Source organism: Antarctobacter heliothermus, from assembly GCF_900188425.1.
Classification (GTDB): domain Bacteria; phylum Pseudomonadota; class Alphaproteobacteria; order Rhodobacterales; family Rhodobacteraceae; genus Antarctobacter; species Antarctobacter heliothermus.
In genome coordinates, this window is record NZ_FZON01000003.1 from 53,330 (window position 1) to 107,574 (window position 54,245).

Below are 54,245 nucleotides of genomic sequence, written 5' to 3' on the forward strand. Positions count from 1 at the left end.
TAGATGATCAGAACCGCCGCCTCCATGATCGCGTCGCCGGTCGCCTCCAGCGTCAGGGTGTCCCAGATGCGGTTCTCGGGATACAGCGTCGCCTGCGCGCGGTCGTTCAGAAAGCGGCAGATCACCCGGCTGTCATACAGCGTCGGGCCGTTGGTCCGCATCAACGCCGGGATCTTGCCCAGCGGATTGGCGGAAATCAGTGCCGGGTCAGGGGCCACCGGCGTGGTCTTGACGTTCACGATCTCCACATCGTCCATCTGCCCGGTCTCGTGCAGGGTGACCATGACCTTGCGGACAAAGGGCGAAGCGGCGGAATGGAGCAGTTGCATCGGATGTCCTCATTATTACAGGGGGCGAGTCGCCCCTGCGGCAGGTAAACAGGTTGCGCGTCCGGCGTCACGCCTTGGGATGCGTCGCCTCATAGACCTTCATCAGGTGCACCTCATCAACGGCGGTATACGCCTGCGTGGTCGAGAGCGACGCATGACCCAAAAGCTCCTGAATCGCGCGCAAATCGCCCCCGGCGGCCAATAGATGCGTGGCAAAGCTGTGCCGCATGGCGTGCGGCGTGGCCGTGGCCGGTAGACCCAGTTGCATCCGCGCGCATTCCGTCGCCTTTGACACCAGCCGCGGGTTCAGAGGCCCGCCACGCGCGCCACGAAACAGCGCGGCGTCGGGTTCAACCGGGTGGGGGCAGAGGCGCAGGTAGGTTTCGACTGCCTGAATGGCCACCGGCAGCACTGGGACAACGCGTTCCTTGCCGCCCTTCCCGACGATTCGCAGCGATGGTCCCAAAGGAAGGTCACGACCTTTCAGGCCCAGCGCCTCGGAGATTCGCAACCCGCACCCATAGAGCAGCGTGACCACGGCGGCGTCGCGCGCGCCTTGCCAGCCTTCGCGCGATTGCAACTCGACCGTGTCGATCATCGCACGGGCGGCGTCCTCGGTCAGTGGGCGGGGCAGCTTCTTTTGGAACTTGGGCGCACGGGCCGACAGGACGGCGGTCGCCTCAAACCCTTCGCGGCGCGCCAGCCAGCGGTAAAAGCTTTTGACTGCCGACAGTTTGCGCGCGACGGACCGGGCGCCAATATCCTGTCGGCGCAAATGCGCCATCCACGACCGCATGTCGATGGTCGCCACGCGGGCCAACGGGGCCAGCCCCTGAGGTTCGGCATGATGTGCGGTGAGGAAGGCGATGAAATCCAACACGTCGCCGCGATAGGCATTCAACGTATTCTCTGCCGCGCCGTCCAGCGCCTTGCAGGCCTCCAGCCAGTTGGCCAGCGCGTCGCGGGCGGCAGGAGAGATGTCTAGGCTCATGGCGCCACCGGTCTCAGGCCAGCCAGCGCCGCATCGCCCGCTCAAACACGCCGCCAAAGAAGGCCAGCAGATCGGTGCCCTGTTGCGGGGTGAACTGATGCGGATCTTCGGAGCCCATGACCAGCAGGCCGGGCAGGCGGCCGGGGCCAAAATCCAGCCGCAGGCAGGCCTCAGAGCGCATCCAGTCGGCGCGGTCGCCATAGATCGTTTCGCTGCCCTGCTGTACTTGACGCAGAACAACCGGACGCATCGGCGCCTCACGGCCTTCACCGGCGTAGGCCTCGACAAAACCGGGTTCGGCCACGGACAGTACGTCGCCCAGACGCCGGACAACCGGGTCGTCGTCCTCTTGCGCGGTTTCCAGAACAAGGCGGATCATGTCGACGCGCAGGATCTGCGCCACTTCGCCGCCAAGATCATGCAGGAACGTCTCAAAATCGACGGGGTCCAGCATCCGCAACACGGCACGGTGAATCTGGTTGGTCCCGGCGAGGTTCTCATACGCCGCCGCGATCACGCTGCGGTGGGTGTCCTCCAGCCGGTCAAGGCGCGATTCCAGACGTTCCATCGCAATGCCGCGCAGGTCGATGATGTTGCCGCCCATGGTACGCTCATTCGAGGCGATAAGGGCCTGCATCAGATCCTTGTCGTCGAGAATCATGTCGGGGCGGGAAATGATGGAATCGCGAACCGACTCCTCGATACGCTTGGTGCTGCTCATGGGCCTGTGTCCTGCTCGTGCCGCGCTTGTGCGCTTGATCTTGTCGGATTGGACACTGTTTGGCCCCTTGCGCCGCGACCTGTCAAGAATTTCCACCCCCGGTACACGGTGTCGCCCCGTGACCGCGCGGGTTTGGCCACGGTCGCGATCCGTGCCAAACTCGATTTAGAAGAGGAGAGCCCGATGCCCAGGATTACCGTCACATCCGACGCCCAGACCGTCATCACCACGTTTGAGACCAGCCCAGGCCAATGCCAGGATCTGCTGGACGCGCTGCAATCGGCCTATGCCGATTTCATCTCGAAACAGCCCGGTTTCATCGCCGCCGCGCTGCACGTCAACGACGCTCAGACGCGGATCGCCAACTATTCCCAATGGGAGCGGCGCGACGATTTCCTTGCCATGTTGCGCTCACCCGAAATGCGGGAACGCAACCGCGCGCTGAACAGCTTTTGCCGCAGCTTTGAGCCGGTCCTCTATGATGTGGCGGCGACGTACTAGGGCACTCCGTCAGGCGGCAATGGCCCCGTCCAGACAGGCGGGGACAAACCGATAGCCCGATCCGCGCACCGTTTCTATATCGACAGCCCCGTCAGAGGCCGCAAGGCAGGCCCGAAGGTTGCAGACATAGACATCAAAGACGCGCGGGTCGGGTTCATCCTCCAACCCGTAGACATGGCTTAGCAAAGTCGCGCGGTTGATCAGCCGCCGAGGCCGCAGGGCAATGTACTCCAGCAGTTCATAAACCTTGGGGCTGAGTTTGATCGGGCAATCTGTCAGATAGGCCATCCGCTGTTGCAGGTCTATCGCCAACGGACCATAGCGCAGCACGGGCTGCGCCAACCCGTGCGCCCTGCGCGTAATGGCAGAAAGGCCCATCATGGCCTCTTCGGGCGGGCTGGCCGGGTCCAGAACCGTATCGGCCCCGCTTTCCAGCCAGCGCACGATCTGGGCATGTGAGGCGTCTTTTGCCATCAAGGCAATCGGCATGCCGGGATGGGCGCGCCGCAGGTTTGCCAGTGACAGGCCGGGCCGGTCCAGGTCTCTGGCATCAAGCACCAGCAGATCGGCCGGGGTGATATGCAGGAAATGGGGAATGTCCTCTGGCCGGTCGGTCCGGGTCAGCAGGTTGCCCGCGTCGGACAACGCACTGGCCAGTGTCATCAGCGACCAGCTGGTTTCGGCGATCAGGTAACGCATCGCGCAAACTCCTTGCCATCTTTCCGGCAAGGAGACGTCAGGTCCACCCGGAAAGGCCGCCTTTCGGCGATCGGACCCTGCCGACCCGTTCTGTGAACGGCAAAGAGGCCAGTTTGCGGTGCGTTCTGACACCACCCAACGGCATAGGAGGGCAATGTGTCCTGATCGTGACGCACTGGTGGCGGGCAGGAGGCGGCAGTCACATGACCTGCATCAAGGCAGGTTTCGGCGCCTGCGCTCACTCTGGCCCCATCAGGAGGAGCGACCATGTACAAGAACATCCTAGTCCCCCTCGCCTTTGGCGAAGACAGCGACGACCGGATCAAGGCCGCCACGGCGGTGGCGCAAAGGCTGGCGGCCGACGGGGCGCGCATCACGTTTTTGCACGTCATGGAACAGGTGCCGGGCTACGCCGTCAGCTACCTGCCCGCCGACTATTCGGCACAGGCCCGTCTGGCGATCGAGCAGGAACTGAACGACATCGCCTCGGTCGTGCCGGGCGGGGTTGGTCTGGTGGTGTCGGGCCATTCCGGGCGCACGATTCTGGACTGGGCTGGGGACAATCCTGTCGATCTGATCGTGATTGCGTCTCATCTGCCGGGGATGCAGGACTTGCTACTGGGCTCGACCGCTGCGCAAGTGGTCCGTCATGCACAATGTGCTGTGCATGTGCTGCGTTGACTTTGCCTTGGTCCGTACCATCCTGCGGGCATGGAAAAGACACTTGACCTGACCCGCCGAGACGGTTTGCCCGAGGCGCTGTATGCCCTGCGTGCCGACTATCCGCGCGACACATGGCAGAGGCATCGCAACTTTGACGGCTTGGTGGCGTTCTGGCTGGACCGCCACCTGATGTTCCGCCGTCTTGCCGAAACGCTCAGGCAAGACGCAGAGGCGGCCGTGGATGGCGCAATCGCCCCGCGCCAGATGCAGGCGCGACTGACGCGCTTTGGTGGCATGTTGCTGCAACAGCTGCACGGCCACCACCAGATCGAGGATATGCACTATTTCCCCAAGCTGGTGGGCTATGAGGCACGTCTGGCGCGCGGCTTTGACATTCTGGACCGGGACCATCACGCGATGGACGGTCTGTTGCAGCGGTTCTCCGAGTCCGCCACTGGTGTGCTGCAAAACAGGATCGAACCGGGGGCGTTTCACGCCGAGATCACGGGATTCGAGGCGCTCTTGCTACGCCATCTTGAGGACGAAGAGGATCTGATCGTTCCCGTCTTGTTGAAACACGGGCCGCAGGGACTGGAGTAGGGCAGGCCGCCCGCCCCGGCCCTCGCGGCAGGGTTTTCCCGATTGCCGCTTGATGCGTTGCCCGTCCGGTCACATATTTCATTACGAATGTGAATCGGAGGGCTTTGGATGGCGGGCAAGAAACTGACCTGTCTGGACTGCGGGCAAGTGAACCGGGTTCCGGCAGAAAAACTGGCGTCGGGGCCGAAATGCGGAACCTGCGGCGCCCGATTGATGCCGGGCAAGGCGATTGAGGTCGATGCCGCCACGCTGGCCAAGGCCGCGCGCACCGACGACGTGCCGCTGGTGGTGGATTTCTGGGCGCCGTGGTGCGGTCCCTGCCGCTCGATGGCGCCCGAGTTCGGCAAGGCGGCGTCCCTGCTTGGCACAGAGGCGCGGCTGGTCAAGCTCAACACAGAGGATTTTCCGCAGGTCGGCGCACAGCATGGCATCCGGGGCATTCCCACCATGGTGGCCTTTGCAGGCGGACGCGAGGCAAAGCGACAGTCGGGCGCGATGCCCGCGGGTCAGATCGTGGGCTGGGTGCGGGACTGATCCGCTGTTGCGCGGTGTGACGGAACAGGACAGTTTATTTCATCAAAAGGGAGAGGATCATGAACAAGAGTGCGATGGCTGCGCTGGCCCTGACGTTAGGGCTTGGCATGCCTGCTGGCGCGGATGAGGTGAACATTTCGAGGGACGTGGCGACTGTCACGGTGACGACACCGGGCGGCGCAGAGGTCACGATCTCAAGGGTGCAGGACACGGATGCGGTGATCGAGGGCGATTTTGCCCGCATCGCCCGTCCCTGTCCCAGCTTTTGCATCCAGCCGATCTCTCCCGCCGAGGGGGTCACCACCATCGGCGAGCTGGAGTTGCTGGCAGCGCTTCAGAACCCGGAGATCATGGTGATCGACAGCCGGGTGCGGCCCGATTGGGAAACCGGCACGATTCCGGGATCGGTCAGCATGCCCTACACCGAAATGGTCGACCGTCTGGGCGAACTGGGCTGCGAGGTGGATTTTGAAGGCTTCGAATGTGATCCGGACGTGGTCGCAGAGGTCGTGTTGTTCTGCAACGGACCTTGGTGCGGACAGTCACCGACGGCCATCCGGCGCATGATCGAGGCGGGGTATCCGGCGGACAAGATCAGCTATTACCGTTGGGGCATGCAGGGCTGGCGCATGCTGGGCCTGACGGTTGCCGGCGGCGACAGCTAAGGCAGCATTGCCCCCTGTCCGGGAATACCGGGCAGGGGGCGACGGGCTGCAAGGGCGCGCGTCAGCTACCGCCGTCCTCATCGTTGCGCAGCGCGATGGAAAGCCGGGTCAGGCTGTCGATGGCGGTCAGACCAACCTCGCCGGCGGTCTGATATTCCAACAGAACACGGTCCCCCGCACCCAGATCGGCAGGCACGTCGATTGTGGTTGGCAGTTGCCAGATCGTTTTGTCCGTGAGGACAAGCAGATTGGCCTTGCGATCATATGCCAGAACAAGACCTTCGGTTTCGTCGGCGACGGCGGGCAGGGCGAAAAGAACCGCAACGGCTGCGGCAAACAGGGTGCGCATGGGCGTGTATCCATGTGAGGAAAGCGCTCTCGGCGCGACCCCGCGCCTGCTGCCGCCGGGTGGAGCCTCACACCCGGATGGCGCGGAAGTGGGATGGGGCGGGGGGCACTGCAAGGGGCGCGCGAAAGTATTTTTGCAGATCTCGACCGGCCCTGGCTCAGGATGCAATCCGGGGCTTCACACATCGTCCCACGCCGGATCGCAAGGTTCTGGCAGAGACCCCGTCCAGACCCGCCGGACTGACGATCACGCCCCGGACGTCGGGGCGCGGGCGGTTTCAGGTTTCGGCTGTTTCGTGCGGACAGGGCGGCGGTGGTCGTGACAAGAGGCTTGCTTTTGTGCCGCTGATCTGGCATATGGGCCGGGCTAAAGACCTTCTCTTCGACTTCTGTTTTCCTTCACCGGCACGCAGCTACTCGATCAAGACGCGCCTTTGCCGGGCCGCTGCATGTTGCGAGCGGTGTAGAAAACAAGGATAAGACACATGGCCAACGGCACTGTGAAATGGTTCAACACCACCAAAGGTTTCGGTTTCATTCAGCCTGATGCAGGCGGCAAAGACGTGTTCGTGCACATCTCGGCTGTTGAGCGTTCGGGCCTGACCGGTCTCGCCGACAACCAGAAAGTCACCTATGACGTGGAAGCAGGCCGTGACGGCCGCGAAAGCGCAGTGAACCTGGAACTCGTGTAAGGCTGATTGCTTTGACGGTTTGATGTGGCGCGGTCCCCGAAAGGGGGCCGCGCCTTGCGTTTGGGGGGGGGCGAGGGATCTGAGGTCGAGAGGTTTGCTTGTGCCGACTTCAGCGCGCGAGTGTCTACGAACGCTACACTTTGCGAGTACGATTTGCCCCAAACATAGCTGGCAGGTTCCGAGACCCAATTCACGGATTGGTGAAGTTAGCGATTGGCACTTTCAGTCGAGGTTGGTGTCGTTCCAAGAATTCAAATGCGAGCAATATGTTATTAATCTGGCGCCGTTTGCTGTCAATTTCTAGCAAAATGATGGACGCCAGTGCTGGTTCGCTTACTTTTTCCAAGATATCAATCAAAATAGAGCGCTTTTGACGATCTGAATGAAACAAGCTGGCATTAAAGTACGTGTGGACAAGCGCCCTGCTGTCATAGCCATGCCAAGATTTTAAGGCGTTGTCGCGATCCCAAACGTCTTTTTCATACTTTATGAAGGCTCTAGCATGATCATTTGAAAACTTCTGGCTAATTTTGTTACAAATTCTTTTGAATTCAGTCTCTTCCTGCTGGGCGATGAAGACACGAAAATCTAGGTACAGACCCTTAAGGCGATGCGGGTTCTCTGACGAGCCGTTTTCATCTACCTGACCAGACGTCCGGACAAAATTCATTGAAAGCGTTTTGCGATCGCGTACAAAATCCGCCCAGTTCTCTCGCAGTTGGCGGGCCCTAATGCAGTAAATTTTGAACTGCTCGTAGTCTTTCTCTTCGATCTGTTCGGTTGAGTTGTATGTTACCCATTTTTCTTGGGACATCACCGCTTTCGCCGCTTCACATTCCCGCCGCGCTGCCCCGGCTTGCCAGCCGTCGACCGGCCCTTGGCCTTCACCGCCGCCTCTGATGCCCGTTCCACCGCCTGTTGTCGCGCCAAGGGATCGTCCGAGACCGCCAGATCAACCGCCTCCAGCCGCTTGATCTCATCGCGCAACCGCGCCGCCTCTTCGAACTCGAGGTTTTCGGCAGCCTTGCGCATGTCGGTGCGCAGCCCTTCCAGAACGGCCTTCAGGTTGGCCCCTTGCCGTGCCGGGTCGATCTTGGCGGTGACGCGGTTCATGTCCACGTCGCCCTTGTACAATCCGGCCAGAATGTCCTCGACGTTCTTTTTCACCGTGGCGGGCGTGATGCCGTGTTCCTGATTGTAGGCAATCTGCTTGTCGCGGCGTCGGTCGGTCTCGCCCATCGCGCGTTCCATCGACCCGGTGATGCGGTCGGCGTACATGATCACGCGCCCGTCCGCGTTCCGCGCGGCGCGCCCGATGGTCTGGATCAGCGAAGTCTCAGAGCGCAAAAAACCCTCCTTGTCCGCGTCCAGAATGGCAACCAGCCCGCATTCGGGAATATCCAGCCCCTCGCGCAGCAGGTTGATGCCGATCAGCACGTCAAACGCCCCCAGCCGCAGGTCGCGCAGGATTTCGATCCGCTCGATCGTGTCGATGTCCGAGTGCATGTAACGGACCTTGATGCCCTGTTCGTGCATGTATTCGGTCAGATCCTCGGCCATGCGTTTCGTCAGGGTGGTGGCCAGCGTCCGATAGCCCGCCGCCGTCACCCGGCGCACCTCGTCCAGCAGATCATCCACCTGCATATCAACCGGGCGGATCTCGACCTGCGGGTCCAGCAGGCCGGTGGGGCGAATCACTTGTTCGGTGAACACGCCGCCGGTCTGCTCGATCTCCCATTTGGCGGGCGTGGCAGAGACAAACACCGACTGCGGGCGCATGGCGTCCCATTCCTCGAACTTCAGCGGACGGTTGTCCATGCACGACGGCAGGCGGAACCCGTGTTCCGCCAGCGTCATCTTGCGCCGAAAGTCGCCTTTGTACATGCCGCCGATCTGCGGGACCGAAACGTGGCTTTCATCGGCAAAGACAATCGCATTGTCGGGGATGAATTCGAACAGGGTGGGGGGTGGCTCACCGGGGGCGCGGCCCGTCAGATAGCGCGAATAGTTCTCGATCCCGTTGCAGACGCCGGTGGCCTCCAGCATTTCGAGATCAAAGTTGGTGCGCTGTTCCAGCCGCTGCGCCTCCAGCAGCTTGCCCTCGTTCACCAGCTGATCCAGCCGCTGGCGCAACTCTTTCTTGATGCCGATGATCGCCTGATTCATCGTCGGACGCGGGGTCACATAGTGGCTGTTTGCGTAGAGGCGGATGCGGTCAAACGTGTCGGTCTTTTCGCCGGTCAGGGGATCAAACTCTGTGATCGCCTCCAGCTCTTCGCCGAAAAAGGACAGACGCCAGGCGCGGTCATCAAGGTGGGCGGGCCAGACCTCAAGTGAATCGCCGCGCACCCGGAACGACCCGCGCTGAAAGCCCTGATCGTTGCGGCGGTACTGTTGCGCCACCAGATCGGCCATGACCTTGCGCATCTCGTATTCTCGCCCTGTGTGCAAATCCTGGGTCATGGCGCCGTAGGTCTCGACAGAGCCGATACCGTAGATGCACGACACAGAGGCGACGATGATCACGTCGTCACGTTCCAGCAGCGCCCGGGTGGCCGAGTGGCGCATCCGGTCGATCTGTTCGTTGATCTGGCTTTCCTTCTCGATATAGGTGTCCGACCGGGCGACATAGGCCTCGGGCTGGTAGTAGTCATAATAGCTGACAAAGTACTCGACTGCGTTGTCGGGAAAGAACCCCTTGAACTCACCATATAGCTGCGCGGCCAGTGTCTTGTTGGGGGCAAGGATGATCGCCGGGCGCTGGGTTTCCTCGATCACCTTGGCCATGGTAAACGTCTTGCCGGTGCCGGTTGCGCCCAGCAGGACCTGATCGCGCTCTCCACTGTTAACGCCTGCTGTCAGTTCTGCGATCGCCGTGGGCTGGTCCCCGGCGGGCGAAAATTCGGTGTGCAGCACAAATTGCTTGCCGCCTTCCAGCTTTTCGCGCTCGCGGACATCGGGGGCCGGCGCGTGCAGCAGCGCAGGCATCTGCTCGGGGGAATTGTTATGCATGGGTCGGCTCCGTTCCCGGTGGAATATGTCGCGCGGGCGGGTCGGCGACAAGGGGCGGGCGGGCTTTCCGCCCGCCTGCGGTCGGCGGTCTTGCGGGTATGGACCGTCAGGCTGTAGCCGCGAACACCGACAAGCGCAGGGATTCGGTCGGCAGTCGAGAGTCGGTCAGTGTTTTTGCCGGGTACGCTTGATCCAGAGGCGACAATGACCAGTCCGGCGGCCATAGGGCGAGAATAAAATTGCAGCGGGATCAGGGAATTGGTCCGAATTGTTTGATCAACCATCTGAAATCTGTGCGAAATTCAGAAAAATTGATATTGCGTTAATCCAAGATCGAAATGTATCTTTTTCACGACAAGCAGGCGCGGATCGGACATTTGTCCGCACGCACCCACCCCTCGCTCCCCGTGGACGTCTCCGACTCGGGCCTGCTTGTTCCACACGGAAAATGTGACATTCGGTGCACTTGCGGCCCTTGTGCACGTCCTGCATATCACGCAAGAAGGTGGGGAATGACAGGAGCTGCGACATGCGGGCACGCATTTATCAGCCGGCGAGGACGGCGATGTCCTCTGGCCAGGCAAAGACCAAGGGCTGGACGCTGGAATTTGCCCCGGATTCGCCCCGTTCGGTGGACCCGCTGATGGGGTGGACGTCCTCGCATGACATGCAGGCGCAGGTGCGGCTGCACTTCGACACCAAGGACGCGGCACTGGCCTATGCCCGCGAACACGGCATTGACGCGCAGGTGTTTGAACCGAAAAAGCGCAAGCCCAACATCCGCGCGCGCGGCTACGCCGAGAATTTTGCTGTCGACCGACGGACGGTTTGGACGCACTGACCTGATGGCACGGCCCAGTGTGTCCATTTCGAACAATACAGGGCGCCCAGTGGGCGCCTTTTTGCATTCGGATAGGAAAATGGCAACTCCGCACTGCCTCATAGATGGCGATGAACCGGGGCGTCCCACGCTGCTGCTGGCGCATGGGGCGGGCGCTCCGATGGACACGCCGTGGATGATCAGCGTCGCCGAGGGGCTTGCGTCCCGTGGTCTGCGCGTTGCCCGGTTCGAATTTGCCTACATGGCGGCGCGCCGCACCGGCGGGCCCAAGCGTCCTCCACCAAAGATCGACCAGCTTGAGGTTGAATTCGCACTGCCATTGCAAGTCTGTCCCATGATGGACGCGTGATCATCGGTGGCAAGAGCATGGGGGGACGTGTCGCCAGCCTGATTGCGGATGATCTGTACGCATCGGGCACCATCGCCGGCCTGCTGTGCCTGGGCTATCCGTTCCATTCCCAGGGCAAACCGGGCACGCGTCGCACCGAACATCTCGCCGATTTGCGCACGCCGACGTTGATTTGCCAGGGCACCCGCGATCCGTTCGGCACGCAGGATGAGGTTGCGGGATATGACCTGTCCGACCGGATTTCCCTGAACTGGGTAGACAACGGAGACCACGACCTGAAGACCCGCAAACGCGTCACCGGCCTTACCCCGCAGGACAGCCTCATGCAGGTCTGTGAGGTGGCGGCCGCGTGGTGTTCTACCCTCATCAAGCGTTGAGGGCGCGGCGATTGGAGGGCCGACCGGTGGCAGGGATACCTCCAGGCCGAGCGCAAAACAAAACGGCGGGCTGCCAGACAACTCTGCCGCGCATACAGCAAGGCGCGACCTTGGCTGACATGGACAAGACCCGCGGCGTCGGCGGCACTTGGTCCCGCGCCCTATGAAAGCTTGCCCTGAGAGGTGAAAATCTGCAAAAGCACCGCCAGCGGTCGCTCGGCCCGGCCGGCCGGAACCGTTGACGGTCAAGCCGAAAGTCGGTGGCGAAAAGAAGATGGAAAGACAGGCGGTTAGGGAAATGGCAACGACTTGCGCACCGTTTTCCGAATCGTTATCACAGAGCGACGGTCCCGTAGCTCAACTGGATAGAGCACCTGACTTCTAATCAGGATGTTGGGGGTTCGAGTCCTCCCGGGATCGCCATAAGCTGTTCAGATTGTGCGCAAATGGGTATCGCGGCGACGCAACGCACACCAAGAAACCTGATCAGAACTCCAGACAGTTCCACGCGTGAAACACCAAGATACACCTTGCGGGGGTCCTTCCGGAGGGCATCACGCGGCTTTGGCGGCGGTGTTTGGCTGACCCACGGCCATGACCGCCATCTCCTCCGGTTCAAACCGGAGGAGCGCCGTCTGTCCCGCGAGGTCGTGCCTCAGGTCGAGACCTGTTCGCGCAGGATCGAGGCGGTGAGCGAGATCATCAGATAGATGCCGCCGAAAATCAGGAACGCCAGGATCGTGTTTTCGAACTTGCGTGGATAGCTGGGATCTTCCGAGGCCACAGGTTCAACCGACGTGGTCAGATAGCGCGCCTGACTGTCGGCATCGCGCCGCGCCTGTTCCAGCCGTTCCAGCGCGGTTTGCAGCATCAGGTCCCGCGTCGCCAGATCCGCTTCTGCCAGCTTGATCTGTACCGCGATCTCGGCCAACGAGTCTTCTCCGGTGGTCGCTGTCGTCATTTCCCGGTTCAGCCGTGTCAGCAGCGTCTCCAGCCGCCGGATATCGCCCTCGGTGCCGTCGACCTTGGCGCGGTTCGGGCGGTTGTTGTCCAGAAGCGCCTGAAGTTGCAGCTGTTTTTCCTGCAATTGCAATTCGTAGGTGTTGATTTGCGACCGCAGCGCGGCAATCCGGCCTTCGGGGTCGATCACATTGCCGTCCTGCTGCATGCGCACCAGGATCTCTTGCGCCTCACGCCGACCGTTCTCGGCGTCCAAAAGCCCCTGTTCGGCGTCGGTGACCGCGTTGGACCGCTTGCGGAAGGACAGGTTGTCCACCCGTTCCTCGGCATAGCCGATCAGCGCGCGAGAGAAATCCTCGGCCGTTTGCGGGTTGGCGGCCATGACCTCCATCTTGACGACGCCTTCGGTCGGGTCATAGCCGATCTCGATGTGGCGCTTGTACAGGGAATAGGCCTCTTCGTTGGTGGGCTCGGGTTCCAGACGCTGGATCGGGTCGATGAACTCTTGCGAGAAATGCGCCTTGAACCCCTCGTCCCGGTCAAGCCGCAACATGGCATCCTTGGAGGTCAGGTAGGATTGCACCGCGATGGCGTCCTGATTGGTGGCAAACTGCGTGCCCGAAAACAGCGACCCCATCGCCCCGCCAGAGTTCTCTGCCTTGAGGATCAGGAACTCCGACTTGGTCGAATACATCGGCGTGGCCACAGCGTAGAAATAGTAGCCCGCCAATACCGTCGGCAGCACGATGAACGCCATCAGCCGCACCATCAGCAGCATCATTTTCTTGCGGCGACGGGCGGCAAGTTCGCGCTGGATTTGCAGGATTTCGGCGGCGCGACGCTCTGCCGGGCTGGCCGTTTCGGTTGACGGCAACTGCTGCTTTTCTATCTTTATCGTTTGCGGCAGCTGCACCTTGGTTTCCGGTTTGGCGGCGGCGGCGGCGGCGGCAGGACGGGACTGGGCCGCCGGATCGGGCTTGGGCCCGGCCTCTGCCTGCACCAGTTCCAGCATGTTTGTGCGCTGGAACGGGTCGATTCCGCGCTGGCGCAACAGGCGCACCGCGTCGAAATCCGATGTCGGGTTCAGCCCGTGTTTGTTGGCCACCCGCCGCGCCATGCGCAACTGGCGCCCGGTCAGCCCCTCGGCGCGGATGCCGTCGATGTCGATTTCGCCGGCCACCTGACGCGGAGATGCGACCTCGCCACTGCGCGCCTGCGGTTCGGTGGTGGGTTTGGAAAACTGTGGACGCGATGCGCCGGACGGCGCAGGGCTGTCCGGCGGCGGCGATGCCGGGGACGCTGCTTGCACGGCGCTGTCCGGTTCGGGCGCGCGGTCCTCCCTTGGGAAATCAGGAGCGGCCGGTGAACGCCGAATGCGGAATTTCTTAGCTTTCGGTTTCGTAATCATACAGCCGTTTCGCTTCTTCCAATGAGTCGAACATGTGCATCTTGCCATCCATCAGGACAGCGGCCTTGCGGGCGAATTTTTCCAGCACCTTGGGTTGGTGCGAGACAATGATAATCGTCGTGGTGCGCAGCCTGTCGGCCAGGATGTCGCCGGCGCGCTGGTTGAACCCTGCGTCGGTGGAATTGGGCATGCCCTCATCGATCAGGTACATGTCGAAATCCAGCGCCAGCATCAGCGCAAAGGTGAAGCGCGCCCGCATCCCCGACGAATAGGTGCCCAGTGGTTGGTCGAAATACTCTTTCAGGTCACACAGCCAGCGGCAAAAGGATTCGACGTAGTCCGGGTCCAGCCCATAGAGACGGGCAATAAAGCGGGCGTTCTCCTTGGCCGAGATCTTGGAGACGACCCCGCCCATGAACCCCAGCGGAAAGGACACCCGGCAGTTGCGCCGGATTTCCCCCTCATCGGGTTTTTCCAGCCCTGCCATCATCTTGATAACAGTCGATTTTCCGGTTCCGTTTGGCGCAAGAATGCCCAGCGACTCCCCCAGTTCGACGCGAAAGGACACGCGATCAAGGATCACCTTGCGCTGCGTCCCCGTCCAGAAGGACTTGCTGACCATGTCGAACTCTAACATCTGGGTGCCCCGGTTGTGCCTCGGATCCCTCGTACCTTGGTGTATCGCTGAACTAGGTAGATAATTTGTTCACATTATGGCCTTGAGGCGAAACAAAAACAATTCGGGCCCCGCGTGGGGGCCCGAACTTTCAACAGTTAACCATGTGTGTCAGGCAATCGCGCCCCAGGCCAGCCCGGCGATCATGGCCCCCATCAAGGCCCAGCCAAGGTAGGCAAAGAACACGCGCGGCTTGACCAGGGCCCAGACCGCGATGGCGGCGGGGATACAACTGACGCCTCCCGCGATGACAAAGCTCATCGCCGCCCCCGGTGCCATGCCCTGTGCCAGCAGCGCATCGACCAGCGGCACGGCGGCATAGCCGTTCAGATAGGCCGGTGCGCCCACCAGCGCGCCCATCAGGATCGGCACGATGCCGGTGCCGCCCAGAACGCCCGCGATCATATCCGCCGGGATGTAGTGGATCATCAGCGCCTCCAGCACATAGGCGAGCGTCAGCCATTTCAGCAGGAACAGCGCGTTTTCCAGCCCGGTGTCGCGGAACGTCTCCACCCGGTCGCTGTGCTGCCAGAACCGCCAGACCGGCTTGCCCTGAAACGGTTTCTTGACGCCACAGCAGCCGCCGACCTGCGGTTTTTCCCGCAGCGGATCGCGAAACACCGCGCTATTGGCCAGCGCGCGGGTGCCAAAGCCGCCCAGCAGACCCAGACCGACCGCCGCCAGCGCCTTGGCCACGGCAAAGGACCAGCCCAGCGTGCCCGCAGTGATCAGGAACATCGCCGGGTCCATCAGCGGAGAGGCCAGCCAAAAGGCCATGACCGCCGCCAGCGGCGCACCCACCGCCAGCAAGGCGGCGATAAACGGGATCACCTCGCAGGAACAGAACGGCGACAGCCCGCCCAAGGCCGCAGCCAGAAAGATCATCCGCACCTCGCGGCCCTCAAACGCCTTGGCCATCAGCGTCTCGGCCCCGGTCGCCTTGAGGTAGGCGACGGCCAGCACCGCGAACAGGATGAACGGCGCGGTGCCCAGCAGCGCATCAAAGGTGAACCGCAGCGTATCGGGGAACTGCGGCCAGTCCAGCAGCGCGACCAGCGCCAGAATGCCGACGATGACCAGCCAGACCTTGGGGATCGGCGGCAGTCGGCGTGTTGCGGTTGTCGTGGTATCAGCCATGATCGGCATCCTTGTGGCAGGTGTCGGCATCCGCGCAGCATTGGCGCAGCAGGTACTCGGACAGCGCCTCGACCTCCGAATAGTCGGCGGCGGCGCAGATGATGGACCGTCCCTGCCGCGCTTGGGTCACAAGACCGGCGGCAGAGAGGATTTTCAGGTGGTGGGTGAGGGTGGAGCCGGTGATGCCGGTACGTTCACCCAGCGCGCCAATGCTCAGCCCGTCACGGCCCGCGCGCACCAAGGAGTGCAGCACTTGCAGCCGTTGTTCAGAGCCAAGCGCCGCAAACTTGGACGCGGCGGTCTCGACGGTGAGGGAAGGGGACTCATTCATTTTCATAGTTCTAACATTGTCGAAATGAGCGCGCCGTGCAAGCTTTATTTCGACAAATGTCGAACTGACGCGCCGCCCCGACGTGACCTCTTCCCGCGCGGCCTGTAGGGTCCACGCCATGGACAAACTGCTGACCGACATCCGCGCCTGCCGCCTCTGCGCCGACCGCTTTGCCGCGACAGAGACCGGCCACGCGCCGCGCCCGGTGCTGCGGGCGGCCCCCTCGGCACGGTTGCTGATCGCCGGGCAGGCTCCGGGGATGAAGGTGCATCACTCTGGCCTGCCGTTCACCGACCCATCGGGCGACCGTCTGCGCGACTGGCTGGGGATCGACAGCGACAGCTTCTACGATGAAACCCGCGTGGCCATCGTGCCGATGGGCTTTTGCTTTCCCGGCTACCGCAAGGGATCGGACCTGCCGCCGCCGCCGATCTGCGCGAAAACTTGGCGCGCGCAGGTCATGGAGGCGCTGCCCGACGTGCGTCTGACCCTGCTCATCGGTGGCTACGCGCAGAAATGGCACCTTGGCGTCAAGACCGGCGTGACCGACACCGTCACCCGCTGGCGCGACTTTTCGCCCGATGCCTTCCCCTTGCCGCACCCCTCGTGGCGCAATACCGCATGGCTGAAACGCAATCCCTGGTTCGAGGCAGATCTCTTGCCCGTCCTCAGAACCCGCGTCGCAGAGGTGCTGGCATGAACGATGAGACCCTGACAGAACTGGACCGCGCCCACGCGGCGATGGAGGCCGCGCCGGACGACGATGCCACCCGCCTGCGCTACTACGACCGCCTCGCCAGCGCAGAGCTGTTCCTGATGCTGACGGCAGAGCCGGAGGGCGACGCCATCTCACCCGAACTGTTCGACTTGGGCGATGCGCGGTTCCTGCTGGCCTTTGACCGTGAGGACCGCCTGTCGTCCTTTGCCGGGCGCGCTGTCCCCTATGCGGCGCTGTCGGGCCGCGCGCTGGCCAGCATGGTGGCGGGGCAGGGCATCGGCCTTGCGCTGAACCTTGAAACCGCGCCCTCGCAGATCCTGCTGCCGCCAGAGGCGCTGTCATGGCTGGTCGACACCCTTGGCACCGGCCCGCAAGAGGCACAGGCCCGCCCGTCAGAATTCCGCGCCCCCCGCGTGCCGGAACAGCTGGTCACCGCGCTGGACTCCCGCCTTGCCACTGCCGCCGGTCTGGCGCGCAAGGCTTACCTGGCCGAGGTGATCTACGATGACGGAACCCGTGGCCACCTGCTGGGCCTGACCGGCACGGTGCCGGGGGCCGAACGCGCCCTTGCCGGGGCCATCAATGAGGCGCTGGTGTTTTCGGGACTAGAGGCAGGCGCGCTGGACGTGACCTTTCTGGCGGACAGTGACGCCACCACGGCGCAGCTTGCCGGTGTGGCGCTGCGCTTTGACCTGCCGGAACCGCCCGAACCCGTGAGACACGAACAGATCGCGCCGGGCTCCGACCCGGACAAGCCGCCGAAACTGCGTTGATCGCCCGCCGCGCGCCGTAGCGCGGGCTTCAGCCCGCCATCCCCAATTCCTGCCGCAACGTCGGCAGCGTATCGCCCGGCTCAGCACGTGCCTCCCACACCGCGCGGGCAATGGCGCGGCTCAGGCACAGGCTGGCCGCGTGGCCGATCATCGCCACCTGAGCCATCGGATCGTCCAGCGCCTTGGCCCCCGTCGCGGCGGCAAAGACCAGATCGCCGTCCATCGGGCTGTGCGCCGGCAGGATCGCCCGCGCCATGCCGTCATGCGCCGCCACCGCCACCCGGTGACACTGCGCCTTGTCCAGTGCCGCATCCGTTGCCACCACCGCAATAGTGGTATTGCCCTGCTCCGCCATCGCCGCCACCTTGCGGCTGGGGGGCAGGACCAGCCCCGGCGACGGGTCCACGCCCAAGCCGCCAAACTCACCATCCACCTCAAACGGCGCCGCCCAAAACTGCCGCCCCGACGGCGTTGTCACGCTGCCCATCGGATTGACCGCCACCAGCGCGCCCACGGTAATCCCGCTCTCCAACACCAGACTGGCAGAGCCAAGACCGCCCTTGTGCATCGCCGTCTGCGCCCCCGCGCCCGCGCCAAACGTGCCCAGGTAAAACTCCGTTCCAGCCGCGGCCAGGGCCTGCCGCCCCAAGGCTGGATAGGGGTTGTCGCCCCACTCCTTGTCGCCGCCGTTCAGCAGATCGAACAGGATCGCCGCCGGAACAATCGGCACCCGCGCCGAAAACACGGGGAACCCCGCGCCCTGTGCATGCAACGCATCCATCACCCCCTGTGCTGCGGCCAACCCGAAGGCACTGCCGCCTGACAACACCAGCGCATGTACCGCCTGCACCGATTTGTCCGGGGCCAGCAAATCCGTCTCTCGCGTGCCGGGCGCGCCGCCCATCACCGACACCGACGTGGCAAAGGGCGCATCCGCCGTCACCACTGTACAGCCGCTCTTGATCCGCGCATCCTGCGCGTTGCCCACGCGCAGACCGGCAACATCGGTGATCAGGTTCTTGGGTCCGGGACGCATCGGGGCCTCATGTGCAACTCATGCCGCAGCATCCCCGCGCACAGGCGCGGACGCAACCCCCGCGACAGCGCGGACCCTAGTCGCAGCCGTTGACCGCGAGGTCCTTGAGTTTGCCGCGAAACGCGCCGCCCAGCGGATGAAACGGACCTGTGCCGATGGTCACATCCTGATAGCGCAGGCCCTGCGCGCACAGATCCTTGGTTGTCCATGTGTGACAGGTGCTGCAGCGCTCATTTTGCCACAACGCATCGGGTAGGCCTTCGAACGGGGCAAACACCGGCGACTGCAACATCATCTCCTCCAGGCTCATGCCAAAGTAGACGGACTTGCCCTCGCTGACAGGCCGGGCGCTTGTCGATTTGTTGCTTCCTGCCGTCACGGTGTCGGCGGGCTGCACAACCGGGGCAACGGGTTCGACCACAGACCGCGCCGTGAGATCCGTACCCGGCGTCGCATTGTCCTGCGACAACAGTTCGGACAACAGCACCCCCGCCGCAGGAACATGCACGCTTGTCGGGTTCTTGCGGATAAAGGCCACAACCTGCTGCGGATCTCTGGAGGCACGCACCTCGGCCCACACCTCATCGTCTGTCAGCGTCGCGGTCGCGGGGGCGGCAGGGGCCGCAATCAGAAAGTCGGCGGTCAGGCCGCTGACAAACCACGGGATTTGCTGCCCGTCCGACAGGGTTTCGACCTCTTGCCGGATCACCTCGAACATCTGCTCAAGCGGCAGGGCCGGATCGGCAAAGCGCGTGTTCAGGCTGGACGAAAACAGGCTGTCCCCACGCCCGCCCCGAAACGACACCGTGCCGGGCTCTGACGCGTAGGACAGGAACACCCCGGCGGGCGCCTCCATCTCGGCAAGGCCATCCACCGCCCCCGGCAAAAAGCCGTAGGGATGCGCGCGGCTGGCATCCAGAATGACAATACTGGTCGCGTTCCCCGTCGCCGTCATCTGCGCCATCACCGCCTCAACCGACAGCGCCAGCGGGCCGATCTCTGCTAGGTCGTTCACGTCGATGTCCGCTGGCAGCAGATAGTTCGCGCCCCCCTGCTGCACGCCGAAACCGGCAAAGTAGAACAGCCCCGCCGCATCGCTATCCGCCTGACCCAGCCTCTGCCCAAAGGCATCCACCGCGCGGGTCACGGCCTCTCTGTTGGCGTCGGTCAGCACCTCGACGTCAAACCCGGCGGCGCGCAGGGTGTCGGCCAACGCCTCGGCATCGCGCGATGCGCTGGGCAGGGTCAGCAGGGTATCATAGCGGCTGTTGCCGATCACAAGGGCAAAGCGGTCCTCGGCAAACAGCGGCGCAGTCGACAGAATAGCCGCCGCAAAGGCGAGGATGGCTCGGGTCCACCATGCCGGTCGTGTCCAGCGCATGCCTTACCTTTCGACCACGGCGAATTCGATCCGCCGGTTCTTGGCCTTGTTGCGCAGCGTATCATTCGGCGCGACGGGCGAGGCCTCTCCATAGCCGACACTTTGGATACGGCGGACGTCGATACCCGCCGTGGTCAGATAGTCGGTGACAGACTGGGCGCGCGCCTTGGACAGCGTCAGATTGGCGGCAGCGCCACCGTCTGCATCCGTATGGCCGCCGACCTCGATGGTCATGCCGGGGCAACGCGACACGATATCGACCACCTGTCCCAGCAGCGGCAGGCTGTCAGACTGCAAGCTGGCGCTGCCCGCGCCGAAATAGATGTTCCCGGTGCGCGACAGGATCTCGAACCGGCCCTTGCAGGCGTCATAATCCAGATTGCCCTCGCGTTCGACCGCGCTGTTGCGCAGGGTCACTTCCTTGCGGATGACGCCGACATCGGGCAGCCCGGCGGTGCCATCCCGCGAAAACACGAAATCAAACGACACAAACGCCGACGGCAGGATCTCAAAGCCCGAGGCCTCCATCAGCTTTTCCAACCCGTCGCTCAGGCCGAATTCCTCGACCGATACGGAAATCGGCACACTGGTCGAGATCGCCACCGAATTTTCGCTCAGCAGCGTCACGATGGCCTGCGTTTCCAACTGTCGGCGCACCCCGTGCAGGTCCAGCACAAATGGCACGTCGATCAGCTTGCGTCGCACCTTGGGCAGATCGCTCAGCATCGCCGGATCCAGTTGCGCCGTCACAGTGGCGGTCGGAAACTTGAAGCTTTCGAAGAACATGAACCGCATCCGCACGTTGCGCAGATCGACATTGGTGTCGACGGATTCCAGCGGGATTTCGATGGACACCTCACCCGTCGAGGTGATCTTGCCCCGCAGCGATGCAAAGCTGCCGGTCTCGACGATCTCGCGGTTCTTGACGGATTGGAAATTCAGCACCGATTGGCCGGGCTGCATGGTCCACCCCGGATCGAACACATTGACCTGCGCGCGGGCCGGACCGGCCAGCATCACGGCTCCGACGAGCGCGGCGAAGACAAGTGCCATCCACGAGGGTCCCAAAAGCGTAGCGGTTCTTCGCATTCTGTTCACAACCCGTTTTTCAAGTTACGCCTGTCAGAGTAGCACCCGACAGGAAACATGCGTAGTTATTGTCAGAGTGTAAACAGCATTCGGTCGGGCCGGACGCACCGCCCATCACCACGACAAAGGCGGTTGTCGACGCCTCCGCCGTCACCACCGAGCCGCCGCTCTTGTTCCGCGCATCCTGTGCATTGCCCACGAGGAGGCAGGGCACATCGGTGATCAGGTTCTGGGGCCCGGAACGCATGGAGGGCCTCATGTGCAGCACAACCCGCACCATCCCCGCGCCTCGGCGCAGGCGCAAGCCCTCGGGTCCAGCGCCGCAGCGGCTTGGGGGAGAGAGTTGGCCTCTTTGTACTATAGCGTGGGGCGCGAATACGCGCCGACTCAGTGCGTTGCAAAGGGAAGGGAACGGCCCTGAGCTGACTTTGGCACAAAAAAACTGAACGACCGGTTCGGTGCCTAACCGAACATCTGCGTCGGCAGGAAAATTTTCTCGCGACGAGAGGTTCCGTTTCTCACGTTGTTTCATTTGGCTTGCCGGGCCTATTCGCAGGTAGCCGGGTCTGATGTTTCCTGGGCCAAGTCCTCGAGGATTGGGCAGTCGGGGCGGTGGTCGCCGGCACACGCATGGACCAACTTGTCCAGCGTGGCGCGCATGGATTGAAGCTGCGCGATCTTATCGTCGATCTGCCTCAGATGTTCCTCGGCGATATGCTTGACCTGCGCGCTTTCACGCGCCTCGTCCTCGTAAAGCGCGACCAGCGTCCGGCAGTCTTCGATTGTGAAGCCAAGTGCGCGGGCACGGCCCAGAAAGGCCAGTTTGTGCAGGTCACTTTCGCGAAAGCTGCGATAACCGTTCTCGCTGCGCTTGGGGCGGATCAGGCCGATATCCTCGTAGTAGCGGATGGTCTTGGCGGGTAGGCCCGAACGGCGGGCGACGTCTCCGATGTTCATCTTTGCCTCCCTATTCCGCAGGCGCGACCATGGCAGGGCGTGCGGCGGCAACGGTCGTGCCGCGCTCGTCCATCGCAGGGGAAACACGGCGCAGGCGCAGCGCGTTGGTCAGCACAAAGACAGACGACAGCGCCATCGCCCCCGCCGCCAGCATGGGCGACAGCAGCACGCCAAAGGCCGGATACAGCACCCCGGCCGCGACAGGGATCAGCGCGGTGTTGTATCCGAAGGCCCAGAACAGGTTCTGACGAATGTTGCGCATCGTGCGGCGAGAGATTTCGAACGCGTTGACCACACCGCGCAGGTCGCCCGACATCAACACGACATCGGCGGATTCGATGGCCACATCCGTACCGGTGCCGATGGCGATGCCGACATCCGCATGGGCCAGCGCGGGTGCGTCGTTGATCCCGTCCCCGACAAAGGCGATGTGGCGGCCCTGACGCAACTCGTCCAGTGCGGCGACCTTGCCGTCGGGCAGCACGCCCGCGATGACGTGGTCGATGCCGGTTTCACGGGCGATGGCAAGGGCCGTTTCGCGCTTGTCGCCGGTGATCATCGCGACCGTCAGGCCCTTTTCGTGCAATGCGGCAATGGCGGCGCGGCTGGCGGGTTTGACCGGGTCGGCCACGCCGATCACTGCGGCAAGCCGGCCGTCGATGGCGGCATAAAGTGCGGTGCGCCCGCGTGTCGCCAACTCTGCCTCGTGCGCGGCCAGCGCCGCGATGTCGATCCCTTCGCGGGTCATGAAGCGGTCGGCGCCCACCAGCACTGTCGCACCGTCCACCTTGGCGCGCACGCCATGCCCGGTGATCGAGGCAAATTCGCTGGCCTCAAGGCGCGGAGCCCCCTCGGCGCGCGCCGCGCGTACGATGGCCTCGGCAATGGGATGCTCGGACCGCTCTTCCACCGCCGCGATCTTTGACAGCACGTCGGCGCGGTCGACCCCGTCCGCCAGCACCAGATCTGTCAGTTCAGGGCGGCCCTCGGTCACGGTGCCGGTCTTGTCCAGAGCGAGCACCTGCACATCATCCAGTTGTTGCAGCGCGTCGCCCTTGCGGAACAGTACGCCCATCTCGGCCGCGCGCCCGGTGCCCACCATGATCGAGGTCGGCGTGGCCAGCCCCATAGCGCAGGGGCAGGCGATGATCAGCACCGAAACCCCGGCCACCAGCGCCAGCGTCACCGCCGGAGACGGGCCGACCACCAGCCAGACCAGCACCGTCAGCGCCGCGGCCGCCATCACGGCGGGCACGAACCACAGCGTTATGCGATCGACCAGCCCCTGGATCGGCAGCTTGGCGCCCTGCGCCTCTTCGACCATGCGGATGATCTGCGACAGCGTGGTGTCCGCGCCGACCCGCGTTGCGCGGACGTTCAGGCTTCCGGCGCCGTTGACCGTGCCGCAGGTGACGGTGCCGCCGGGGGATTTCTCGGCCGGAATGGGCTCGCCCGTCAGCATGCTTTCATCGACATGGCTGGAGCCCTCGACCACCTCGCCGTCGATGGCGATGCGTTCGCCGGGACGGACGATGATGATGTCCCCTTGCACGAGTTCCTCGATCGGAACCTCGACACTTTCGCCATCGCGAGCTATGCGTGCGGTCCGCACCTGCAGGCCCAGCAGGGTCTGGATGGCGGCCCCGGTGCGCCCTTTCGCGCGAGCCTCAAGGAAACGGCCCAGCAGGATCAGCACAACGATGACGGCGGCGGCCTCGAAATAGACGGCGCGCACGGCGTCGGGCAGTAGCGCAGGCAGGAAGGTCGCAACGACGGAATACAGATACGCCGCGCCCGTACCGACGGCCACGAGGCTGTTCATGTCGGGCGCGCCTTTGAGCAGCGCGGGGATGCCCTTGGCATAGAACATCCGCCCCGGCCCGACCAGCACCAGCGTGGTCAGGATGAATTGCAGGATCCAGCTGGTCTGCTGGCCGATGGCGGCGTTGATCCAGTGGTGGAAGGCCGGAAAGACATGCCCGCCCATTTCCACGATAAACACCGGAATGGTCAGAGCGGCGGCATAGGCCATGCGGCGTGACAGGTCGCGCGCCTCTTCGGCCTTGCGGGCGATGCGATCCTCGCCGCCTGCGGTCTCAGCCACCGTGGCTGGATAGCCGATGGCCTTGCTGGCCGCCATCAGGTCAGCGGGCGTCACGGCGCCTGTCGCATATGTCACCGTCGCAGTCTCGGCGGCGAGGTTGACGTTGACCTCCAGCACCCCCGGCACAGCCTCCAGCGCCTTGTCGACGCGGCCCACGCAAGAGGCGCAGGACATCGATTCAACATTCAAAGTCACGCGCGCCGTGCGCGCCGGGTAGCCCAGCTTGTCCAGGGTCGCCACCGCTTCGGTGATCCGGTCGGGGCTGTCCACGCTCAACCGTGCGGATTCGGACGCAAGGTTGACGGACACATCATGGACGCCTTCCAGCGCGCTCAGCCCACGGTCGACGCGCCCCACGCAGGACGCGCCCCACGCAGGACGCGCAGGACAAGCCCTCGACGGACAGGGTGACAGGGGTTTGCTCGGGCATGACAGCCTCCGTGATTCTTCATGGCTGAGCCTCATATGGAGCTTCCAGTAACTGGAGGGTCAAGGGTGCGGTGGAAATTTCTTCGGGTGACTCATTCCCCTTGACCTGCCCCCCACTGGAAGCCCCATCTGCATGGCAATCGCAAACGAAAGAGGGTTCACCATGGAATTCACCGTCCCTGACATGAGCTGCGGCCATTGCACCGCCGCCATCGAAAAATCCGTAAAGGCCGCCGATCCTGCGGCCTCGGTGGCCTGTGACCTGACCGACCGCCGGGTCAAGATCGACAGCACTTTGTCATCCGAGCAATTGGCCGCCGCGATCAAGGATGCGGGCTACGACTCGGCCCGCGTTGCCGCCTGACCCGCTTTCCCCGTGCCTGACACGACATGCGCGAGGACAATCCCTTCAATGCGGTGCCGCGCCCCGTGCGATAGCGAGATGATGGGCCGGATGGTGGTTTCCCGTGGCCATCAGACCGAAAAAGCCCAAACCTCGCACCTGCGCCTCCGCGCTGTCAGACGTCACGGTCCAAATGATCCGGTCCTCTTGAACGGCGACATCACTTTTCCAGCCGGTTTCCGCTGTCAGAACGGGCGTATGGGCCGGGACCATACGCCAAGCTGCCTTGGCACCGGGACTGTCGCGGAGGATCGTGATCTTTAGCCCTCCGGGGATGGGTTTCTCCACCGCGTCGACCGTCATGGCCAGCTGATCCATGTCCTGAAGGTGGCGGCGCAGAGCGCCGATATCCACCTTTGACCAGTCCGTATCCGGATCGGCGGACAACAGCGAGACGATCTCGGCCAGCGCGGCAAAGGCGCCCTGTCCACCCTCGGTCGCAGTGCCCAGGTTCATCCCCATCACGTAATCGCCATGGGCATGGCCGTCCATCTGGGCACTGACGGCGGCTGGCAGCAAGGCGACGATAATGGCAAGGCGTTTCATGCGTGTGTCTCCGGTGGTTTGTTGCCAGAAGGCTAACGGGGCTGCGCCAGATGGATTATGATTGCGATCATGACGGACGATCCATTCACACACATTCCCGAGAGCGGGCTTCGCCCTTTTGCCATCGCGGCTGGGCAGCTGTTGTTCCGACGCGACGACCCGCCGAGGGAGTTGTTTCGCGTGGATGCCGGGCGCGTCGCCCTGCAACGCGTCACCGAGGATGGGCAGCGCGTGACCATTGCGCAGGCCGGGCCCGGTGAAACGCTGGCCGAGGCCAGCCTGTTTGCCGACAATTATCACTGTGACGCAATCGCCCTGACTGACGTCGGCGGAGTCGCGGTGGACAAGGCCGTTATGCGGCGGCATCTGCGCAGCGACGCGGACTTTGCCGAGGCGCTGGTGCGCAGATTGGCCCTACATCTTCGCAACGAACGCCAGCGGGCCGAGATCATGTCGATCCGGTCGGCCCGCGAGCGGACCTTTGCCGCGCTGGCCTGTTTCGGTCAGTCGGGCACGATCACTGCCTTTGCCGCCAGCATCGGGCTTACACAAGAGGCCTGTTCGCGGGCGTTGGCGGGCTTGGTTTCCGAGGGCCGCGTCGTGCGGCTGGGGCGCGGGCGTTATGCCTGTCGCGGCGTCACGACACGCTGATCCACGTCGCCATGCCGTCGGCCTGATGGCTGAGCATGTGGCAATGCAGCATCCACGCACCGGGATTGTCGAGGACTGCAGTGATGGCGCGTGTCTCTCCCACCGCCAGCAGGGTCGAGTCTCGCAGCGGCCCGAGGTTTCCCGAGGTGTCCAGTTCGTGGAAATGGTTGCCGTGCAGGTGCATGACATGGGGAAAGCCGGTACGATTTTCGATATCGATGCGCACGGTCTGATTGCGCTTCGCCGCAATCAGCGGGCGGCGTGGCAGGCCCGAGACGTCGTTCAGCGCCCATGTCCCGGTGCCGCGATGCGCAGGTGCGCCGGCGCCGCCCTGAAGCACCAGTTTTGTCGTGTGATCCGGCGTCCCGGGACGGGCCGTGCGGTTTGGCGGCAGGGCGGGGATCGGCGCATCAGAAGGGCTGCGCGTGCCGGTGACGGTCAGCTGCCCCAGCACGTCATCCGCCCCGCCATAGGTGTCGCGCAGCGTCACCGGCCCTGTGACATCGGCGATCACGTCACAACGTTGACCGGGGGCAAGCATCATCGGCCCAAGTGCCTGCGGCGCCTCCAGCGGCATTCCGTCCAAAGCTACGATCTGCCCCTCCAGCCCAGTCACGGACAGCCGGTAGATGCGGTCGACCGAAGGGTTGATGATCCGCAGGCGCAGCCGGTCGCCCTGCTGCACGCTGTTCCGCGACAGGATCGCGGTCTTGATATTGCCGAGCCGTCCCTCGGTTGCAAATCGCGCGGGGTCGAAGCTGTCATCATGCTGACCGTCCGCGTCCAGCAGCAGGTCGAACAACTGCACGGTCATGTCTTGGTCGACGGCGGGCGGGTTGCGTTCCTCGACGATGAAGGCCCCGAAGAGACCCCGGCTGACCTGCTCATACGACAGGTAATGCGAGTGATACCAAAAGGTGCCCGCATCCGGCACGTCGAACAGGTAGTCAAAGCTTTCGCCGGGGATCACCACGTCTTGGGTCAGCACGTTCACGCCGTCCATGCGGTTGGGCACGCGCAGCCCGTGCCAATGCACCAAGGCCCCGTCATCCAAGGTATTGTCCAGCCGGATCTGCGCCGTGTCGCCTTGGCGAAAACGCAGCTGCGGCCCAGGTGCCCCTCCGTTGAAGCCCAACATCGGCAGGCGCCGCCCGGCGACCTGCGTGACGACCTTTTCGGGGCGCAGAGTGATGCGCGATGCCCCCAGCGCGGGCGTTGCCATGCAAGCCGCAAGCAGGGACAGGGCCTGTCTTCGTTTCACCTTCATGTCACCTCATCCGCCCGAATTGCGGAGCGTTTTTTCAGGCAGGCGCGGCCAAAGGTCAACCAATTCTCCGGGGTCTCACGCGCTCGTCACCTTGGGATGAAGAGTGACGCGGGCGCCGATCTCGACCCTTTCATACAGGTCCTTGACGTGCTCATTGGTCAGCCGCGCGCAGCCGTTGGATACGGCGCTGCCGATGGTCGAGGGGGCATTGGTGCCGTGGATGCGCAGATAGGTGTCGCGCCCCTGATCGTCGTACAGGTAGAGCGCCCGCGCGCCGAGCGGGTTGTTCGGGCCGCCCTTCATGCCGTTCTTGTACTTGGCGTATTTCCCTGGATCGCGGCGGATCATCGACTGGGTGGGGCGCCACCACGGCCACTTGGCCTTGCGCGCGACGGTAAAGACGCCGGACTCGTACAACCCCTTGCGCCCGACGCCCACGCCATAGCGGATCGCCGCGCCGCCCTGTCCCATCAGGTACAGATGGAACTCGTCCGGCAGGACGTGGATTTCGCCGGGCAGCCAGTCGGTGCGGCCAGTCTGCACAGCGGTCAGGTTGAAGTGATCGGGCAATTTGACCTGATGGGCCCGCGCCAGCGTCGGCGCGGCCAAGGCCACCGCCAGCCCCGTGATGATCCTGCGGCGTGAATATGCAGTCATGACACCTCCTGTTTTCGCGTGAGTTTCAGGAGGCCAGCCCGCAGCACCTGCGCCCAGTCAAATGCCCGTGATCCGTCTCCGCAAAGGCGCATCTGTTTCCGGGACAACACGGAAATCGGGCCAGTCCGGAACCCTCCAGCGCTGGAAGGGCGTTTCTTCTACATTCGACCCATGCAGGAGAGGACCCATGAAGTATTCCAGATTTTTCCTGATGATCGGCACGTCGACGCTGGTGATGTTCGTCCTGATGTATCTCAACACCTACCTTCTGGGGCACGTCTTCTTTTCGGAAACACGGGCCTGGATGGCACTGCTGATGGGGGCGGCGATGGCATTCGTCATGCTGTCCTTCATGCTGTCGATGTACACCAACACGGCCCTGAACGCGGGCATCTTCGTGGGGTCCGTCGTGGTCTTTGCGCTGTCGCTCTGGCTGGTGCGCAGTCAGGTCACGGTGCAGGACCGCTCCTTCATGCGGGCGATGATCCCGCACCATTCGATCGCCATCATGACGTCGTCCCGGGCCGAGATCACCGATCCGCGTGTCGCGAAACTGGCCGAGGCCATCGTCTATGCGCAGGACAAGGAAATCGCCGAGATGCGTTATCTGATCGCCGACATTTCGGCCCGTGGCGAGGCCGAGCCGAATGACGCCGCCCCCGAAGCACAGGTCCAAAGCGCCGCCGGCGCGCTGGAAACCGAGGTCGTCGCCACCGTCGATCCCGAATTCCTGACCGAGGCCGAGATCACCAAAGGCCTGCCCGATGGCGCCACCTGCGTGTTCACCTACACCGCGTCCAGCCCCGCCGTTCTGGCCGTCGGCCCAGATGCCGCCGTGATGAAGATCAGCGGCGACCTTGTGCGGCTCGATCGGGCCGACAGCGACGGTGCCATGCAATTCATCGACGGCCCGCTGAGCGCCGAATTGCGCGAAGGAGACGACCTGTCCGACATGATCGTCACCGCCGAACAGGGTTATTCCGCTGGCTTCCGCGGCCAGTATCGATGCGAAGGAGGCTCCTGATGCCCAACGACACAACGCAAACCGCCATGTTGTACCGGATGGTCATGCCCGACCACCTTTGCCCCTTTGGCCTGAAGTCGAAGGACCTTCTGGAACGCAATGGCTACACCGTGGAGGACCACCACCTGACGACGCGCGAGGAAACCGACGCCTTCATGAAAAAACACGGGGTCGAAACGACGCCGCAGACCTTCATCGATGGGGAACGCATCGGCGGGTACGACGACCTGCGCGTGCATTTCGATCTCGACCCGCCGAAGGAGTCGCAGAGCGACATCAGCTACCAGCCGGTGATCGCGATCTTCTCCGTCGCGGCGCTGCTGGCGTTGGGGCTGTCGTGGCACCAATACGGCACCGTCCTGACGCTGCGCGCGCTGGAATGGTTCATCTCTCTTTCCATGACGATCCTCGCGATCCAGAAACTGCAGGATGTCGAAAGTTTCTCGACCATGTTCCTGAACTACGACCTGCTGGCTCGACGCTGGGTGCCCTACGGCAAGGTCTACCCCTTTGGCGAGGCGCTGGCGGGCATCCTGATGACGGCGGGCGCGCTGACATGGCTGTCGGCCCCTGTGGCGCTGTTCATCGGCACGGTGGGCGCCGTCAGCGTGTTCAAGGCTGTCTATATCGACAAGCGCGAGCTGACATGCGCCTGCGTCGGCGGATCGTCGAACGTGCCGCTGGGCTTCGTGTCACTGACCGAGAATCTGATGATGATCGTCATGGGGCTGTGGATGGGCAGCAAGGCGCTGATTGGCTGACCTGTCCGATCCGTGAACAGGAGGTGCTTGACCCCACCGCACGCTTTGCCGCACTCTCTGCCACATTCCAAAGCGGAGAGCCGATGCGCCTGATCCTCGTTCTTGTCCTGACCGGCTTGCTGGCCGTGCTGAGCCTTCCCGGGGCGGCAGCGGCGCATGATGTGTCGGGCGTGACGATGTCGGACCATATGACGGGCTGTCCCGACTGCCCTGAGACCGCTGGTGGGCCGGGCGTCGACCATGATTGCCCGCATGTCACGGGCTGTGGCGCGATGGTGATGCTCGGCTCGGCGGTATTGCCCGCCATGATCGCACCGCAGGGCGAGCCGCATGATCCCGTTGGCGCAAACCTGGCGAACGGAATTCGCCCGCGGATCGATCTGCCGCCCCCGCGCCTGATTGCCTGACCCTTTGTGTTGTCGGCGGCAGGGCCGCCATAATCGAGGATCAGCGCAGCTCGCAGGGCGCGCGACACAGGACATATCATGAAAACGAAATTGATTGCGGGGGGCGCTGCCCTTGTCATCGCCGCAGGAGGCTATTTCCTGACGCGCGGCGGCCCCCCCGAAGAGACCGTCAAGGCCCCGCCCGTTCAAGGCGTCCCCATGGTCGAGGTCACCTTGCCCGAAACGCTGAGCGCCGAGGCCGAGATCGGCAAGAACGCGTTTGACGCGGTGTGTGCGGCCTGCCACGGGCAGGATGCTGCGGGCAAGGTGGGGTTTGGCCCTCCACTGGTGCACAAGATCTATGAGCCAAGCCACCATGGCGACATATCCTTTGTCCTCGCGGTGCAGAACGGCGTGCGGGCGCATCATTGGCGATTCGGCGACATGCCGGCACAAGACGGGCTGACCCAGGCCGATGTTGCCGGGATCGTAAACTATGTGCGCGAGCTTCAGCGCACCAATGGCATCAACTGAGGAGATGCGCATGGACCTTCACCGCAGGGCCTTTTGCGCCGGGTTGGCCGGTGCCACAGGGCTGGCGCTGGCCCGCCCCGCGCTGGCCGCACCAGACGTGCTGACCGCCCAAAAGGCCACAGTCCAGCTCGCCCCCGACGGCTACCCCGCGACCGAGGTCTGGTCTTATGGCGGCACCATTCCCGGCCCGTTGATCCGTGTGCCCCAAGGTGGGAGCGTGACCCGGCGGCTGGTCAACGATCTGGACGTGCCGACCAGCGTGCATTGGCACGGCATCCGCATCGCCAACGCCATGGACGGGGTCGCGGGCCTGACGCAGGACGCCGTGCCGCCGGGCGGGACCTTCGACTACGACTTTGCCGTGCCCGATGTCGGAACCTATTGGTATCACGCGCACACCAGCTCGATGGAGCAGGTCGCGCGCGGCCTGTCCGGTGTCCTGATCGTGGATGAGGCGACACCACCGGATGTGGACCGCGACGAGGTGCTGATGCTGGACGACTGGCTGCTCGACCCGGAGACCGGCCTGTTTGCCGAACCTTTCGCCCACCCGATGATGATGAGCCACGGCGGGCGCACCGGAAACCTGATCGGGGTGAACGGCCAGTATGCCCATGCGATGCAGGCCGAAACGGGAGAGCGCCTGCGCCTGCGGCTGATCAACGCCGCCAATGCCCGCATCTTCGGCCTGAAGCTGGAGGGCATGACCGGCTGGACCGTCGCGCTGGACGGGATGCCTCTGGACGCGCCAGAACCGGTCAGCGGCGAGATCGTCCTGGCCTCGGCGCAGCGTATCGACCTGATCGTCGACATCACCGCGACCGACGGCCCGGCGGGGCTGTTGATGTCGCTCGATGGCGATGCGTGGGAGGCCCTGGTCGAGGTGACCCTCACCGGCACGCGCGCCGCGCGCGACACCGCCCCCGCGCCGCTGCCCGCGAACCCGAACACCGCGCGTCCGGACCTGGCAAACGCACGCACCTTCGACATGGTGATGGAGGGCGGCGCCATGGCAGGCATGGACAGCGCCACCTATCAGGGCGAACGCCTGGGCTTTCGTGCGCTGATCGCACAGGGGCAATTCTGGGCGCTGTCCGGTCAGGCCGGGCTGTCCGACACGCCTTTCGCGGCGCTGAAACGCGGTGAGGTGGCGCGGGTCAGGCTGACCAACCGCACGGCGTTTCCGCACGCCATGCACCTGCACGGCATGCATTTCCGAGAGGTCCGCGCCGATGGCACCATGGGCCCGCTACGCGACACCATCCTGTCCGTCCCGAACGCGCCGCTCGACATTGCCTTTACCGCCGACAATCCCGGCAAGTGGCTGATGCATTGCCACATGCTGGCCCATGCCGCCTCTGGCATGAATACGTGGATCGACGTTGCATGAAACTCTTCAAGACAAAGGAAAACAGGACAATGAAAAAGACAGTCTTCGCCGTGGCATTGGTTGCCCTCGGCACTGCCGCACTTGCGCATGGCGGGGTTAAGAACAAAGACGTCATGGCGCGGATGGAGGTCATGAAGACGATCGGCGACCAGATGAAGATCATCGGCGCGATGGCCAAGGGCGAAGCGGCGTTCGACGCCTCGGCAGCCAACGATGCCCTGACCGAAATCGCCGCGCAATCGGCGCAGATCGGGTCGCTGTTTGAAACCCGCGCCGACGATCCCAAATCCGAGGCGCTGCCCGCGATCTGGAAGGACTGGGAGGACTTTGCGCACCTCGCTTCGGCCGCGGAAACCACCGCCGAAGGGTTGATCGGGACGGTTTCGGCGCAAGCCGGTCTTGGCCCGGCATTGGGGCAATTGGGCGGGACCTGCAAGGCCTGCCATTCCAAGTACCGCAAGTGACACACCCGCGCCTCGTTCAAAGCGGGGCGCGGGTATCGCCAAACGCTCAGCCTGCCAGCAGCTTTTTCCGCGCGGCGTAATCCTCTGCGTCGATTTCGCCCCGGGCAAGGCGCATGTCCAGCTCGGCCATGGCATCCCCGGCGCGCTGCTTCGGACCGGTATCGGTGCGCCGGACGAACCAGATCACCCCGGCCACGACAAGGCCCAGCACGATCAGCCACAGGATCGGGCCGAACATCATGCTCATCCCGTATCCGTAGCCATCCATCATGTAGCCATAGCCGTCACCCCGGTCTGCCAGCGCGGGCCCGGCAACAAGGATCATTGGAAAAACAAGGCGTTTCATCGGGTTCTCCTGTCGGTTTCCACAGGGTCGATCCTGCTCCCGTCACAACAGCGCTGCCTTGATCCCGCGCAAGGGAACGGCCCCGAAGGGCCGCGCCGGCATCACATCGCGATCACTCTGCCGTGATCTCGGTCACGGTCAGTTTGCCGTTTACACGGCCCGCGACGAACAGGACTTTCGTGCCCTCGGTGAGGCCGTCCATCATGCCATCGGCATAGCCAAAGACCATCTTCATCGCAGGCATGTCGAGGTTTTCCAGCGGACCATGGTCGATGGTCACTTTCTTCCACTTGGTGTCGATCTTGGTGATCGTCCCTTGGCTTTGCGGCATGCCCTCCTGCGCCAGCGCAGCGGTGGCGGTCATCAGACCAAGGGTCAAAGCGTAAATCAACTTCATAGCGCGGTTTCCTTTGTTGCGTCAGTGATCGTGGTTGAGGTGGGATTTCGGGGGGACCTGCGTGGCGGGCCCCTCGGCGCGGGCAAATTCGGGCAGTTCGCCCGTCCATTCCCAGGCCTGTGTTCCGGGCGGATTCACATACCAGCCAGGGTCAGAGTAATGGTCGGGGGCGATGCCCTCGCGGACTTTCACCACGCTGAACATGCCGCCCATTTCCAGAGGGCCATACGGCCCCCAGCCGGTCATCATCGGGATGGTGTTGTCGGGCAGTTCCATCGACATCTCACCCATATCCGCCATGCCGGCGGTGCCCATCGGCATGTAGCCCGGCTGCTGTCGGCGGATCATCTGGGTCAGACGGCGCTTGTCCGTTCCGATGAAGGTCGGCAGGTCATGGCCCATGGCGTTCATCGTGTGGTGCGACTTGTGGCAATGGATCGCCCAGTCGCCTTCGTGGATTGCGTCGAACTCATAGGCGCGCATGGCGCCCACGGGAATGTCGATGCTGACCTCCGGCCAGCGCGCCGACTTCGGCACCCAGCCGCCATCGGTGCAGGTAACCTCGAAGTCATAGCCGTGCATGTGGATCGGGTGGTTGGTCATCGTCAGGTTGCCGCAGCGCACCCGCACCCGGTCGCCCTTGTTCACGACCAGCGGGTCGATGTCGGGGAAGATCCGGCTGTTCCACGTCCACATGTTGAAGTTGGTCATCTCGGCGACCTTTGGGACATAGGTGCCCGGATCGATGTCATACGCCGCCAGCAGAAAGGCAAAATCCCGATCCACCGGCATGAAGGCCGGGTCGCGCGGGTGCACGATGAACAGGCCCATCATGCCCATCGCCATCTGCACCATCTCATCCGCATGCGGGTGATACATGAAGGTGCCGGACTTGGTCAGGTCGAACTCGTAGACAAAGGTCTTGCCCGGCGGGATCGCGGGGTGGGACAGCCCGCCGACGCCGTCCATCCCCGAAGGCAGGATCAGCCCGTGCCAATGCACCGATGTGTGTTCCGGCAGGCGGTTGGTGACGTAGATGCGCACCCGCTCGCCCTCGACTGCCTCGATGGTCGGGCCGGTGGACTGGCCGTTATAGCCCCAAAGCCGCGCCATCATGCCATCGGCCATGATCCGTTCCACGGGTTCCGCGACAAGGTGGAATTCCTTGACGTTGCCGTTCATCCGCCAAGGAAGGGACCAGCCGTTCAGCGTCACCACCGGGTTATACTCCAGCCCGGTCATGGGCCGGTCTGGCACCTGCGTGTAGGGGCTGTCGGTAAAGGCAGCCTCGGGCAGGTCGCGGAAACGGGTTTCGGCGGCGGCAGCCGAGGCCAGCACAGCCCCCGCGCCTCCGGTCAGCAATTGACGGCGGTTCATTCGGCACCTCCCGGGATTGGTCCCCAGATGACGGTTTTCAGATCGGATTCTGCGCGCCAATAGGCGGCTTTGGCTTCTGCGGTCGCCAGTTGCGCCTCCAGCCCATCGCGCGCGTCGGCGATCAGGTCAAAGGTCGAGGTCAGCATCCCGTTGTAGGATTTGAGCGCCTCGCGGTCGATTTCCCGGCGCAAGGGCAGCACCTCGTCGCGCCAGTGGCGGGCAATGTTGTAGGTGCCGGTGACGGCCGCATGGGCCGAGCGCGCCTCGGACCGTGCATTGACCGCCTGCTGGGCCAGCGCATGGGCGGCGCGGCTGTATTCCAGAGCGCCCCGGCGCGAGGTCAGCGGCCCTGCGTCGTAGAGCGGGATTTCAAACCCCACCTCCAATACGGGTGAGGCTTCGGTTTCGCGGGTATCGCTCCGCTCGATGTCCACCCCTGCGGTAAGATCTGCCGAGGACAGGCGGCGCGTCTGCGTGTCCAGCCGATATTGTTGCGCAATGGCCTCAAGCTCCAGCTTGCCGAAAGCCAGATCGGTGCGATGTTCAAGGGCCAGACGTTCCGCGTCGCTGCGCCCGGGTCTGCGACCGGGCAGCGAAGGCAGGCGGTCGGGCACATAGTAGTCGGTTCCTGTGCCGTAGAGCCCCATCAACCGGGTCAGTTTTTCCTTGGCCAGTTGCGCCTCCAGCCGCGCCTCGGTGCGTTCGGCCGCCAGTTCGGCGGTAAAGACATGCTCGCGCGCCTGATCCGCCCGGTTCATCGCCCCGGTGCGCCCCAGTTCGGCGGCGAGCTCTGACGCTGCTTCGGCAGTGCCCTGCGCACGCCCGATCAACGATGCGGTTTCGAAGGCGGCAACGGCGTCGATCCAGGCACGGCGCGTCTCGGCGGCCAGCGCAACGGTTTCGGCCAAAGCCATCATCTGCGCCTGCCGAAAGCGCGTCTCGGCCAGCCGAGTGCGCGGTTTTTGCGTGGCAAGGTCAAGGATTGCCCCCGTCACCGCCGCCTCGACCGAGCGCACCAGTCCTGCTTCGCCGATGCCGCTGATCCCGATCTCAAGGCTGGGACGCGGGCCAAGCGCGGTCTCCCACAGATCGGTCGCGGACAGGCCCAACTCGGCGTAGGCCGCCTGTAGGCCGCGATTGTTCATCAAGGCGACCTGTATCGCAGTCTCGGCGGAGATGGTCTTTCCCGCGACTAGCGCCTTGGCGCGGGCCTCGTGCGCGGCGACCTCGGATGCGGTCTGCACCCAAGCGGCGCTGACCCCGGTCGACCGTTTCGTACCGTCCGCAACAAAGGCAAACCCGGCACGCGGCTCCGACGCCTTGTCCACCACGGCCTGATCGGCACAGGCGGCCAGAAGGACCAGCGAGGCCATACCCAGAAAACGCGCGCTCATGTCCCACCTCCGGGCGCTTGGGCGTCGTTCAATTGGCGCCAGTCCAGCGGCTCGGCGATGGTATGCGCGGTGTATGCGACGGCTGGACCAGGCGGCACAGGCGCCACCAGTTTGGGGTCGGCGGCACGGACCAGCGCACCACCGTCAGGCAACGCAAGCGGCTGGGTACAGCCCGCAAGCGCCAGCGGCACGAGGGCCGCAATACGATATTTCATGGAATGGCTCCGAAGGGATTAAAGGCAACGGCGCAAGTTGCGCCCGCGATGCACGATGATCAGACCTTTGGTGGTCGCCTCAGACCATGCGGGCCTGCCTGTTTAACCGGCGATCTGCTATCCCAAGCAAGGGGCAGAGTCGCTTCGCGAAGGGTGGTCGGGCGCTCGCCGATCTGCACTGGCAAATCGACAGAGCAGACCATGTCACAGCAGGTCGTGCCCTCATTTTCCGCGATGATATGCCCGAATAGGCCGTGATCGGCATGTGTCATATGCCCGCCCGATGCATGAGCGGGCATTGTGGCGAGTTCAGCGATGCCACATCCCGCCTGCCCGAACGCAGCCTGGGCCACGACCGGAGAGATCATGACCGAAAGGCCCGCCAAAAGGCCAAGTATGGCAAAGATGAACCGCCTCGACATGTTTGAATCGATGACCCAAGCCGTGATGCAGGGCAACTCACGAAAGCGTTATGCACGTGCGATGCATCGGTAGGCCGCTTTGTTCACACAGCGGCCGTTTATAGAGCGCGCAGCGAATTCACACTTTCCGCCCTATACAGCCGAACCTTGTGCACTTCTGAGAGGGGGCGGACACGTATTCCATCTGGATGAGCGTCTGCACGCCTTGCAAACCAATCGAACCCGTCCCGGTAGGCATCTGGCACCGGTCTGCTCCATGCAAAAACGCCATTGGCATTCCGAGAATTTAGGGGCCTCCAGACCGGTTGGGAGGCCCCAAAGTATAAAGAGTCCGTAAATTCGTCTCTGTAACCCATTGATTTTACACAGGCGCCACGCTGTCCACGCGTGGACACCCTAAATACACCGCCCCCCATCCACCTCCAGACAGGTCCCGGTGATCATATCCGCCTCGTCCGAGCACAAGAACAGCGCCGCATTGGCCAGATCCTGCGGGGTCGAGAACCGTCCCAGCGGGATGGTCGCCAGAAATTTCGCCCGCATCTCCGGCGTGTCCTCCCCCATGAAGCTGGCCAGCAAAGGCGTCTCGCCCGCCACAGGATTGAGGGCGTTGACCCGGATGCCCGAGGGCGCCAGTTCCACCGCCATCGTCTTGGTCGCCGTGTTCATCCAGCCTTTTGAGGCGTTGTACCAGTTCAGCTTGGGCCGCGGCGACACCCCCGCCGTCGAGGCCACGTTCAGGATCGCCCCCGATCCTTGCCCCTTAAGCTGAGGCACCAAAGCGCGGGCCATCAGGTAGACCGACTTGCAGTTGACGGCAAAGACGCGGTCAAAGTCCTCCTCGCTCACGTCCTCCATCAAGGCGGGCAGATGGGTGATGCCCGCGTTGTTCACAAGGATGTCGATGCCCCCCATCAGGTCGTTGGCCTCGGCCACCAGATTGGTCACGCTGGCCGGATCAGAAACATCGGCGTGCAGCGCATGCCCCCCGGTGTCCTGCGCCACCTCGCGCGCGTTCTCAAAATTGATGTCGGCAATCACCACCTGCGCGCCCTCGGCGGCAAAGCGGGTCACGATACCCGCGCCAAAGCCTGATCCGCCGCCGGTGACGATGGCGCGTTTGCCCTGCAATCTCATGGTGTCCTCCCTAGTAGACCGCCCGCCCGCCGGACTGGTCAAAGACCGCGCCGGTGGCAAAGCTCGCCTCATCCGACGCGAGCCAGCAGGCCATGGCGGTGATCTCTTCGATCGTGCCAAAGCGGCCCATCGGGATCTTGGATTTCATGTAGGCGATGAACTCGTCGCTCATCTGGTCAAAGATCGCGGTATGCACGGCGGCGGGGGCGATGGCATTGACGGTGATGCGCGTATCGGCCAGCTCTTTGCCCAGCGACTTGGTCAGCCCGATCACCGCCGCCTTGGACGCCGAATAGGCCGAGGCATTGGGGTTGCCCTCCTTGCCCGCGATGGAGGCCATGTTGACGATCCGGCCAAAGCCAGCGGGCCGCATCAGCGCCGCCGCCGCGCGGTTGCAATAGAACAGCCCGTTGACGTTGAGATCGAAAACCTGTCGCCAAGCATCGGTGGGGTATTCGATGACGGTGGTGTTGGGCCCGGTGATGCCCGCCGAACAGACCAGCGTGTCCAGCCCGCCCATGGCGGCCTGATCCTCGCCCATGGCAGCGGTCACGGCCTCTGGGTCGGTGACGTCGATCTGCCGGGTACGGGTGTTTTTCATCCCGTCAAAGGCCGCGAGATTGGCCTTGCTGATGTCCCAGATGGTGACCTGTGCGCCCTCGGCGGCAAGGCGTTGGGCAATGGCCGCGCCAATGCCCGAAGCGCCGCCAGTGACGACCGCATGGCGGTTTTCGAAACGCATGTAACCCTCCCTTTTTGGGCGCATCCTGCGGTGTCCCGGCGCGAAGGTCCAGCGATTTGCAACCTATGGAAGGGGGCGATGGCTGGAGCTGGCCGTTGGTACGGAACGGCGTCCGGAACCGGACGTTACGCGCCGCCAGGTGACGCGGGCAGATGCGGCGCGGCGTCCAGCAGGGTTCTGGTGTAGGCGTGCCGGGGGGCGGTAAAGACCTGCTCTGTCGGGCCTTTCTCAACGATGCGGCCCGCGCGCATGACCATGATCCGGTCAGTCACGCCACGCACCACGGACAAATCATGGCTGATGAACAGATACGCCAACCCGTAAGAGGCACTGAGATCTGCCATCAGGTCAAGGATCTGCGCCCGCACGCGGACATCCAGCGCCGACACCGCCTCGTCAAAGACAATCAGGTCGGGCCGGATGATCAGCGCCCGCGCGATGGCAAGGCGCTGGCGCTGGCCGCCGGAAAAGGCGTGGATGTGTTTGTGTGCATCATCGGGAGACAGGCCGACGGCGGTCAGCGCCTCGGCGACGGCGGTGTCCCGGGCGGTGCCCTGCGGCGGATCGGGTAGCAGATGAAACGGTTCGGTGATCAGGCGCGCAACGCGGTGGCGGGGGTTGAAGCTGCCGTAGGGGTCCTGAAACACCACCTGAATGCGGCGACGCACCGCCAGATTGGGCCTGTGGTCGGTAAAGACCGCTTTGCCGCCCAGCGTGATGGTCCCCTCTGCGATAGAGGTCAGACCCAGCAGCGCGCGGGTCAGGGTGGATTTGCCGCATCCGCTTTCCCCCACCAGGCCGACCCGTTCGCCGCGCCCGATGTGAAAGCTCACATCGCGCACGGCGGTAAAGCTGGGGCGCTTGGCAAAGGGCCCCGGGCGGGGCAGCGGGTAAGTGCAGGTGACACCCTGCGCGTGCAACAGTGGGCCGTTGTCGGGGCGTGGCGGCAGGTGGGGCCGGTGGTCGGAGGCCTCGAACAAGGCGCGCGTATAGGGGTGAGTGCGCTGGCTGAGGACCTGCGCGGTGGGACCGGATTCGACAATGCGCCCGGTCTGCATCACAGCGATGCGATGGGCCATGTTTGCCACCACGGCAAGGTCGTGGGTGATCATCATCAGGGCCATGCCCTCTGTCCGGGTGAGATCCTGCAACAGGTCGAGGATCTGCGCCTGTGTCGTGACATCCAGCGCCGTGGTCGGTTCATCCGCGATCAGCAGGCGGGGGCGCAGGGCGATGGCCATGGCGATGACCACGCGCTGACGTTGGCCGCCGGACAGTTCATGTGGATAGCGCGTCAACGGCAGATCCAGACCACAGCGGTGCAGCGCCTCGCGGGCCTTGTCCCGTGCCATGGCACGCGGTGTGCGGGGGCTGTGCTGCAGGATGGTTTCGGCCACCTGCGCGCCGATGGTCTGCACCGGGTTGAGCGCGGTCATCGGTTCCTGAAAGATCATGCCGATGTCATTGCCGCGCACCGCGCACAGCCTGCGTTCCGGCAGGGTCAGCAGGTCTGTCCCGTCAAGAGAGATCTGCCCCGTCGCCTGCGCGACCTGCGGCAAAAGTCCCATGGTGGCAAGCGCGGTCATCGATTTGCCGGACCCGGATTCGCCGGTCAGGGCGACGATCTCGCCGGGGGCGATGGTCAGGTCGATCGTGTCCAGAATGCGTTTGCCGTGAATGGTGACCGACAGGGCATCAATCGTCAAAAGTGGGGCGGTCATGTGCGCAAGACCCTCAGGCGCGGGTCGAAATGATCGCGCAGCCCGTCGCCCAGCAGATTCAGCCCCAACACCATGAAGACAATCGTCAGACCGGGGATCAGCGCCACATGGGGGGCCAGCGATACCAGCGTTTGCGCGTCGGCCAGCATCCGGCCCCATGAGGGGATGGGCGGCTGCGCGCCAAGGCCGACGTAACTCAGCCCAGCCTCGGCGAGGATGCCCAGCGAGAATTGGATGGTGCATTGCACAATCAACAGGTTGGCGATGTTGGGCAAGATGTGTTCGGCGCTGATCCGGGTGCGGTTCTTACCCGCCACGCGGGCGGCAAGGATGAACTCACGCGTCCATAGGCTCAGCGCGGCGCCACGGGCGAGACGGGCAAAGACGGGGATGTTGAATATCCCGATGGCAAGGATCGCGTTCAGCGCGCCGGGGCCAAAGACGGCGGTGATCAGGATGGCGATGACAAGGCTGGGAAAGGCAAAGATCAGGTCGGCAGAGCGTGAGATCAGCTCATCCATCCAGCCGCCCGCGCGGCTGGCGGCGGCAAGGCCCAGCGGCACGCCAATCGTGATTCCGATGCCCACCGCCACCAGCGCCACGGCAATCGAGGTGCGCGCGCCGACCATCAGCATCGACAGGATGTCCCGCCCGAAATGATCGGTGCCCAACAGGTGCGCGCCGCCCGGCGGTTGCAGGCGGGCCGGGATGTCCAGCGCCGTGACGTCGTAGGGCGTCCAGAGAAACGACAGCGCCGCCGCGCCCAGAAACAGCGCGGTCAGCGCGCCGCCAAGGATCAGGTTGCGGCTCATCCCTTGCGCAACCGCGGATCGGTCAGCGCATAGGCAAGGTCGGTCAGAAAGTTCACGAGGATCACGGCAAAGACCAGCAGCATGACCGCCGATTCAACGACGATCAGGTCTCTCTGGCTGATGGATTGAAAGATCAGCCGCCCAAGGCCGGGCAGATAGAACACTTGTTCGATGATGATGCCGCCTGCGATCAGAAAGGAGAATTGCAGCCCGATGATGGTCAGCACCGGGATCAGCGCATTGCGCACCCCGTGCCGCCACAGCGTTTGCCGCCGGGTCAGCCCCTTGGCGCGGGCGGTGCGAATGTAATCCTCGCCCAATGTGTCGATCAGGGATGAGCGCAGCACGCGGGCAAGGATGGCGGCCTGCGGCAAGGCAAGCGCCACGGCGGGCAGGGTCAGGGCGCGGATCGCCTGCAACGGGTTGTCCCAGCCGGGAAAGCCGCCAGAGGGAAAGATCCGCCATGTGATCGCAAAGCCCAGCACCAGTAGCATGGCAAACCAGAAATTCGGGATCGCCACGCCCAACTGCGAAAACGCCATGACGCCGAAATCGGGCGCGCGCCCGCGCGTGGCGGCGGCGATCAACCCCGCCGGAAAGGCTAGCAGGATTGCCAGCGTCAGCGCATACAGCGCCAGGGGCAATGAGATCCAGAGCCGGGTGGCGATCATCTCGGCCACCGGGGTGCGATAGGTGTAGGACAGGCCGAAATCGCCCGTCAGCATGCCGCCGACCCAGGACAGGTATCGCTGGATTTTCGGCTGATCGAGGCCCAGTTCGTCGCGCAGGGCGGCGACGGTTTCGGGTTGGGCGTTGATCCCCAGCATATAGCTGGCCGGGTCGCCGGGGGCGACCTCGACCACGAGGAAGATCACCGCAGAGGCGGCGATGAGGCTGAGGATCAGCGAGGTCAGGCGTCGGGTCAGATAGGCCAGCATGGGCGGCACCGTATGAGCGGGCAGGGCGGGCGTCCAGTGGTCACGGGCTGAGGAAGCCGCGCAGAGCCTCGGCGGTTTGTCGTGGCGACTGGTCGACAAAGAAATGCCCGCCGGGGATGGCCTGGGCGGTCATGTCGGACAGCCGGTCGGCCCAAGTGGCAGGCACGTCATAGGCGCGCGCCATCGCGCCGTCGGCCCCGTAGAGGACAAGTGCGGGGCAGGTGACACGCCGGTTCAGGTCGGCGGCGTCTAGGGCAAAATCCACCTCGATTGCGGCGCGGTAGTCGTCACACATGGCACGGCGGCACTCGGGGTCCGCCCATGCGGCGCGGTAAGCGGCCAGCTGTGCCGTTTTGAAATCGGCCAGCGTCGCCTTGCCAAAGCCCAGCAGGCAGCTTTGGTAGTAGGCGTCCGGGTCGGCGGCGATCATGGTTTCGGGAAACGGTTCCGGCTGTGACAGAAAGAACCAGTGATAGTAGGCCTTGGCGACTTGGTAGGTGAGATCGTTCAACAGCAGATGGGTCGGGATGATGTCCATGACTGTGAGAGAGCGCACTGCATCGGGCGCGTCCAGCGCCATGCGGTGGGCGGTGCGGGCGCCCCGGTCGTGTCCAGCGAGGTGAAAGCTGTTAAACCCGAGATGGCGCATCAGATTGAATGGATCGCGCGCCATTTCCCGAAAGCTGTAGTTTTCCATACCCCTTGGTTTGCTGCTGTCGCCGTAGCCGCGCAGATCTGGACAGACGACGGTAAAATCCTGCGCCAGCAGCGGCGCCACCTCGGCCCACATGGCGCGGGTCTGGGGAAAGCCGTGCAGCAGCAGAAGGGGCGGGCCAGAGCCGCCGATTTCGTAGGCGATGCTCTGGCCGTCGAAGGTGTCCTGGGCGGGGGTGAAGCCGGGGATATCGTTGCGGGGCGCGGTCATCTGTCGGTGACACAGATGGTGTTGCCCGTTCCGACACTTTTGAGACAGGTGCTGCTGTCGTCATGCGGCGTGGCGGCAACCCCGTCGATCCGGTAAATCTCTGGCGCTACGGGGTCATTGAAATAGGGGGTGGCGGCGATCTCTATCACGGTGCGGTCTCCGCTGTCCCAATGCAGGGTGTGTTTGGCGAATTTGCGACCGGCGCGTTCCATCACGTCGATGGCCTGTGTGCAGGGTTCGTTGCGCACCGCCGGACCCGATGCCAAGCGCAGCGTGCAATGAGCAGAGCGCAAGACATCCGCCGCGATCCCGGTTTGCCAAAGCGCGTTGAATTCCGTCATTGGGTGGTATCGGGCGTAGTGCGGCAATGTGACGAAACGATCAGCCTGGCAGTCACCGATCGCGTGATCGAAACTGCTGTCGTTTCCGCAGACCCTGACGCTGCGTCCGTCTAGTTGGACGCGGCATTCTACAGGAAGCGTCCAGTAACGGTATCCATAGACAATCCCCTCTTCCAGTTCGACGGGACCGTAGTCCGGCAGCAGCCGATATTCCGCCGAACCGTTCAGCGGCCTCAGATCGAACACACCAGAGGTCATGAAATTGTTGCTGCTGAGTTCATAGATTTCCGAAGGACGCCGGAAGCCCCGCATCAACCCGTTTTCGCAGACCATCTGACGCTGAATGGAGAATTGCGGCAGGTGTTCCGGCACGCCCTCCAGCCCGATGTCCCAGCTGAGCGCCTGTTCAATCGTGCGAATGTGGTACAACTGGTTTGCAGGCGTTTCCAGCAGGCCCCGGATCAGGCCGGGATGCATCATGGCGCCGGATTCGAAAGGCCGCTGGGAATTGGCGATGATGACGATGTTCAGGATGCTTTCGATGCCCAGCGAATACGCCTGTTTCAACTCCCGTGCGCCGTAGCTTTGCGCCCCGTCGATGACAATGGACGGGCTGTGAAAGGCGAGATCGCCGCCGACATGCAGAATGCGGTTCTCTTCGACGGTGGTCGGGCCGGCATGTTTGTTGCCCATCATGAAGATGATGGCGCAGACCGAATAGCAGATGCTGCCATCGCCGACGCGGGTCTGGAGCCCATGGTCATAGACAAAGCGTGCAATTCTTGCACCTTCGGACAGGCTGCCGCCTTCGCTGTTCAGGCACAGGATCGGATCGAACCCGTAACCCGTCTGCGACCAGAATTCGGCGTCGCCCTTGAAGGCTGACAATGCCTCAAAATCCCCATTGGCAATCGGGCCGTCGATGACAAAGGCGCAGGGTTCCTGTCCCTCGCGGACGGTGGCGGCCTGTGCCATGTCGGACAGGACAATGAAAAGGGCAAGTGCGCCGCCCATCCAAAGCAAAAGTCGGAACACAGAAAACACGGGTGGCGCGGGCCAGGGTCTGGTCATGCTCAATGGTCCTCTGCGATGAAGTTACCCAAGTCTAACACGGCTCCGCCGCGTCTGAGAAGGTTTTGAACAGCCAACGAAAAGACCCTCTTTCACGGGGAAAAAGGGTCTGGTTTTCAAACAGTCATGCAGCGGGTTACTGCGTCCAACGCACCTTGGTCAGGTCATTGGCCTGCGTCGGCTGATTTGGCCACAGCCCTTCGAGCCGCGCATCCGCCACCGTCGGGAAGGCCAGTTGGAACAGGTAGCCGTTGACGTAATCCTGCGCGATGATCGTCTGTGCCTCGGCCAGCATGTCAGAGCGCGCGGCGGGGTCCGTGGTGGCGTTGAGCAGCTTCATCAGGGCCTGAAACTCTGGGTTGTCATACTGAAAGTAGTAATCGGGCCGGGCGTAGATGCCGATGTCGAAGGGTTCCGTGTGGCTGACAATCGTCAGGCCGAAATCCTTGCCGCGAAACACCTCTTCCAGCCATTGCGCCCATTCCAGATTGGTGATCTCCGTCTCGATGCCGACGTTGCGCAGCTGTGAGGCGATGATTTCACCGCCGCGCCGGGCATAGGAGGGCGGCGGCAGTTTCAGCGTGGTCGTGAACCCTTCGGCATATCCTGCATCCACCAGCAGCATGCGCGCGCGGTCAGGGTCATAGACCGACAGCCCGGTCAAATCGACGTAGTCGGGGTTATGCGGGGCAAAATGCGTGCCGATGGGGGTGCCAAGACCGAACATCGCACCGTCGATGATCGCCTGCCGGTCGATGGCATGGGACAGGGCCTCTCGCACCATCGGGTTGTCGAAAGGCGGCTGCTTGTTGTTCATCGCAAGGATGGTTTCGCCCTCGGACGAGCCCTTGATGACGGCAAAACGTGGGTCACCCTCGAACTGGGGCAGGTTTTCCGGCGCGGGAAAGCCGGAAAAGGCGTCGACATCCTGCGCCATCATGGCGGCAAAGGCGGCGGTCGGGTCCGAGATGAACTTGAACGTCGCCTTGGTCAGAAAGGGGGCCTCTCCCCAATAGTCGGCGTTCTGGACCAACGTTATGCTGTCACCCTGCCGCCATTCATCAAACTTGAACGGACCGGTGCCGATTGGGGTCTGCTTGATCCCCTCGATGCTCTCGGGGGCGACGATCACAGCGTCGCCCCAGGCCAGATTGAACAGCAGGTTGCCGTTGGGGGCATCCAGCGTCAGTTGCACGGTTGTCGGGTCGATGACGGTGACGTCGGTGATGCCGGTATACAGCGCCTTTTGCGCGTTTGTGCTGTCCTCTGCACGGGCGCGGTCAAGGCTGAATTTCACGTCTTCGGCGTCAAAGGTTGTGCCGTCGTGGAACGTCACGCCCTGAGCCAGATGAAAGGTGTAGATCAGGCCATCCTCGGAAATCTCCCATTCACGGGCAAGGCCGGGGACGATGGCGCCGGTTTCGGTGAAACTGGTCAGCCCTTCGAAGACGTTGGAATACAGCACGCTGTCGATGGCCCCGGCGGCGGCAGAAGTCGGGTCAAGGTGCGGCGGTTCCAACTGAATTGCGAGGGTCAGATCGGTCTGCTGCGCAAGTGCAGCCGTGCCGCCAAGCAGAGCGGCGGCAAGGGTCAGGCGAAGGATCATGGTGGAACTCCCTGTTTCTTTGGGATGAGTGTTGCGCTTTGGGGCCGCGCGATCAAGCGCGGCTTGCAAAAGGGCTCTGGTTCTGCGGCGCGGCAAATGTTAGGGCGGTGCGCAATTTTGTTGCGCGATGCGGGGGCTGAGCCTCCGGACCTTGCGCGGCGACATTTGGGGGAGGATGAGACCATGAGCGCGACCGCAAAGAAAAGAGCGCCGATGCCGGACGATATTCGTGCCCGCAAAGGGGGCACGCCGCTGGTCAGCCTGACCGCATACACCACGCCCATGGCGCAGATGATGGACGCGCATTGCGACTTTGTGCTGGTGGGCGACAGTGTCGGGATGGTGCTGCACGGCCTGCCATCGACGCTGGGCGTCACGATGGAGATGATGATCCTGCACGGGCAGGCGGTGGCGCGCGGGTTGGCCAGTGCGATGATGGTCATCGACATGCCCTTTGGGTCGTATGAGGAAAGCCCGCAGCAGGCGTTTCGCAATGCCGCCCGGCTGATGGCAGAGACGGGGGCCGGGGCGGTCAAGCTGGAAGGCGGCGTCGAGATGGCCGCAACTATCGCCTTTCTGGTCAAGCGCGGGGTGCCGGTCATGGCGCATATCGGCCTGACGCCGCAGTCGATCAACACGCTGGGCGGCTACAAGGTGCAGGGTCGCGGTGATGCGGGGGATGCGCTGATGGCGGATGCCATGGCGGTGGCAGAGGCGGGGGCCTTTGCCATAGTGCTGGAAAAGGTGCCGGCAAGCCTTGCCGACGCGGTGACGGCAGAGGTGCCGATCCCCACCATCGGTATTGGTGCCAGCGCGGGGTGCGACGGGCAGATACTGGTGGTCGATGACATGCTGGGCCTGTTCACCGCCTTCAAGGCCAAGTTCGTGAAACGCTATGCCACCTTGGGCGCGGATGGTGAGACGGCGATTGCGACCTATGCCGATGATGTGCGCGCACGCCGCTTTCCAGGGCCGGACCATGTCTTTGGCGATACGGTGCCGGAGCCAAAAGCGTGATCGCGCCGATTGTCCGGTCGGTGGCCGAGCTGCGCGAGCTGACGACCGCGTGGCAGCGCGCCGGTGAGACGGTGGGCGCGGTGCCCACGATGGGCGCGCTGCACGACGGGCATCTGAGCCTTGTGGCGGCGGCAAAAGAGCATTGCGACCGGGTGATCGTGACGATCTTTGTGAACCCCAAGCAGTTCAACAGCCCCGAGGATTATGAGAACTATCCGCGCACGGAACATGACGACGCGGCCAAGCTGGCGCGCTTTGCCGTCGATGCGATCTTTGTGCCGGATGGCGATGAGATGTATCCGCGTGGCTTTGCGACGGGCGTGTCGGTCAGTGGTCTGACGGATGTGCTGTGCGGCGCGCATCGGCCCGGTCACTTTGACGGGGTGGCCACGGTGGTGACCAAGCTGCTGCTGCAGACCTCAGCCGATCAGGCGTTTTTTGGCGAAAAAGACTGGCAGCAGGTGCAGGTGGTGCGGCGGCTGGTGGCGGATCTCAACCTCCCCTGCCAGATCGTCGGTTGCCCGACCATCCGCGAGATTGACGGGCTGGCCATGTCCTCACGCAACCTGTTGTTGTCGGACCGGGCGCGCGGGCGAGCGGCGGCATTGCATGAGGCGCTGGAAGAGATGGCAGAGGGGTTGCGCGCTGGGCAAGTGGCGTCTGACTTGCGCCCTGCGGCTGAGGCGCGACTGACAGCGGTGGGGTTCACAGAGGTCGAATACCTAGACCTGCGGGCCAATGACGACCTGTCACTGTTGGAGCGGCCAAATCAACCGGCGCGGCTGCTGGTGGCGGCCTGGTTGGCGGGCGTGCGCCTGATCGACAATATCGCGGTGTGACGGCGGGCAGACGCTGTTCCGGCTGCACCGAAAGACGCCCCGCCCACCGTCCCTTTGGCGTCACGCCTCTGGCAACAGCAGCGTTTCCAAACTGCGGGCCATGACCTTGGTGCTGTCGAGCATATCCGTCACGCCCACCCATTCGTCGGGTTTGTGCGCCAGTTCCAGCACGCCAGGCCCGTAAGCGATACAGTTCTTCAGCCGCCCGATCCGGTCGATGTGTTTCTGATCGTAAGATCCGGGAGAGGCGATATAGCCCGGTTCCCGCCCGAACACGTCGCGGATCGCCGCCGCGACGGTTGTGACCACCGGGGCCTCTTGTGAGGTCATCGACGGATCGATGCGGTTTATGTCGCGGAGGGCGTAGTCGAACCGGGGGCGGCTGGCCTTGAGATCATCCAGCATGGCGATGACCTCTCCGCGCACCTCGTCATAAGCCTCTTCGACAAGAAAGCGCCGGTCGATCACCATGCGGCAGCTGTCGGGCACATTGGGCGCAGGCAGGCCGGTGAAATCCTCCAGTTCCCCCTCGCCGCCGTGGATCGAGTTGATGTTGAGCGTGGAGTGCCGCGCCGCCTCTGGTGTGACGGGCATGGCGGTTTCGCGGGTTGTCAGTGACGGGAACAGCCGGTCCTCGAATGCCCGCATGACCGCCCCCATGTGACGCACGGCGCAATCACCGAGGAAGGGCATCGAGCCGTGGGCAATCTCTCCCTTCGTCTCGATCTCTGCCCACCATGCGCCGCGATGGCCAAGGCAGATGCGGTCCTTGTTGAGCGGTTCCGGGATGATGACGTGTTGTACCCGGTCGGGCGAAAAGAACCCCATATGGGCCAGATGCGCGACACCGCCATAGCCGCCGGTTTCCTCGTCCGCCGTCCCTGAAATCTCGATTGCGCCCGCGTAGTCCGGATGTTCGGCGATGAAACATTCGGCGGCAATGATCGACGCGGCCAGCCCGCCTTTCATGTCGCAGGTGCCGCGTCCATAGATCCGGTCGCCGTCCAGCACCGCGCCAAACGGATCATATGTCCAGCCGCGCCCAACCTCGACCACGTCTATATGTGAGTTGAAATGAACGCAGTCGCCGGGGCGGGTGCCCTCGCGGCGGGCGACGATATTCCAGCGCGGATAGCGGTCACTGTCGCCTGGCGCCCCTGTGGCGCGGATCATTTCGCAGGCAAAGCCCGAGGCCGAGAGGCGACGTTGCAGATATTCGCAAATGTCTCGGTACAGCGCGCCCGGCGGATTCAGCGTGGGCAGGCGGACAAGGTCCTGAGTGAGCGAGATCAAGTCGTCGCGGGCGGCGTCGATGCGGGCGAAAAGCGTGTCAGTCATGCCGCGAATTCTCTGCCCCTTGGCGGTCGTGCGCAAGGGGGCTGCCTTTAGGGCAGGCGCAGGCGCGGCGCCTCTCCCAGGGGAATCAGGCCGAAAGATACGCGGCCTTCGGTGAAATCCAGCGAAAGATCCAGCGTGTTCGACGTGCCCTTGAGTCCGGAGGCCAGCGACAAGGCGGTTTCCAGCGTGTCGATCAGCCCCTTTGGGAGTTGTTGAGCGTCCCGCGCGTGGTCCAGCGTGTTGCGCGCGTTCACCGCATGCACCGTCACCTTGCCACTGGCGCGCCCGCGCGCATCGGCGGTCAACTGCCCCGCCAGGATCAATTCCAAACCTTCGAGCCGGTAGTCGGCTTTGCGCAGGTCAATCTGTTGCGGCTGGGGCCGCGGGCCGGAAAGGGCGTCGAGGGTCCAGTCTTGATCGAAACGGACCTCGGCCTGTAGTTGCAGGCCATCCGCCTTTGCGTTGCCGGGCACCGGCGTGTCATCGGGGGTGGCCAAGGTGTCGGTCGTGAGGCCAATCCGGTAGAGGTCGGGTGCTCCTGGGATGCTGGTGACGGCGGCGCGCAATCCGTCAAAGGCAAGTGCGCCCTGCGGTCCCCCAATGGTGAGCGCGCCTGCCTCAAGATTGGCACGCAGGATCTGGCCCTCGGCCCCATGGATCAGCGAGGCGCGCAGGCCGGTGCTGGCGATGCGGACAGGGCCTGAGGACAGTGTCAGCGTCTGGGTTTCAGGCCAGACAAGGATCAGGTGACCGGGCCGGTAGGTCAGCCCGAGGATCTGGAAAAACGGCGCGTCCCAGCCAACGCCCCGTGCGGCATCCTGCAGCCGCACGCCGGTCAGCGTCGTGTCGAGGCGGCTGGGAAAGCCCCGCACGCTGAGATCCGTATACTCCGCCTGCCAGCCTTCGGCGCGGCGGTCATCGAACCAGCTTTCGATGTCGCGTTTCAGGCTCCACGACGAGACAACCCAGAGCCCCGCCCAGCCAATCAGCAGCACCGACGCCACCACAAAGATCAAGCGAGTCATGGGTGCCGCCCCTTTTCCTGCCGCATGTGATCGTGTTTACAGGCCGTCAACGAGAAGGACCAGATTGATGACGCTTTGGGTGTTTGGCTACGCCTCTCTTTTGTGGAACCCCGGCTTTCCGGTGGCGGAACGGGTGCAGGGACGGCTGCATGGCTATGCGCGCAGTTTCTGCATGTATTCGATCCACCATCGCGGGACCGAGGAAACCCCGGGTCTGGTTCTGGCGCTTGACGAACAGGAGGGGGCGAGCTGTGACGGGTTGGCGCTGCGCGCGGCACCTGGCAGCGAGGACGAGACGCTGGCCTATCTGCGCGAGCGGGAGTTGATATCCTCGGCCTATCTGGAAAAACGTCTGGACCTGAGCCTGGCAGATGGACGGCGGGTTCAGGCAGTGTCTTATGTGATCGACCCGCATCATGTGCAGTATTGTCACCTGCCGCTGGAAGACCAGGCGCGAATCATCGCGCAGGCGCATGGCGGACGCGGGCCGAACACCGAATACCTCTACAACACCGCGACACATCTGGAGGAAATTGGCGTGCCGGATCCGGATTTGCACTGGTTGGTGCGCGAGGTAAGGGCATTGACCGGCGAAGGGTGAGCCCCTGTGTGGCGGGCTGGGGCCTAGCCTCTGCACGCACTCCAGCGCCGTCTCGCAAGACCGTGCTGGAGGGAAGGCCGCCGGACTTTGGTCAAGATGTAGTCGGGGTTAGACAGGGGCAGGGGGTGGCAGGGGGCGCTGTCCAACCGTTGTTTGAACATTCCGCTCGGCGAAACGGCGTGATGGAAACTCAAGAGAGGCAAGACCTTCACGCCCTCATTCGCACCACGTGTGTTTTTTACGGAAAGAATTTAGGAGCGCGGCTCAAACGGCGGCCGTGGAGTTGCACGCGTTCCGGCGCGTCACGGCAATGCCAGGTCCCAATCCGGGCCGAGCGTCCCGTCCCCCCGGCGGCTTTTGCATGGCGACGGCCACATCCAGCCGTTACCCTGTCCCATCAAGGACCGGGATCAAGCTGCGGGGCGGCCATCATGAAGAACACCTTCCACATCGCTCAACGCCTGCTGTCGGCCTACGACGAGATGCCCCGGGGGGAGCGGCGGCTGGCGGATCTGCTGCTCGAGGATGTCGGCGTGATCGGCTATCTCACGGCAAGCGATCTCGCCGATCAGGCCGGGGTGTCCAAGGCGACGGCGGCGCGGTTGTTCCGGCGTCTGGGCTATCGCGGCTATCGCGACGCGCAGCGCGAGGTGCGGGAGAACAAGTCGGCCAGGGCGGCGGGGCCCGAGGTTCCGGCGCTGTCGGGCGGGTTCCTGTCGCCCGGCGAATACCTCGATGCGGAGGTGAAGCACCTTGTCCGGACGTTTGAGACGCTGCCGGCGGAACAGATGTCCGAAGCGGTGGAGATATTGTGCCGGGCCGCGAAGCTCTGGGTCGTGGGGTTCGGCGAGGGCTATCCGCTGGCGCTTTTCGCGCGGGCGCTGCTGATCAAGGTCTTTCCCGATATCCGGATGATCCCGCTCAGCGGCTTCCCGGTGCCGGAGGAGTTCGCCTCCATCAACCCCGAGGACGCGGTGCTGGCCTTCGGGGTGGGGCGGCGCACGGCGGAGCTGCGCAATGTCATCGGATCGTCGCAGCGGGCCGGGGCAAAGGTGATCCTCGTGACGAATTCGCTGGCGGCTGGGGACAAGCGGGGCGCCGACGTGATCCTGCGCGGCCGGTCGGAGGGGCCGACGGTCTTTGGGTCGATGACCGCGCCGCTGAGTCTGGTGACCTATCTCTGTGCCCGCGTCGCGACCCGGACCGGCGATTCGGCGCAGGCGCGCCTCGACCATATCGAGTCGATCCATTCTCAATGGGCTGAAGAAAGTGGCAAATGAGATCCTTCGGATTTCATAACTGAAGAAAATAATCTGTGACCTTCGGCCAAAAGAGTCATTTTTGAAAAACAGCAAATCATTTGTGAAACTTTTCCTTGCACCGACCGGGGGCTCCCCCCGAGGCTTGTCTCATGTCGCGACCCCACAACGCGGCGACGAAACTCGATCCGACGGAGGTGATGACTATGGACAACACACGAAAGAGACGGCGCAGATTACCGGCCCTGCCGGGGATCGCACTGACGGCCGCGATGGCGGTTGGCGCGACGGCTGCATCCGCGCAGGAGCTGGTCTGGGCGCGCTACGGCGATATCGACAGCCTCGACCCGCATCGCGCGACGAGCACCCTGTCGATGCAGGTATGGGACCAGATCTACGACACGCTTCTGGCCTTCGACATGGAGGGCACGCCCGGCCCTAATATGGCGAAAAGCTGGGAAGCCAGCGACGACGGGCTGGAGTACACCTTCACCCTGAACGAAGGCATCATGTGCCATGATGGCACTGCCTTCGACGCCAACGATGTCAAGTTCACCATCGACCGCGCCTTCGGCGATACGCCCAGCCTGACCAAGACCAGCTGGGGTCCGATCACCGATGTCTCCGTGATCGACCCGCTGACCTTCAAGGTCACGCTGGCCAGCAAGTTCGGTGCCTTCCTGCCGTTTCTCGCGGACAGCTTCTCTTCGATGGTCTGCGATACCAACACGGCGGACACCTTCGGGTCGACCACCGCCATCGGTACCGGTCCGTTCATCCTTGATGAATGGGTCAAGGGCAGCGAAATCGTCCTGTCGAAGAACCCCGACTACGTCAATTTCGGTGAACCCTTCGACAACAAGGGCGCGCCGCATATCGACAAGCTGCTGATCCGCACCGTGCCCGAGGCGCAGACCCGTCTGGCCGCGCTGCGCACCGGCGAGGTCCATATCGCCGAGCCGCCCTTCGACGATATCGAGGCGATCAAGTCGGCGGGTGAGCTGGACATCATGGTGGCCGAAAACACAGGTCAGGACGTCTTCTGGGAATTCACCGTCTCGCGTCCGCCCTTCGATGACATCCGCGCCCGTCAGGCCGTGGCCTATGCCACCGATCCGCAGATGGCGATCGACATCATCTACGGTGGTCTGACCAACCGCGAATGGTGCCCCGTCGCCCGGGGCGTCTTTGGCAACGATCAGGAGTTCTGCAAGCAGTACGGGTATGAGTACAACCCCGAAAAGGCGATGGAGCTGCTGGCCGAGATGGGCTACGGCCCGGACAATCCGATGGAAACGACCATGTTCGTCTGGACCGGTGGCAACCGTCACAAGCTGGCGGAGTTCTTCCAGTCGCAGCTGGCGCAGGTTGGCATCGACGCCTCGATCGAGATCATGGACATCGGCACCATGAACGCCCGGGTAAAAGAGCAGAACGAGAGCCCGGACCTCGACACCCCCGGCACTTTCGACATGATGACCTGGTCCTGGTACGACCCGGATATCCTCTATCAACTGTGGCATTCGCCGGGCGCCTATACCGGCTTCCAGAACGCCGAGCTTGACGCGATGCTTGAGGAAACCCGAACCACGATCGACCCCGACGCGCGGCTCGAAAAGGTGCAGGCTGTCATCAAGTACCTGATGGAAAACGCGGTGCACATCGGCCTCTACAGCCCCGGCTGGGAATGGGTCTTCGCGGTGCGCCCCGAAGTCGAAGGCTTCAAGGTCGGGCCGTTCCTGCACCCGAATTTTCTTGACGTGACGGTGACGAGCGGCGGCTGATCCCTGTCAGCCAACACTCTCACCCTTCCGGCGCGCTGACCTCTTCCGCAGTGCGCCGGAGCATCCCCTCCCGCTAGGAGACGCCCCATGGGAAAGTTCATCCTGCAACGCCTGCTGGCCGCGCTTGTGACCATCTGGATCGCGACCATCGCAGTGACCATCCTGATCCACCTCGTGCCGGGCGATCCGGTGCGGATCATGTATGGCAGCTTCCAGACAACGCCTGAAGAGCTTGAGGCGATCCGGGTCCGGCTTGGCCTCGATCAGCCGATCTGGACGCAGTATCTGATGTATCTCGAGCGCCTTGTGCAGGGGGATCTTGGCCGCTCCATCGTCGGTGACCAGCCTGTGCTCGACGTGCTGCTGACCCGCTTCCCGGCCACGCTGGCCCTGACCGTGTCGAGCCTGTTCATCGCCATTGTCGTCGGCATGAGCCTCGGTTTCCTCGCCGCCTACAAGCGTGGCACCTGGGTCGATGTCGGCGCCATGGTTCTGGCCATCGTCGGCGTGTCGATGCCGCACTTCTGGCTCGGC

The 54,245-nt window shown here is 63.6% G+C and carries 58 protein-coding genes, 1 tRNA gene and 1 pseudogene (2 of these 60 running past the window's edge); 25 read left to right on the forward strand and 35 right to left on the reverse strand.

From position 1 onward, the window contains the following. The 3 genes from CHB90_RS02345 to CHB90_RS02355 all read right to left on the reverse strand — a co-directional run. Nucleotides 1–329, reverse strand: partial view of a glutathione S-transferase gene (locus CHB90_RS02345; protein WP_089276248.1) — the 5' portion only. Its footprint begins 277 nt before the window's first position; 329 of the gene's 606 nt are visible here — the first part of the coding sequence; its start codon is at nt 327–329; the stop codon falls past the left edge of the window. A 67-nt stretch (nt 330–396) separates the two neighbouring features. Then, nucleotides 397–1,320, reverse strand: a complete 924-nt coding sequence (locus CHB90_RS02350) for a tyrosine recombinase XerC (protein ID WP_089276249.1) — start codon at nt 1,318–1,320, stop codon at nt 397–399. Nucleotides 1,321–1,333: 13 nt separating this feature from the next. Continuing rightward, nucleotides 1,334–2,041, reverse strand: coding sequence for a DUF484 family protein (locus CHB90_RS02355; protein ID WP_089276250.1), 708 nt, complete (start codon nt 2,039–2,041; stop codon nt 1,334–1,336). Between the two features lie 183 nt (nt 2,042–2,224). On the opposite strand from CHB90_RS02355, the gene CHB90_RS02360 reads away from it, so the two are divergent. Further along, nucleotides 2,225–2,542: an antibiotic biosynthesis monooxygenase family protein gene (locus CHB90_RS02360; protein ID WP_089276251.1), complete on the forward strand. Its 318-nt coding sequence runs from the start codon at nt 2,225–2,227 to the stop codon at nt 2,540–2,542. A 9-nt stretch (nt 2,543–2,551) separates the two neighbouring features. On the opposite strand, the gene CHB90_RS02365 is transcribed toward CHB90_RS02360, so the two are convergent. Next, the gene (locus CHB90_RS02365) at nt 2,552–3,241 is read right to left on the reverse strand and encodes a winged helix-turn-helix transcriptional regulator (protein WP_089276252.1); all 690 of its coding nucleotides are present in this window, start codon (nt 3,239–3,241) and stop codon (nt 2,552–2,554) included. Nucleotides 3,242–3,508: 267 nt separating this feature from the next. On the opposite strand from CHB90_RS02365, the gene CHB90_RS02370 reads away from it, so the two are divergent. The 4 genes from CHB90_RS02370 (at nt 3,509) to CHB90_RS02385 (ending at nt 5,703) form a co-directional block, all read left to right on the forward strand. After that, entirely contained in the window at nt 3,509–3,922 is a 414-nt protein-coding gene (locus tag CHB90_RS02370; protein ID WP_089276253.1) for a universal stress protein, read from the forward strand. 30 nt (nt 3,923–3,952) lie between these two features. After that, nucleotides 3,953–4,504 (forward strand): hemerythrin domain-containing protein, encoded by a 552-nt coding sequence (locus CHB90_RS02375; RefSeq protein WP_089276254.1) that lies wholly within the window; start codon nt 3,953–3,955, stop codon nt 4,502–4,504. Nucleotides 4,505–4,612: 108 nt separating this feature from the next. Continuing rightward, on the forward strand, nt 4,613–5,038 hold the full coding sequence (gene trxC, locus CHB90_RS02380) for a thioredoxin TrxC (RefSeq protein WP_089276255.1): 426 nt from the start codon (nt 4,613–4,615) through the stop codon (nt 5,036–5,038). Nucleotides 5,039–5,097: 59 nt separating this feature from the next. After that, nucleotides 5,098–5,703 (forward strand): rhodanese-like domain-containing protein, encoded by a 606-nt coding sequence (locus CHB90_RS02385; protein WP_245823122.1) that lies wholly within the window; start codon nt 5,098–5,100, stop codon nt 5,701–5,703. Nucleotides 5,704–5,764: 61 nt separating this feature from the next. Here the strand turns inward: CHB90_RS02385 and CHB90_RS02390 are convergent, their stop codons facing one another. Continuing rightward, nucleotides 5,765–6,052, reverse strand: a complete 288-nt coding sequence (locus CHB90_RS02390) for a hypothetical protein (protein ID WP_212591562.1) — start codon at nt 6,050–6,052, stop codon at nt 5,765–5,767. A 484-nt stretch (nt 6,053–6,536) separates the two neighbouring features. Here CHB90_RS02390 and CHB90_RS02395 point away from each other — a divergent pair, with 484 nt between their 5' ends. Continuing rightward, nucleotides 6,537–6,743 carry a cold-shock protein gene (locus tag CHB90_RS02395; protein ID WP_089276256.1) on the forward strand — a complete coding sequence of 69 codons (207 nt, stop codon included), beginning with the start codon at nt 6,537–6,539 and terminating at the stop codon, nt 6,741–6,743. Nucleotides 6,744–6,933: 190 nt separating this feature from the next. Here CHB90_RS02395 and CHB90_RS02400 read toward each other — a convergent pair whose 3' ends face one another. Then, nucleotides 6,934–7,557, reverse strand: coding sequence for a hypothetical protein (locus tag CHB90_RS02400; RefSeq protein WP_089276257.1), 624 nt, complete (start codon nt 7,555–7,557; stop codon nt 6,934–6,936). After that, entirely contained in the window at nt 7,557–9,755 is a 2,199-nt protein-coding gene (gene uvrB, locus CHB90_RS02405; protein WP_089276258.1) for an excinuclease ABC subunit UvrB, read from the reverse strand. The genes CHB90_RS02400 and uvrB overlap by 1 nt, the downstream gene beginning before the upstream one ends. A 529-nt stretch (nt 9,756–10,284) precedes the next feature. Here uvrB and CHB90_RS02410 point away from each other — a divergent pair. The 3 genes and pseudogenes from CHB90_RS02410 to CHB90_RS02420 all read left to right on the forward strand — a co-directional run bounded on the left by CHB90_RS02410 (nt 10,285) and on the right by CHB90_RS02420 (nt 11,745). Next, the gene (locus CHB90_RS02410; RefSeq protein ID WP_089276259.1) at nt 10,285–10,596 is read left to right on the forward strand and encodes an ETC complex I subunit; all 312 of its coding nucleotides are present in this window, start codon (nt 10,285–10,287) and stop codon (nt 10,594–10,596) included. Nucleotides 10,597–10,771: 175 nt separating this feature from the next. Next, nucleotides 10,772–11,322 (forward strand): annotated as a pseudogene (locus CHB90_RS27440) (alpha/beta family hydrolase). 346 nt (nt 11,323–11,668) lie between these two features. After that, a tRNA-Arg gene (locus tag CHB90_RS02420) sits at nt 11,669–11,745 on the forward strand. A 232-nt stretch (nt 11,746–11,977) separates the two neighbouring features. Here CHB90_RS02420 and CHB90_RS02425 read toward each other — a convergent pair. The 4 genes from CHB90_RS02425 to CHB90_RS02440 all read right to left on the reverse strand — a co-directional run bounded on the left by CHB90_RS02425 (nt 11,978) and on the right by CHB90_RS02440 (nt 15,840). Next, nucleotides 11,978–13,690 (reverse strand): KpsE/RkpR family capsule polysaccharide export protein, encoded by a 1,713-nt coding sequence (locus CHB90_RS02425; protein WP_089276260.1) that lies wholly within the window; start codon nt 13,688–13,690, stop codon nt 11,978–11,980. Next, a complete protein-coding gene (locus CHB90_RS02430) occupies nt 13,668–14,327 on the reverse strand; it encodes an ABC transporter ATP-binding protein (protein ID WP_089276261.1) in 660 nt (219 codons plus the stop codon). Before CHB90_RS02430 ends, CHB90_RS02425 begins: the two co-directional genes overlap by 23 nt. A gap of 150 nt (nt 14,328–14,477) precedes the next feature. Continuing rightward, nucleotides 14,478–15,503, reverse strand: coding sequence for a permease (locus CHB90_RS02435; protein ID WP_089276262.1), 1,026 nt, complete (start codon nt 15,501–15,503; stop codon nt 14,478–14,480). Beyond that, nucleotides 15,496–15,840 carry an ArsR/SmtB family transcription factor gene (locus CHB90_RS02440; protein ID WP_089276263.1) on the reverse strand — a complete coding sequence of 115 codons (345 nt, stop codon included), beginning with the start codon at nt 15,838–15,840 and terminating at the stop codon, nt 15,496–15,498. The genes CHB90_RS02435 and CHB90_RS02440 overlap by 8 nt, the downstream gene beginning before the upstream one ends. A gap of 112 nt (nt 15,841–15,952) precedes the next feature. Between CHB90_RS02440 and CHB90_RS02445 the strand changes: the two genes are divergently transcribed. Both CHB90_RS02445 and CHB90_RS02450 read left to right on the forward strand, forming a co-directional pair. Next, on the forward strand, nt 15,953–16,534 hold the full coding sequence (locus tag CHB90_RS02445) for a uracil-DNA glycosylase family protein (protein ID WP_089276264.1): 582 nt from the start codon (nt 15,953–15,955) through the stop codon (nt 16,532–16,534). Further along, the gene (locus tag CHB90_RS02450; protein WP_089276265.1) at nt 16,531–17,325 is read left to right on the forward strand and encodes an SseB family protein; all 795 of its coding nucleotides are present in this window, start codon (nt 16,531–16,533) and stop codon (nt 17,323–17,325) included. The genes CHB90_RS02445 and CHB90_RS02450 overlap by 4 nt, the downstream gene beginning before the upstream one ends. 28 nt (nt 17,326–17,353) lie before the next feature. Here the strand turns inward: CHB90_RS02450 and CHB90_RS02455 are convergent, their stop codons facing one another. The 6 genes from CHB90_RS02455 to CHB90_RS02480 form a co-directional block, all read right to left on the reverse strand. Next, entirely contained in the window at nt 17,354–18,361 is a 1,008-nt protein-coding gene (locus tag CHB90_RS02455) for a P1 family peptidase (RefSeq protein ID WP_089276266.1), read from the reverse strand. Between the two features lie 76 nt (nt 18,362–18,437). Next, nucleotides 18,438–19,742, reverse strand: coding sequence for a caspase family protein (locus tag CHB90_RS02460; RefSeq protein ID WP_089276267.1), 1,305 nt, complete (start codon nt 19,740–19,742; stop codon nt 18,438–18,440). 3 nt (nt 19,743–19,745) lie between these two features. Then, nucleotides 19,746–20,795, reverse strand: a complete 1,050-nt coding sequence (locus tag CHB90_RS02465; protein ID WP_245823124.1) for an OmpA family protein — start codon at nt 20,793–20,795, stop codon at nt 19,746–19,748. A 55-nt stretch (nt 20,796–20,850) separates the two neighbouring features. Then, nucleotides 20,851–21,078: a hypothetical protein gene (locus CHB90_RS02470; RefSeq protein ID WP_089276268.1), complete on the reverse strand. Its 228-nt coding sequence runs from the start codon at nt 21,076–21,078 to the stop codon at nt 20,851–20,853. Between the two features lie 299 nt (nt 21,079–21,377). Beyond that, entirely contained in the window at nt 21,378–21,788 is a 411-nt protein-coding gene (gene cueR / locus CHB90_RS02475) for a Cu(I)-responsive transcriptional regulator (RefSeq protein ID WP_089276269.1), read from the reverse strand. Nucleotides 21,789–21,798: 10 nt separating this feature from the next. Beyond that, nucleotides 21,799–24,357, reverse strand: coding sequence for a heavy metal translocating P-type ATPase (locus tag CHB90_RS02480; RefSeq protein ID WP_170940965.1), 2,559 nt, complete (start codon nt 24,355–24,357; stop codon nt 21,799–21,801). Nucleotides 24,358–24,484: 127 nt separating this feature from the next. Here CHB90_RS02480 and CHB90_RS02485 point away from each other — a divergent pair, with 127 nt between their 5' ends. Further along, on the forward strand, nt 24,485–24,685 hold the full coding sequence (locus CHB90_RS02485) for a heavy-metal-associated domain-containing protein (protein ID WP_089276270.1): 201 nt from the start codon (nt 24,485–24,487) through the stop codon (nt 24,683–24,685). Between the two features lie 45 nt (nt 24,686–24,730). On the opposite strand, the gene CHB90_RS02490 is transcribed toward CHB90_RS02485, so the two are convergent. Then, a complete protein-coding gene (locus CHB90_RS02490) occupies nt 24,731–25,270 on the reverse strand; it encodes a hypothetical protein (protein ID WP_089276271.1) in 540 nt (179 codons plus the stop codon). 69 nt (nt 25,271–25,339) lie between these two features. On the opposite strand from CHB90_RS02490, the gene CHB90_RS02495 reads away from it, so the two are divergent. Beyond that, a complete protein-coding gene (locus CHB90_RS02495) occupies nt 25,340–25,921 on the forward strand; it encodes a Crp/Fnr family transcriptional regulator (RefSeq protein ID WP_170940966.1) in 582 nt (193 codons plus the stop codon). Here the strand turns inward: CHB90_RS02495 and CHB90_RS02500 are convergent. Beyond that, nucleotides 25,908–27,188: a multicopper oxidase family protein gene (locus tag CHB90_RS02500; RefSeq protein ID WP_089276273.1), complete on the reverse strand. Its 1,281-nt coding sequence runs from the start codon at nt 27,186–27,188 to the stop codon at nt 25,908–25,910. The two genes, CHB90_RS02495 and CHB90_RS02500, sit on opposite strands and share 14 nt — an antisense overlap. Nucleotides 27,189–27,263: 75 nt before the next feature. Continuing rightward, a complete protein-coding gene (locus CHB90_RS02505) occupies nt 27,264–27,845 on the reverse strand; it encodes a L,D-transpeptidase (RefSeq protein ID WP_089276274.1) in 582 nt (193 codons plus the stop codon). 187 nt (nt 27,846–28,032) lie between these two features. On the opposite strand from CHB90_RS02505, the gene CHB90_RS02510 reads away from it, so the two are divergent. The 6 genes from CHB90_RS02510 to CHB90_RS02535 all read left to right on the forward strand — a co-directional run bounded on the left by CHB90_RS02510 (nt 28,033) and on the right by CHB90_RS02535 (nt 32,404). Next, nucleotides 28,033–28,869: a DUF305 domain-containing protein gene (locus tag CHB90_RS02510; protein ID WP_170940967.1), complete on the forward strand. Its 837-nt coding sequence runs from the start codon at nt 28,033–28,035 to the stop codon at nt 28,867–28,869. Further along, nucleotides 28,869–29,630 (forward strand): glutaredoxin family protein, encoded by a 762-nt coding sequence (locus CHB90_RS02515; RefSeq protein ID WP_170940968.1) that lies wholly within the window; start codon nt 28,869–28,871, stop codon nt 29,628–29,630. Before CHB90_RS02510 ends, CHB90_RS02515 begins: the two co-directional genes overlap by 1 nt. A gap of 23 nt (nt 29,631–29,653) precedes the next feature. Next, on the forward strand, nt 29,654–30,037 hold the full coding sequence (locus CHB90_RS02520) for a hypothetical protein (protein WP_141135792.1): 384 nt from the start codon (nt 29,654–29,656) through the stop codon (nt 30,035–30,037). A gap of 78 nt (nt 30,038–30,115) precedes the next feature. Continuing rightward, nucleotides 30,116–30,550, forward strand: a complete 435-nt coding sequence (locus tag CHB90_RS02525) for a c-type cytochrome (RefSeq protein WP_089276276.1) — start codon at nt 30,116–30,118, stop codon at nt 30,548–30,550. Nucleotides 30,551–30,560: 10 nt separating this feature from the next. After that, on the forward strand, nt 30,561–31,940 hold the full coding sequence (locus CHB90_RS02530; protein ID WP_089276277.1) for a multicopper oxidase family protein: 1,380 nt from the start codon (nt 30,561–30,563) through the stop codon (nt 31,938–31,940). A 29-nt stretch (nt 31,941–31,969) separates the two neighbouring features. Beyond that, nucleotides 31,970–32,404, forward strand: a complete 435-nt coding sequence (locus CHB90_RS02535) for a c-type cytochrome (protein ID WP_089276278.1) — start codon at nt 31,970–31,972, stop codon at nt 32,402–32,404. A gap of 46 nt (nt 32,405–32,450) precedes the next feature. Here CHB90_RS02535 and CHB90_RS02540 read toward each other — a convergent pair whose 3' ends face one another. The 13 genes from CHB90_RS02540 to CHB90_RS02600 all read right to left on the reverse strand — a co-directional run bounded on the left by CHB90_RS02540 (nt 32,451) and on the right by CHB90_RS02600 (nt 45,848). Further along, entirely contained in the window at nt 32,451–32,750 is a 300-nt protein-coding gene (locus tag CHB90_RS02540) for an SHOCT domain-containing protein (protein WP_089276279.1), read from the reverse strand. Between the two features lie 112 nt (nt 32,751–32,862). Next, a complete protein-coding gene (locus CHB90_RS02545) occupies nt 32,863–33,147 on the reverse strand; it encodes a copper-binding protein (protein WP_089276280.1) in 285 nt (94 codons plus the stop codon). A 21-nt stretch (nt 33,148–33,168) separates the two neighbouring features. Further along, nucleotides 33,169–34,524, reverse strand: a complete 1,356-nt coding sequence (locus tag CHB90_RS02550) for a multicopper oxidase family protein (RefSeq protein ID WP_089276281.1) — start codon at nt 34,522–34,524, stop codon at nt 33,169–33,171. Next, on the reverse strand, nt 34,521–35,918 hold the full coding sequence (locus CHB90_RS02555) for a TolC family protein (protein ID WP_245823126.1): 1,398 nt from the start codon (nt 35,916–35,918) through the stop codon (nt 34,521–34,523). Before CHB90_RS02555 ends, CHB90_RS02550 begins: the two co-directional genes overlap by 4 nt. Beyond that, a complete protein-coding gene (locus tag CHB90_RS02560) occupies nt 35,915–36,133 on the reverse strand; it encodes a hypothetical protein (RefSeq protein WP_089276282.1) in 219 nt (72 codons plus the stop codon). Before CHB90_RS02560 ends, CHB90_RS02555 begins: the two co-directional genes overlap by 4 nt. Before the next feature lie 818 nt (nt 36,134–36,951). Then, nucleotides 36,952–37,692, reverse strand: coding sequence for a glucose 1-dehydrogenase (locus tag CHB90_RS02565; RefSeq protein ID WP_089276283.1), 741 nt, complete (start codon nt 37,690–37,692; stop codon nt 36,952–36,954). Nucleotides 37,693–37,702: 10 nt separating this feature from the next. Beyond that, nucleotides 37,703–38,434 carry an SDR family NAD(P)-dependent oxidoreductase gene (locus tag CHB90_RS02570; protein WP_089276284.1) on the reverse strand — a complete coding sequence of 244 codons (732 nt, stop codon included), beginning with the start codon at nt 38,432–38,434 and terminating at the stop codon, nt 37,703–37,705. Nucleotides 38,435–38,559: 125 nt separating this feature from the next. After that, the gene (locus CHB90_RS02575) at nt 38,560–40,155 is read right to left on the reverse strand and encodes an ABC transporter ATP-binding protein (protein ID WP_089276285.1); all 1,596 of its coding nucleotides are present in this window, start codon (nt 40,153–40,155) and stop codon (nt 38,560–38,562) included. Further along, nucleotides 40,152–40,967, reverse strand: coding sequence for an ABC transporter permease (locus CHB90_RS02580; RefSeq protein ID WP_089276286.1), 816 nt, complete (start codon nt 40,965–40,967; stop codon nt 40,152–40,154). The genes CHB90_RS02575 and CHB90_RS02580 overlap by 4 nt, the downstream gene beginning before the upstream one ends. Continuing rightward, nucleotides 40,964–41,905, reverse strand: coding sequence for an ABC transporter permease (locus CHB90_RS02585; RefSeq protein WP_089276287.1), 942 nt, complete (start codon nt 41,903–41,905; stop codon nt 40,964–40,966). Before CHB90_RS02585 ends, CHB90_RS02580 begins: the two co-directional genes overlap by 4 nt. Before the next feature lie 40 nt (nt 41,906–41,945). Continuing rightward, nucleotides 41,946–42,830: an alpha/beta fold hydrolase gene (locus CHB90_RS02590; RefSeq protein WP_089276288.1), complete on the reverse strand. Its 885-nt coding sequence runs from the start codon at nt 42,828–42,830 to the stop codon at nt 41,946–41,948. Then, a complete protein-coding gene (locus tag CHB90_RS02595; protein WP_089276289.1) occupies nt 42,827–44,242 on the reverse strand; it encodes a hypothetical protein in 1,416 nt (471 codons plus the stop codon). Before CHB90_RS02595 ends, CHB90_RS02590 begins: the two co-directional genes overlap by 4 nt. Before the next feature lie 136 nt (nt 44,243–44,378). Further along, a complete protein-coding gene (locus CHB90_RS02600; protein ID WP_089276290.1) occupies nt 44,379–45,848 on the reverse strand; it encodes an ABC transporter substrate-binding protein in 1,470 nt (489 codons plus the stop codon). A 183-nt stretch (nt 45,849–46,031) separates the two neighbouring features. On the opposite strand from CHB90_RS02600, the gene panB reads away from it, so the two are divergent. After that, on the forward strand, nt 46,032–46,865 hold the full coding sequence (gene panB, locus CHB90_RS02605; RefSeq protein WP_089276365.1) for a 3-methyl-2-oxobutanoate hydroxymethyltransferase: 834 nt from the start codon (nt 46,032–46,034) through the stop codon (nt 46,863–46,865). Beyond that, entirely contained in the window at nt 46,862–47,704 is an 843-nt protein-coding gene (gene panC, locus CHB90_RS02610) for a pantoate--beta-alanine ligase (protein ID WP_089276291.1), read from the forward strand. The genes panB and panC overlap by 4 nt, the downstream gene beginning before the upstream one ends. Nucleotides 47,705–47,764: 60 nt before the next feature. On the opposite strand, the gene CHB90_RS02615 is transcribed toward panC, so the two are convergent. Together CHB90_RS02615 and CHB90_RS02620 are read right to left on the reverse strand one after the other, a co-directional pair. Continuing rightward, the gene (locus CHB90_RS02615) at nt 47,765–49,042 is read right to left on the reverse strand and encodes an acetylornithine deacetylase/succinyl-diaminopimelate desuccinylase family protein (RefSeq protein ID WP_089276292.1); all 1,278 of its coding nucleotides are present in this window, start codon (nt 49,040–49,042) and stop codon (nt 47,765–47,767) included. A gap of 47 nt (nt 49,043–49,089) precedes the next feature. Then, a complete protein-coding gene (locus CHB90_RS02620) occupies nt 49,090–50,067 on the reverse strand; it encodes a DUF2125 domain-containing protein (protein WP_089276293.1) in 978 nt (325 codons plus the stop codon). A gap of 67 nt (nt 50,068–50,134) precedes the next feature. Between CHB90_RS02620 and CHB90_RS02625 the strand changes: the two genes are divergently transcribed. The 4 genes from CHB90_RS02625 to CHB90_RS02640 form a co-directional block, all read left to right on the forward strand. After that, nucleotides 50,135–50,668 (forward strand): gamma-glutamylcyclotransferase, encoded by a 534-nt coding sequence (locus CHB90_RS02625; RefSeq protein WP_089276294.1) that lies wholly within the window; start codon nt 50,135–50,137, stop codon nt 50,666–50,668. 431 nt (nt 50,669–51,099) lie between these two features. After that, entirely contained in the window at nt 51,100–51,948 is an 849-nt protein-coding gene (locus CHB90_RS02630) for a MurR/RpiR family transcriptional regulator (RefSeq protein ID WP_089276295.1), read from the forward strand. A gap of 185 nt (nt 51,949–52,133) precedes the next feature. Next, the gene (locus CHB90_RS02635) at nt 52,134–53,711 is read left to right on the forward strand and encodes an ABC transporter substrate-binding protein (RefSeq protein ID WP_245823127.1); all 1,578 of its coding nucleotides are present in this window, start codon (nt 52,134–52,136) and stop codon (nt 53,709–53,711) included. 87 nt (nt 53,712–53,798) lie between these two features. Then, nucleotides 53,799–54,245, forward strand: the start of a protein-coding gene (locus CHB90_RS02640; protein ID WP_089276296.1) for an ABC transporter permease. 474 nt of this gene lie beyond the right edge of the window; 447 of the gene's 921 nt are visible here — the first part of the coding sequence; the start codon lies at nt 53,799–53,801; its stop codon lies beyond the right edge, outside the window.

What these genes read in the sequence shown, in the direction of transcription:
- CHB90_RS02575 (WP_089276285.1), bottom strand. Translation starts at nt 40,155, where the DNA reads ATGACCGCCCCACTTTTGACGATTGATGCCCTGTCGGTCACCATTCAC.
- CHB90_RS02440 (WP_089276263.1), bottom strand. Translation starts at nt 15,840, where the DNA reads ATGAAAATGAATGAGTCCCCTTCCCTCACCGTCGAGACCGCCGCGTCC.
- CHB90_RS02410 (WP_089276259.1), top strand. Translation starts at nt 10,285, where the DNA reads ATGCGGGCACGCATTTATCAGCCGGCGAGGACGGCGATGTCCTCTGGC.
- CHB90_RS02455 (WP_089276266.1), bottom strand. Translation starts at nt 18,361, where the DNA reads ATGCGTCCCGGACCCAAGAACCTGATCACCGATGTTGCCGGTCTGCGC.
- CHB90_RS02635 (WP_245823127.1), top strand. Translation starts at nt 52,134, where the DNA reads ATGGACAACACACGAAAGAGACGGCGCAGATTACCGGCCCTGCCGGGG.
- CHB90_RS02460 (WP_089276267.1), bottom strand. Translation starts at nt 19,742, where the DNA reads ATGCGCTGGACACGACCGGCATGGTGGACCCGAGCCATCCTCGCCTTT.
- CHB90_RS02625 (WP_089276294.1), top strand. Translation starts at nt 50,135, where the DNA reads ATGACGCTTTGGGTGTTTGGCTACGCCTCTCTTTTGTGGAACCCCGGC.
- CHB90_RS02485 (WP_089276270.1), top strand. Translation starts at nt 24,485, where the DNA reads ATGGAATTCACCGTCCCTGACATGAGCTGCGGCCATTGCACCGCCGCC.
- CHB90_RS02570 (WP_089276284.1), bottom strand. Translation starts at nt 38,434, where the DNA reads ATGCGTTTCGAAAACCGCCATGCGGTCGTCACTGGCGGCGCTTCGGGC.
- uvrB (WP_089276258.1), bottom strand. Translation starts at nt 9,755, where the DNA reads ATGCATAACAATTCCCCCGAGCAGATGCCTGCGCTGCTGCACGCGCCG.
- CHB90_RS02425 (WP_089276260.1), bottom strand. Translation starts at nt 13,690, where the DNA reads ATGATTACGAAACCGAAAGCTAAGAAATTCCGCATTCGGCGTTCACCG.
- CHB90_RS02545 (WP_089276280.1), bottom strand. Translation starts at nt 33,147, where the DNA reads ATGAAGTTGATTTACGCTTTGACCCTTGGTCTGATGACCGCCACCGCT.
- CHB90_RS02450 (WP_089276265.1), top strand. Translation starts at nt 16,531, where the DNA reads ATGAACGATGAGACCCTGACAGAACTGGACCGCGCCCACGCGGCGATG.
- CHB90_RS02525 (WP_089276276.1), top strand. Translation starts at nt 30,116, where the DNA reads ATGAAAACGAAATTGATTGCGGGGGGCGCTGCCCTTGTCATCGCCGCA.
- CHB90_RS02385 (WP_245823122.1), top strand. Translation starts at nt 5,098, where the DNA reads ATGAACAAGAGTGCGATGGCTGCGCTGGCCCTGACGTTAGGGCTTGGC.
- CHB90_RS02560 (WP_089276282.1), bottom strand. Translation starts at nt 36,133, where the DNA reads ATGAAATATCGTATTGCGGCCCTCGTGCCGCTGGCGCTTGCGGGCTGT.
- CHB90_RS02395 (WP_089276256.1), top strand. Translation starts at nt 6,537, where the DNA reads ATGGCCAACGGCACTGTGAAATGGTTCAACACCACCAAAGGTTTCGGT.
- CHB90_RS02465 (WP_245823124.1), bottom strand. Translation starts at nt 20,795, where the DNA reads ATGGCACTTGTCTTCGCCGCGCTCGTCGGAGCCGTGATGCTGGCCGGT.
- CHB90_RS02580 (WP_089276286.1), bottom strand. Translation starts at nt 40,967, where the DNA reads ATGAGCCGCAACCTGATCCTTGGCGGCGCGCTGACCGCGCTGTTTCTG.
- CHB90_RS02370 (WP_089276253.1), top strand. Translation starts at nt 3,509, where the DNA reads ATGTACAAGAACATCCTAGTCCCCCTCGCCTTTGGCGAAGACAGCGAC.
- CHB90_RS02535 (WP_089276278.1), top strand. Translation starts at nt 31,970, where the DNA reads ATGAAAAAGACAGTCTTCGCCGTGGCATTGGTTGCCCTCGGCACTGCC.
- CHB90_RS02565 (WP_089276283.1), bottom strand. Translation starts at nt 37,692, where the DNA reads ATGAGATTGCAGGGCAAACGCGCCATCGTCACCGGCGGCGGATCAGGC.
- CHB90_RS02615 (WP_089276292.1), bottom strand. Translation starts at nt 49,042, where the DNA reads ATGACTGACACGCTTTTCGCCCGCATCGACGCCGCCCGCGACGACTTG.
- CHB90_RS02350 (WP_089276249.1), bottom strand. Translation starts at nt 1,320, where the DNA reads ATGAGCCTAGACATCTCTCCTGCCGCCCGCGACGCGCTGGCCAACTGG.
- CHB90_RS02585 (WP_089276287.1), bottom strand. Translation starts at nt 41,905, where the DNA reads ATGCTGGCCTATCTGACCCGACGCCTGACCTCGCTGATCCTCAGCCTC.
- CHB90_RS02390 (WP_212591562.1), bottom strand. Translation starts at nt 6,052, where the DNA reads ATGCGCACCCTGTTTGCCGCAGCCGTTGCGGTTCTTTTCGCCCTGCCC.
- CHB90_RS02480 (WP_170940965.1), bottom strand. Translation starts at nt 24,357, where the DNA reads ATGAGGCTCAGCCATGAAGAATCACGGAGGCTGTCATGCCCGAGCAAA.
- CHB90_RS02360 (WP_089276251.1), top strand. Translation starts at nt 2,225, where the DNA reads ATGCCCAGGATTACCGTCACATCCGACGCCCAGACCGTCATCACCACG.
- CHB90_RS02435 (WP_089276262.1), bottom strand. Translation starts at nt 15,503, where the DNA reads ATGGCTGATACCACGACAACCGCAACACGCCGACTGCCGCCGATCCCC.
- CHB90_RS02355 (WP_089276250.1), bottom strand. Translation starts at nt 2,041, where the DNA reads ATGAGCAGCACCAAGCGTATCGAGGAGTCGGTTCGCGATTCCATCATT.
- CHB90_RS02510 (WP_170940967.1), top strand. Translation starts at nt 28,033, where the DNA reads ATGAAGTATTCCAGATTTTTCCTGATGATCGGCACGTCGACGCTGGTG.
- CHB90_RS02540 (WP_089276279.1), bottom strand. Translation starts at nt 32,750, where the DNA reads ATGAAACGCCTTGTTTTTCCAATGATCCTTGTTGCCGGGCCCGCGCTG.
- CHB90_RS02375 (WP_089276254.1), top strand. Translation starts at nt 3,953, where the DNA reads ATGGAAAAGACACTTGACCTGACCCGCCGAGACGGTTTGCCCGAGGCG.
- CHB90_RS02590 (WP_089276288.1), bottom strand. Translation starts at nt 42,830, where the DNA reads ATGACCGCGCCCCGCAACGATATCCCCGGCTTCACCCCCGCCCAGGAC.
- CHB90_RS02555 (WP_245823126.1), bottom strand. Translation starts at nt 35,918, where the DNA reads ATGAGCGCGCGTTTTCTGGGTATGGCCTCGCTGGTCCTTCTGGCCGCC.
- CHB90_RS02530 (WP_089276277.1), top strand. Translation starts at nt 30,561, where the DNA reads ATGGACCTTCACCGCAGGGCCTTTTGCGCCGGGTTGGCCGGTGCCACA.
- CHB90_RS02550 (WP_089276281.1), bottom strand. Translation starts at nt 34,524, where the DNA reads ATGAACCGCCGTCAATTGCTGACCGGAGGCGCGGGGGCTGTGCTGGCC.
- CHB90_RS02400 (WP_089276257.1), bottom strand. Translation starts at nt 7,557, where the DNA reads ATGTCCCAAGAAAAATGGGTAACATACAACTCAACCGAACAGATCGAA.
- CHB90_RS02490 (WP_089276271.1), bottom strand. Translation starts at nt 25,270, where the DNA reads ATGAAACGCCTTGCCATTATCGTCGCCTTGCTGCCAGCCGCCGTCAGT.
- CHB90_RS02430 (WP_089276261.1), bottom strand. Translation starts at nt 14,327, where the DNA reads ATGTTAGAGTTCGACATGGTCAGCAAGTCCTTCTGGACGGGGACGCAG.
- CHB90_RS02630 (WP_089276295.1), top strand. Translation starts at nt 51,100, where the DNA reads ATGAAGAACACCTTCCACATCGCTCAACGCCTGCTGTCGGCCTACGAC.
- trxC (WP_089276255.1), top strand. Translation starts at nt 4,613, where the DNA reads ATGGCGGGCAAGAAACTGACCTGTCTGGACTGCGGGCAAGTGAACCGG.
- CHB90_RS02445 (WP_089276264.1), top strand. Translation starts at nt 15,953, where the DNA reads ATGGACAAACTGCTGACCGACATCCGCGCCTGCCGCCTCTGCGCCGAC.
- CHB90_RS02495 (WP_170940966.1), top strand. Translation starts at nt 25,340, where the DNA reads ATGACGGACGATCCATTCACACACATTCCCGAGAGCGGGCTTCGCCCT.
- panB (WP_089276365.1), top strand. Translation starts at nt 46,032, where the DNA reads ATGAGCGCGACCGCAAAGAAAAGAGCGCCGATGCCGGACGATATTCGT.
- CHB90_RS02500 (WP_089276273.1), bottom strand. Translation starts at nt 27,188, where the DNA reads ATGAAGGTGAAACGAAGACAGGCCCTGTCCCTGCTTGCGGCTTGCATG.
- CHB90_RS02515 (WP_170940968.1), top strand. Translation starts at nt 28,869, where the DNA reads ATGCCCAACGACACAACGCAAACCGCCATGTTGTACCGGATGGTCATG.
- CHB90_RS02600 (WP_089276290.1), bottom strand. Translation starts at nt 45,848, where the DNA reads ATGATCCTTCGCCTGACCCTTGCCGCCGCTCTGCTTGGCGGCACGGCT.
- CHB90_RS02620 (WP_089276293.1), bottom strand. Translation starts at nt 50,067, where the DNA reads ATGACTCGCTTGATCTTTGTGGTGGCGTCGGTGCTGCTGATTGGCTGG.
- cueR (WP_089276269.1), bottom strand. Translation starts at nt 21,788, where the DNA reads ATGAACATCGGAGACGTCGCCCGCCGTTCGGGCCTACCCGCCAAGACC.
- CHB90_RS02365 (WP_089276252.1), bottom strand. Translation starts at nt 3,241, where the DNA reads ATGCGTTACCTGATCGCCGAAACCAGCTGGTCGCTGATGACACTGGCC.
- CHB90_RS02595 (WP_089276289.1), bottom strand. Translation starts at nt 44,242, where the DNA reads ATGACCAGACCCTGGCCCGCGCCACCCGTGTTTTCTGTGTTCCGACTT.
- CHB90_RS02505 (WP_089276274.1), bottom strand. Translation starts at nt 27,845, where the DNA reads ATGACTGCATATTCACGCCGCAGGATCATCACGGGGCTGGCGGTGGCC.
- CHB90_RS02470 (WP_089276268.1), bottom strand. Translation starts at nt 21,078, where the DNA reads ATGCGTTCCGGGCCCCAGAACCTGATCACCGATGTGCCCTGCCTCCTC.